This window comes from Streptomyces sp. SCL15-4 (genome assembly GCF_033366695.1).
GTDB lineage: Bacteria > Actinomycetota > Actinomycetes > Streptomycetales > Streptomycetaceae > Streptomyces.
Window position 1 is genome coordinate 7846346 of record NZ_JAOBTQ010000001.1, and the last position, 57671, is coordinate 7904016.

The 57671-nt window shown below is 72.6% G+C and carries 33 protein-coding genes and 4 pseudogenes (2 of these 37 running past the window's edge); 20 read left to right on the plus strand and 17 right to left on the minus strand.

The window, feature by feature from the left end; translation table 11 throughout:
• The 3 genes from SCK26_RS35470 to SCK26_RS35480 all read right to left on the minus strand — a co-directional run.
• Positions 1-265 carry the 5' portion of a hypothetical protein gene (locus tag SCK26_RS35470; RefSeq protein WP_318205480.1) on the minus strand. It extends 866 nt beyond the left edge of the window, so the window shows 265 of its 1131 coding nt (coding positions 1-265); its start codon is at positions 263-265; its stop codon lies beyond the left edge, outside the window.
• A 233-nt stretch (positions 266-498) separates the two neighbouring features.
• Positions 499-1224, minus strand: coding sequence for an isochorismatase family protein (locus SCK26_RS35475; protein WP_318205481.1), 726 nt, complete (start codon positions 1222-1224; stop codon positions 499-501).
• Positions 1224-1814: a cysteine hydrolase family protein gene (locus SCK26_RS35480; protein WP_318205482.1), complete on the minus strand. Its 591-nt coding sequence runs from the start codon at positions 1812-1814 to the stop codon at positions 1224-1226. Before SCK26_RS35480 ends, SCK26_RS35475 begins: the two co-directional genes overlap by 1 nt.
• A 144-nt stretch (positions 1815-1958) precedes the next feature.
• On the opposite strand from SCK26_RS35480, the gene SCK26_RS35485 reads away from it, so the two are divergent.
• Complete coding sequence (locus SCK26_RS35485; RefSeq protein WP_318205483.1) at positions 1959-2951, plus strand: GlxA family transcriptional regulator; 993 nt, start codon at positions 1959-1961, stop codon at positions 2949-2951.
• A gap of 39 nt (positions 2952-2990) precedes the next feature.
• Here SCK26_RS35485 and SCK26_RS35490 read toward each other — a convergent pair whose 3' ends face one another.
• The 3 genes from SCK26_RS35490 to SCK26_RS35500 all read right to left on the minus strand — a co-directional run bounded on the left by SCK26_RS35490 (position 2991) and on the right by SCK26_RS35500 (position 7536).
• Positions 2991-4607 (minus strand): MDR family MFS transporter, encoded by a 1617-nt coding sequence (locus SCK26_RS35490; RefSeq protein ID WP_318205484.1) that lies wholly within the window; start codon positions 4605-4607, stop codon positions 2991-2993.
• An 88-nt stretch (positions 4608-4695) separates the two neighbouring features.
• Positions 4696-5904 carry a glycosyltransferase gene (locus tag SCK26_RS35495; RefSeq protein ID WP_318205485.1) on the minus strand — a complete coding sequence of 403 codons (1209 nt, stop codon included), beginning with the start codon at positions 5902-5904 and terminating at the stop codon, positions 4696-4698.
• Between the two features lie 309 nt (positions 5905-6213).
• Entirely contained in the window at positions 6214-7536 is a 1323-nt protein-coding gene (locus SCK26_RS35500; protein ID WP_318205486.1) for a UDP-glucose/GDP-mannose dehydrogenase family protein, read from the minus strand.
• 286 nt (positions 7537-7822) lie between these two features.
• Between SCK26_RS35500 and SCK26_RS35505 the strand changes: the two genes are divergently transcribed.
• The gene (locus SCK26_RS35505; protein ID WP_318205487.1) at positions 7823-8506 is read left to right on the plus strand and encodes a TetR/AcrR family transcriptional regulator; all 684 of its coding nucleotides are present in this window, start codon (positions 7823-7825) and stop codon (positions 8504-8506) included.
• A 420-nt stretch (positions 8507-8926) separates the two neighbouring features.
• Here the strand turns inward: SCK26_RS35505 and SCK26_RS35510 are convergent, their stop codons facing one another.
• A complete protein-coding gene (locus tag SCK26_RS35510; protein ID WP_318205488.1) occupies positions 8927-9223 on the minus strand; it encodes an ArsR/SmtB family transcription factor in 297 nt (98 codons plus the stop codon).
• A gap of 84 nt (positions 9224-9307) precedes the next feature.
• On the opposite strand from SCK26_RS35510, the gene SCK26_RS35515 reads away from it, so the two are divergent.
• Positions 9308-9685, plus strand: coding sequence for a hypothetical protein (locus SCK26_RS35515; RefSeq protein WP_318205489.1), 378 nt, complete (start codon positions 9308-9310; stop codon positions 9683-9685).
• Positions 9686-9868: 183 nt separating this feature from the next.
• The gene (locus SCK26_RS35520) at positions 9869-10192 is read left to right on the plus strand and encodes a hypothetical protein (RefSeq protein WP_318205490.1); all 324 of its coding nucleotides are present in this window, start codon (positions 9869-9871) and stop codon (positions 10190-10192) included.
• 108 nt (positions 10193-10300) lie between these two features.
• On the opposite strand, the gene SCK26_RS35525 is transcribed toward SCK26_RS35520, so the two are convergent.
• The gene (locus SCK26_RS35525; protein ID WP_318205491.1) at positions 10301-10864 is read right to left on the minus strand and encodes a TetR/AcrR family transcriptional regulator; all 564 of its coding nucleotides are present in this window, start codon (positions 10862-10864) and stop codon (positions 10301-10303) included.
• Between the two features lie 246 nt (positions 10865-11110).
• Between SCK26_RS35525 and SCK26_RS35530 the strand changes: the two genes are divergently transcribed.
• The 3 genes from SCK26_RS35530 to SCK26_RS35540 all read left to right on the plus strand — a co-directional run bounded on the left by SCK26_RS35530 (position 11111) and on the right by SCK26_RS35540 (position 13233).
• On the plus strand, positions 11111-11278 hold the full coding sequence (locus SCK26_RS35530) for an SDR family oxidoreductase (protein ID WP_318205492.1): 168 nt from the start codon (positions 11111-11113) through the stop codon (positions 11276-11278).
• Positions 11279-11347: 69 nt separating this feature from the next.
• The gene (locus SCK26_RS35535; protein WP_318205493.1) at positions 11348-12418 is read left to right on the plus strand and encodes an aldo/keto reductase; all 1071 of its coding nucleotides are present in this window, start codon (positions 11348-11350) and stop codon (positions 12416-12418) included.
• Positions 12419-12486: 68 nt separating this feature from the next.
• Positions 12487-13233 (plus strand): SDR family oxidoreductase, encoded by a 747-nt coding sequence (locus SCK26_RS35540; protein ID WP_318205494.1) that lies wholly within the window; start codon positions 12487-12489, stop codon positions 13231-13233.
• A gap of 460 nt (positions 13234-13693) precedes the next feature.
• Here SCK26_RS35540 and SCK26_RS35545 read toward each other — a convergent pair whose 3' ends face one another.
• From SCK26_RS35545 to SCK26_RS35555, 3 genes are all read right to left on the minus strand, one after another.
• A complete protein-coding gene (locus tag SCK26_RS35545) occupies positions 13694-14587 on the minus strand; it encodes a DUF6528 family protein (RefSeq protein WP_318205495.1) in 894 nt (297 codons plus the stop codon).
• A gap of 166 nt (positions 14588-14753) precedes the next feature.
• The gene (locus tag SCK26_RS35550; protein ID WP_318205496.1) at positions 14754-15758 is read right to left on the minus strand and encodes a peptidoglycan-binding protein; all 1005 of its coding nucleotides are present in this window, start codon (positions 15756-15758) and stop codon (positions 14754-14756) included.
• Position 15759: 1 nt separating this feature from the next.
• Positions 15760-15906, minus strand: a complete 147-nt coding sequence (locus tag SCK26_RS35555) for a hypothetical protein (protein ID WP_318205497.1) — start codon at positions 15904-15906, stop codon at positions 15760-15762.
• A 261-nt stretch (positions 15907-16167) separates the two neighbouring features.
• Here SCK26_RS35555 and SCK26_RS35560 point away from each other — a divergent pair, with 261 nt between their 5' ends.
• A complete protein-coding gene (locus SCK26_RS35560) occupies positions 16168-19986 on the plus strand; it encodes a hypothetical protein (protein WP_318205498.1) in 3819 nt (1272 codons plus the stop codon).
• A 60-nt stretch (positions 19987-20046) separates the two neighbouring features.
• On the opposite strand, the gene SCK26_RS35565 is transcribed toward SCK26_RS35560, so the two are convergent.
• Positions 20047-20949, minus strand: coding sequence for an EamA family transporter (locus SCK26_RS35565; RefSeq protein WP_318206162.1), 903 nt, complete (start codon positions 20947-20949; stop codon positions 20047-20049).
• 120 nt (positions 20950-21069) lie between these two features.
• On the minus strand, positions 21070-21435 hold the full coding sequence (locus SCK26_RS35570; RefSeq protein WP_318205499.1) for a MazG-like family protein: 366 nt from the start codon (positions 21433-21435) through the stop codon (positions 21070-21072).
• Positions 21436-21697: 262 nt separating this feature from the next.
• Between SCK26_RS35570 and SCK26_RS35575 the strand changes: the two genes are divergently transcribed.
• Positions 21698-22750, plus strand: coding sequence for an alpha/beta hydrolase (locus SCK26_RS35575; RefSeq protein WP_318205500.1), 1053 nt, complete (start codon positions 21698-21700; stop codon positions 22748-22750).
• A 118-nt stretch (positions 22751-22868) separates the two neighbouring features.
• Complete coding sequence (locus SCK26_RS35580; protein WP_318205501.1) at positions 22869-23066, plus strand: hypothetical protein; 198 nt, start codon at positions 22869-22871, stop codon at positions 23064-23066.
• Between the two features lie 218 nt (positions 23067-23284).
• Here SCK26_RS35580 and SCK26_RS35585 read toward each other — a convergent pair.
• Positions 23285-23769: pseudogene (locus SCK26_RS35585) on the minus strand (ATP-binding cassette domain-containing protein); the annotation flags it as partial.
• Positions 23768-24928 (minus strand): alpha-hydroxy-acid oxidizing protein, encoded by a 1161-nt coding sequence (locus SCK26_RS35590; RefSeq protein ID WP_318205502.1) that lies wholly within the window; start codon positions 24926-24928, stop codon positions 23768-23770. The gene SCK26_RS35590 and the pseudogene SCK26_RS35585, both read right to left, overlap by 2 nt.
• 119 nt (positions 24929-25047) lie before the next feature.
• Here SCK26_RS35590 and SCK26_RS35595 point away from each other — a divergent pair, with 119 nt between their 5' ends.
• Positions 25048-26091 carry an Lrp/AsnC family transcriptional regulator gene (locus tag SCK26_RS35595; protein WP_318205503.1) on the plus strand — a complete coding sequence of 348 codons (1044 nt, stop codon included), beginning with the start codon at positions 25048-25050 and terminating at the stop codon, positions 26089-26091.
• Positions 26092-26375: 284 nt separating this feature from the next.
• On the opposite strand, the gene SCK26_RS35600 is transcribed toward SCK26_RS35595, so the two are convergent.
• The gene (locus SCK26_RS35600) at positions 26376-26849 is read right to left on the minus strand and encodes a helix-turn-helix domain-containing protein (protein ID WP_318205504.1); all 474 of its coding nucleotides are present in this window, start codon (positions 26847-26849) and stop codon (positions 26376-26378) included.
• A 116-nt stretch (positions 26850-26965) separates the two neighbouring features.
• Here SCK26_RS35600 and SCK26_RS35605 point away from each other — a divergent pair, with 116 nt between their 5' ends.
• A complete protein-coding gene (locus tag SCK26_RS35605) occupies positions 26966-27331 on the plus strand; it encodes an HGxxPAAW family protein (RefSeq protein WP_318205505.1) in 366 nt (121 codons plus the stop codon).
• A gap of 159 nt (positions 27332-27490) precedes the next feature.
• On the opposite strand, the gene SCK26_RS35610 is transcribed toward SCK26_RS35605, so the two are convergent.
• Positions 27491-28105 carry a TetR family transcriptional regulator gene (locus tag SCK26_RS35610; protein ID WP_318205506.1) on the minus strand — a complete coding sequence of 205 codons (615 nt, stop codon included), beginning with the start codon at positions 28103-28105 and terminating at the stop codon, positions 27491-27493.
• 82 nt (positions 28106-28187) lie between these two features.
• On the opposite strand from SCK26_RS35610, the gene SCK26_RS35615 reads away from it, so the two are divergent.
• From SCK26_RS35615 to SCK26_RS38100, 8 genes and pseudogenes are all read left to right on the plus strand, one after another.
• Positions 28188-29123, plus strand: coding sequence for an oxidoreductase (locus SCK26_RS35615; protein ID WP_318205507.1), 936 nt, complete (start codon positions 28188-28190; stop codon positions 29121-29123).
• A 476-nt stretch (positions 29124-29599) separates the two neighbouring features.
• Complete coding sequence (locus SCK26_RS35620) at positions 29600-30709, plus strand: cytochrome P450 (protein WP_318205508.1); 1110 nt, start codon at positions 29600-29602, stop codon at positions 30707-30709.
• Between the two features lie 5 nt (positions 30710-30714).
• A complete protein-coding gene (locus tag SCK26_RS35625) occupies positions 30715-30924 on the plus strand; it encodes a ferredoxin (protein WP_318205509.1) in 210 nt (69 codons plus the stop codon).
• A 351-nt stretch (positions 30925-31275) separates the two neighbouring features.
• A complete protein-coding gene (locus SCK26_RS35630) occupies positions 31276-31851 on the plus strand; it encodes a response regulator transcription factor (protein WP_318205510.1) in 576 nt (191 codons plus the stop codon).
• Positions 31852-32079: 228 nt separating this feature from the next.
• On the plus strand, positions 32080-51453 hold the full coding sequence (locus SCK26_RS35635; RefSeq protein ID WP_318205511.1) for an SDR family NAD(P)-dependent oxidoreductase: 19374 nt from the start codon (positions 32080-32082) through the stop codon (positions 51451-51453).
• A pseudogene (locus SCK26_RS38090) lies at positions 51443-54943 on the plus strand (type I polyketide synthase); the annotation flags it as partial. The gene SCK26_RS35635 and the pseudogene SCK26_RS38090, both read left to right, overlap by 11 nt.
• Before the next feature lie 168 nt (positions 54944-55111).
• Positions 55112-56116, plus strand: a pseudogene (locus SCK26_RS38095) (beta-ketoacyl reductase); the annotation flags it as partial.
• 348 nt (positions 56117-56464) lie between these two features.
• Positions 56465-57671: pseudogene (locus tag SCK26_RS38100) on the plus strand (HAD-IIIC family phosphatase) (its annotated part continues 2198 nt past the right edge of the window); the annotation flags it as partial.

Genomic DNA, 57671 nt, shown 5'->3' on the forward strand with positions numbered 1-57671 from the left:
CTCCGTTGTTGATCAGGGTGAAGCGTCCGCCGACGGCGTTGTTCTGGACGACGACGACCGGGCTGAGGTGCTTGATCAGCTCGGCCTTGAGGGACGCGTAGTTGGCGCGCATCCCGGCGTTGACATTGCGTATCGCGTCCCGTGCCGCCTTCTCGTCGGTCGCTGCCGGTGCGGCCGACGCGCTGGTGGCTGTCTGTGTCTGGGTGAGGAAGGTGGCTGCCCCTGCTGCCGAAACGGTACCCAGAAATCCTCTACGAGTTGCCATGCCCCGTCTTTCCGTGGTCAGTGTCGATGTTCCGTGGGGTGGGGGGGAAAGGCGTGGGGGGAGTTCAAGGTGGGGGGCGCGGGGGGAAGTGGAGCGTGGGGGTCAGGCGTGGGGGGAAGTCCAGGGGTGGGGGAGTGCTGGGGGTGGGGGATGAGCGTGGGCCGAGCGGTCCGGCGTGCGGTCCGGTCCGCCGGCGCCGGGTGCGCCGGTGGGCCGGACCGCGTCCGCCGGACTCAGGTCAGCGACTTCTGCGACGGCACCACGACGCCGTAGAGGTCCTGGACCGTGGCGAGCGCGGACTCGTGGAGCTGCCGCGCGGGAATGCCGTCCGGGTTGCCCTTCAGCGGCAGCGGCCGGGTGGCCGAGGCGTCGGCGACCACGGTCGGCTGGTACCCGTTGAGGAAGGCGCCCTGCGTGGTGAACAGGACACACATGTTGGTCATGAACCCGGCGACGATCACCTTCTTCTTGCCGGTCTTCTTGACCTTCTCGGCGAGATCGGTGTGGTGGAAGCCGTTGGGCACGCTCTTCACGACGACCGGCTCGCCCTTGGCGGGCTTGAGCGCCGGGATGATCTGACCGGCCTTCGACTTCAGGTCGTAGCCCTTGTCGACGATGTGGATGACCGGTGTGCCCGCCGCACGGGCCCGCTTCAGCAGGGCCTGCGCGCTGTTCACCGCGGGCTGCCACCCGTCGAGTTCCATCACGCCGTCGGTGTACGTGTTCTGGTAGTCGACGAGGATGAGCGCCGCGTCGGACAGCGTGGCCGGGGTCTCGTCGAAGCCGTTGAGCTGCCTCAGCGTCTTCGTGTCCTCGGCGACGTTCGTCCGGGCGGCGGACGCCGACGCCGACGGCTTGTCCTTGGTGGTGGCGGCCTCGGAATCCCCGCCGCAGGCCGTGACGGTGGCCGCGAGCAGGGCGATGGCGCCGAGCGCGACGGCGGTACGCGGAGACTTCATCAGCCGAGGTCCTCCTGGCTCTCTACGACGACCCCGTACAGGTCGGCGATGGTGGCGAGGGCGCTGAGGTGCACCTGGCGGGCGTCGACCTCCGTGCCGGCGACGGGCAGCGCGCGGGTGGCGGTGGCGTCGGCCACGACCGTGGGCCGGTTGCCGCGCAGGAAGGCACCCTGAGCGGTGAACGCCACGCACATGTGGGTCATGAATCCGGCGATCACGAGGTCGGTCCTGCCCGCCTCGTCCACGAGGTCACCCAGGTTCGTGCCGTGGAAGGCGTTGGGGGCCTGCTTGACGACCACGGCCTCGCCGTCGGCCGGCGCGACGCTCGGGTGGATCCCGCCGATCTCGGCGCGGATGTCGTACGGCGTGCCCTCGCCGCCGTCGTTGACGACGTGGATGACCTTGGCGCCCTCGCGGCGGGCGCGCTCCAGCAAGCGGGCGGCGGCGTCGAGGGCGGGCTGCCAGCCGTCCAGCTCCATGACGCCGGTCGTGTAGGTGTTCTGATAGTCGATCAGAACCACGGTCGAGTCGGCGAGCTTCGCGGGCGTCTCGTCGAAGCCGTTGAGCTGACGCAGCGTCGTTCTGGGCATGGAGTACCACCTGAGGAAAGGGAGTTGAGGAAGTGCGTTCGGTGCGATGACCTGCACCTAAGACGCTACGGCCCGCCCCATGCGTCGGCAATGTCATCTAGCATGCAGAAACCGACATCACCGTCGCCGGCCAGGGGGAGGCTCGTGCACACCGTGGAACGACTCATCGCCATCGTCCTTTTCGAAGGCGTCGACCTGCTCGACGTCACCGGACCACCGGAGGTCTTCTCCCTCGCCCGGCGCGAGACGGAGGAGGCGGCGGGCTACCACGTGGTCCTCGCCGCCGAGACCATGGCGCCCACCGTCACCGCCGCCGGGGTCCGTGTCCTGCCCGACATCACCTTCGACGAGCTGACCACACGGAGCATCGACACGCTCATGGTGCCGGGCGCGGTCGAGGTCGACGGCCATCGCCGGGTGCACGCGCTCGTCGACCCGGACGTGGTGCGGCGCGTCGCACAGCTCGCCCCGCGGACGCGGCGGGTGACCTCGGTGTGCGTGGGAGCGCACATCCTCGCCGCCTGCGGGCTTCTGGACGGCAAGCGCGCCACCACCCACTGGTCGACCGCCCAGCAACTGGCCGCCGACCACCCCGCGATCGAGGTCGACTCCGATCCGATCTTCATCCGCGAGGGCAATGTCTGGACCGGCGCCGGCATCAGCGCCTGCCTGGACCTGTCGCTCGCGCTCATCGCCGACGACCTCGGTGAAGCCGTCGCGCTCCGCGTCGCCCGGCAACTCGTCATGTACCTGAAACGGCCCAGCGGGCAGAGCCAGTTCAGCGTGCCGCTGGAACAGGTCGCCGCGACCCGGCGCATCGAGGAACTCCGCCACCACATCCTGCGCCACATCGCCGAACCGCTCACCGTCGCGCACCTCGCCGAACACGCCCACGTCAGCGACCGGCAGCTCACCCGGATCTTCAAGAACGAGCTGGGCACGACACCGCACGCCTACATCGAATCCGTTCGCGTCGAACGGGCCCGCCACGAGCTGGAGACCACCGACGCCACCCTCGAACGCATAGCGACCACCTGCGGGTTCGGCACCGTGGACACTCTGGTGAGGGCGTTCCGCCGACGGATCGACACGACCCCCACCGAATACCGGCGCCGCTTCCGGACCAGCCCCGACTGAGCACCGTGGGCCCGTGGCGCGGGCCGCCGGGCGGCGGGCTCACTCGTCGGCGAGCGTCAGGTCCGGGACCCGCCAGGCCGCGATCAGGAAGGCGACCAGGGACACCGCGGCACCGGTGAGGAAGACGAGCCGCATCGAGGCGACGTACCCGTCCAGGAACGGCAGCGCCGCACCGCGGTCGAGCGCCCGCAGGAACGCCGAGTCCTCCAGGTCGACACCGCCGCCCGGACGCAGGACACCCGTGAGGGCGTGGGCGTTGTCCGGTTCGGCCAGCAGCCGGCGGTAGGCCGGGTCGCGGCGGGCCTCGGCCAGCCGCTCGGCGATGCGGCCGCCCGCCGTGGAGAACAGGACGGAGAGGAAGGCGGCGGTGCCCACCGTGCCGCCGTTGGAGCGGAAGAAGTTGACCGAGGCCGTCGCCGCGCCCATGTCCGTCCTGGGTACCTCGGACTGCGCGAGCGTGGTGAGCGTCTGCATCGACGCGCCGAGCCCCGCGCCCATCAGGGCCATGCCGAGGGCCGCCTGCCACAGCGGGCTGTCCACGCGCAGGGTCGCGAAGACGAGCATCGCGGCGGTGAACGAGCCGATTCCGGCGACGAGATGGACCTTGAAGCGGCCGGTGCGCGCGATCAGCCGGCCCACCAGCAGCGTCACGGCGAGGTTCGCGGCGACCGTGGGCAAAGTGGCGAGCCCCGCCGTCATCGGGCTCATGCCGCGGACGATCTGGAGGTAGAGCGGCAGGGTCGTCATCGCGCCGAACATGCCGATGCCGACGACGAAGTGCAGCCCGACACCCAGCCGGAAGGCGCGGATGCGGAACAGCCGCGGCGGCAGCAGTGCCGCCGCGCCCGTCCGGCGCTCCACCAGGACGAAGACGACGAGTCCCAGCGCGCCGACGGCATACATCAGCAGCGCCGGCGGCGAGCCCCACCCCCAGGTGCGGCCCTGCTCGGCGACGGTCAGCAGCGGCACGATACCGACGGCCAGGGCCAGTGCGCCGGGATAGTCGAGCCGGTGCCGCACCCGCTGGTGCGGGAACCGCAGGACACGGCCGATCGCCACGGCCGCCACGGCGGCGAGCGGCACGTTGAGCAGGAAGATCCAGCGCCAGCCGGCGATGCCCAGCAGCGCCTCCCGCTCCGCGAGGGCCCCGCCCGCCAGCGGGCCGACGATGCTGGCGCCGCCGAAAACGGCCATGAAGTAGCCCTGGTAGCGGCCCCGTTCGCGCGGCGTGGTGATGTCGGCGACGATCGTCATCGCCAGCGACATCAGCCCGCCGCCGCCGAGCCCCTGCACGGCCCGGAACACCGCCAGTTCGTAGATCGACGTGGCCCCCGCGCACAGCAGCGAACCGGCCGTGAACAGGCCGATCGCGGCCAGGTACACGGGCCGCCGGCCGTGGATGTCGGAGAGCTTGCCGTACAGCGGGGTCGCGATGGTCGCGGTGATGAGGTAGGCCGTGGTCGCCCATGCCTGGGCCGTCAGCCCGTGCAGGTCGTCGGCGATGGTGCGCAGCGCGGAGGCGACCACCGTCTGGTCCAGCGCCCCCAGGAACATGCCCAGCACCAGTGCGGACATGACCGTGGTGATCTGCCGGTGGCCGAGCCGCACGGGCGCGTCGCCGCCGGCGTCCTGCTGTCGGGTTTCGGAGGAGGTCACATGCCGTCCTAGGAAGTGGGTGCCGGGAAAGATGCCCGGGGCCGCGCCCGCGCCGCGGGCACGGTCCCCGGGTGCCGGAGCCGGAGAGCTACCCGGCGATGTTCTCCAGGTCGGCGACCGCCTGCCCGATGTCCGGCAGCGTCAGCATCGCCAGCTGCGCGGACCGGGCCCGCGCCCGGGGCGCGGGGTCGGCGAGCAGCGTCCGGCACAGGTCGGCGATGCCGTGCGCGTCGCGGTCGGTGAGGTGACCGCCGAGGCCCAGCTCCGTCACGCGCCGCGCGTTGGTGTACTGGTCCCCGAAGTGCGGCAGCACCGCCAGCGGTGTGCCGGTGCGCAGGGCTTCGCGGACGCTGTTGAAGCCACCGTGGGTGACGAACAGGTCCACCGACTCCAGCAGCAGCGGCTGCGGCACCCGCTCGGTGACGTGGACGTGCCCGGGCAGCCCCGCGGTGTCCACCGGGATACCGGACGTCGACACGACCACCGTGCAGTCCTCCAGCTCGGCCGCCGCCCGCAGGATCTCCTCCAGGCTCTCGGCGGCTTCCGGCATCTTCACCGGCAGCAGCGGGGTCCCGGCCGACTTCTGCTCGCGCAGCACCGGCAGCGCGGTGCCGATCGCCGCGTACACCAGGGGCCGGTCCGCGGGCAGTTCGGCGATCCACCCGGGCAGCACCCCGTACCGCTCGACGTCCACCGTCTGCCGGTACGACAACGACGGCGGCAGATGCAGCGAGAAGGAGAAGGCGGGCGGTACGTAGTCGACACGGCCGTGCGGTACGACGGACAGCGGATCGTCCCGCTCGGGCAGCCCCAGCTCCCGGCGCCGTTCGTTGAGCCGGGGCAGCACCTCGGCGGGGTCCAGGATGTTGGTGAACCCGGAGGGTGTCGGCAGCTGCGGCACCCCGAGCAGCTCGGCGGTGAGCACCGCGCCCATGTCCATGCCGTCCCGCAGGATCAGATCGGGGCGGAAGTCGAGGGCGAGGGGACGCAGGATGTCCAGGTGCGGCTTGACGCCCGGCCCGGCCAGGGCCCGCATCAGCAATCGGGACAGCGCCGGGGAGGACAAGGTCAGTTCACCGATGCCCTGGAGTTCGCCGAGGTCCGGGCCGAGCATGCCGACCGGGTCGAACTCCGGTAAGACCGCCTTCACTTCCACGTCGTCGTCGCGGAAGACGGGAGCGAGGGCATCGGTGGTGACCACCAGCACCTGGTGCCCCGCTTCGGCGAGGGCGCGCAGCAGCGGCAGTTGGGCACGCCCGTGCGAGGGACTGCCGAGCGTGGTGCAGAGGACGCGCATGGGGGGTGGGCCTTTCTCTCGTGGACTTTCGGCGATGGCACGCGAAGCGGCGGCCCGCGCGAACCCGGCCGCAGGAGCGGAGGGACCGGCACGGCCCGGTCGTACGAGGGAGGTGGACAGGAAGGGCCTGGTCGTACGGGCGGAGGATCCGGCACGCCCTGGTCGTACGGTCTGACGGACGGCAACGGCCGCGGTCCGCCCGGGCCCGGGCACGCGGACGGACGGCGGAGGACGCCGGTGTGCGTGGGACACCGGACAGCGCGCGACCTCAGGCGCCGGCCGGCCGGACGCCGGTCGCCCGCTCTCGTGTCATGCCACCCGCGCCGGCGCGCTCGCGCGTCCGATGCCCTGCCAGCTCAGCCCGGCCCGGGCGAGCCGGTCCGGGTCCAGCAGATTGCGGAAGTCGTGGACCTCGCGGCCGGCCATGCGCGCGGCGATCGCCGCCCAGTCGAGGTCGCGCAGCTGCGGCCACTCGGTGAGGACCACACAGGCCGCGGCTCCCTCCGCCGCCCGCACCGGGTCGTCGGCGAGCTGGGCGAGATCACTCAGGTCGGGCTGCTCTTCGCACAACGCCGGGTCGTAGGCGGTGAGTTCGGCGCCCCGCTCGCGCAGCAGCCGGGCGACGGCGAGCGCGGGCGAGTCGCGCAGGTCGGAGGTGCCGGCCTTGAACGTCAGGCCGTACAGGGCGAGCCGTACACCGTGCAGCGAGCCGTCCGGGCCGCGCCCGCACGCGGCGGCGACCCGCTCGACCAGCCGGCGCTGATGGGTGACGTTGGTGTCGATCGTGGCGCGCAGCAACGGGAAGTCGACCCCGGCCTGTTCGCACACGGTGAGCAGGGCGTGGGTGTCCTTGGGCAGGCAGGAGCCGCCCCAGCCGGGCCCGGGCAGCAGGAAGGAGGAGCCGATGCGCGGGTCGCGCCCGATGCCCTCGGTGACATCACCGATGTCGGCGCCGAACCGCTCGCACACGGTGGCCAGGTTGTTGGCGAAGGACAGCTTCATCGCGAGGAAGAAGTTCGCCGCGTACTTGGTCAGTTCGGCGCTCGCCGGGTCGGTGAGCACCAACGGCGCGTCCAGCGCGGCGTACAGGTCGGCGACCCGCCGGGCGGCGTCCCGGTCGGCGGCGCCGATCACGATCCGGTCCGGGTGCAGGAAGTCGTGGACGGCACGGCCCTCGCGCAGGAACTCGGGGTTGCTCACGACGGCCACGTCCGGCCGGCCGAGCAGGGCGGCGACGCGCTCGGACGTTCCGACCGGCACCGTCGACTTGTTGACGACGACGCAGCCGGAGGGCAGTACGTCGCGTATCTGCTCCGCGACGGCCTCCACTGCGGCGAGGTCGGCCGCACCGCCCGCGCCCATGGGAGTGGGCAGGCACAGGAAGACCACCTCGGCGTCGGCGACGGCCGCCGCGGTGTCGCCGGTGAACTCCAGCCGGCCCGCCTCCAGGGCGTCCCGGACGGTCTCGGGCAGACCGGGTTCGAGGATGTCCACGCGGGCCTCGCGCAGCCGCTCCACCTTGCGGGGGTCGGCGTCCGCGCACACCACGGCATGGCCGAGAGAGGCGAGACAGGCACCCGTCGTCAGTCCTACGTAGCCGGTTCCGACCACGGTGACGCGTTGAGCAGGCACAGAAGATCACCATTTCCGGTCGAGGGGGCCCGCACGGCGGCGTCCGGGGCGCGCGGAGAGGGTGCGCGCCGCCGCGCCGTGCGGGCGACCTGGAACGGGCCGACTCCGTCGTACGGCCCTGGGACAGTGAGCAGTGAAGTCATCCATCGTTGACCGTTCAGGTATGGCACGCGGTGCGAACAGAAGTCAACGATTGATGACAACGATCGGTGACTTTGAGCCAGCCGCCCCAGGCTGGAACATGGGCGGTCGGCGGGCGGACCGCCGGCGATGGAGGTTTGGTGACGTGACGGGAGTACAGAACGGCGAAGCGGCGAAGGCGGTGGCCGACCGGCCCGCCCGCAGGCGCTCGGCCTCGGCCACGCGTACCGCGCTCAGGAGCGCCGCGGCCTTCCGGTTCGGCAAGTACGGATACGAGGGCACCAGCGTGCGCGACATCGCGGGCGACGTGGGGGTGGACGCGGCGCTGGTCTACCGTTACTTCGGTTCGAAGGAAGCGCTGTTCAACGATGTGACGGGCGCGGGCAAGATATTCGAGCCGCTGCTCCAGGAACCGGTGGAGGCGATACCCGACTGGTTCTGCGCGCTGCTCCTGGGGGCGCCGAAGGACGGGAACTTTCCGCATCCGGTGCTCTCGGTGCTGCGGTCCTCCGGCAGGGACGCGGCCTTCGCGCAGCTGAGGGCGGATTTCACGGATGTGTTCTCCACGCGCCTGGCCGCCCGCCTCGGCGGCCCCGACGCCGACCTGAGGGCGGAACTCCTGGCGGCCTGGGTGCTCGGCACCAGTCTCGTGCTCACGGAAATCCGGCCCCCGGCCCTGCAGGCGGCGCCGGACGCCAAGCTGGAGCGGTATCTCCGGGCGGTCATCGAGACGCTCCTCGGCCCGGCGGCGCAGCGTGACGGGGGCGCGGCGGGGGAGGTGGAGTGCGTCGTGGACGACCACGGCCGGGCCGGGTGCGGAGAAGGCTGATGCGCGGGACGGAAGCCGTCCCGGCATGACACCGGGGTTCGATCGCACGGCCTCGCTCGCCGGAGGCGCCGAAGGCCGCGCCCGTGCGTGCGCCTTCTTCCGGGACCGCGCCGCCGCCGAGGAGAGGCCGGACCGGCCGTCCAGACCGTTCTCACGGCGGTCCCGGGCGCACCGCGACAGGTCCTCACCGGCCACCGGTCGAGCCGCGCGGTCGTCCTGGTCACCGGTGGCCCGCTCGTGGATCGCTACGGGCGCGGGCGCGTGTTCGTCATCGGGACGGCGGTCCGCACGCTCCCGTCCCTCGGCGGTGCCGTGGCCGGTGATCCGGGCGTGCTGATCGGTGCCCGCCCTCGCCCGGGGCGTCGGCGTGTGTCGACGCCGAGGCGGCCCGGGACCGGACCCGGAGAGCCGCCACCCGGCTCATCGCCCGTCTTCGTCCAGCACGGCGGCGAGGAGACCCGGAAAGCGGGCGTCGAGATCGGTGCGGCGCAGCGTCATCAGGCGGGCCTTGCCCGCCCGGCGGGTCTCGGTGATCCCGGCTTCGCGCAAGATCCGCCAGTGGTTGGACAGCGTCGACCTGGGCACGTCCATGCCGTCCGGACTGCACGCGCTCTCGCCGTCCGCGGCCATCCGGCGCACCAGCGCCAGCCGGACCGGATCGCCCAGGGCGTGGAGGACGGCGGCCAAGTCCTCGTCCCCGTACTCGTGTTGCTCCATCGGCCCTCTCTCGTGTCCGCTCCTTCGAACCCGTAGTATGCCGATCGGTTCCACATTTCGGGAAAGTCGAAATGACTTGAGGGGATGACCGTGCCCGTGCTTGCCACCCTTGCCCGTGTCTATGTCGACGACCTGGACGCGGCCCTGCCCACCTTCGTCGAACTCACCGGAGAGCAGCCGGGACTCCGGTTCGCCTACCGCGACCTGGAACTCGCGAGTGTGGGCGGCTATCTGCTCCTGGCAGGCTCGGAGGAGGCCCTCGCCCCTTACCGCGGCACCCACGCCACCACGATCGTCGAGTCCATCGACCAGATCCTGCGCCTCGCCGAGCGACACGGCGGCGAGATCCTCGACGGGCCCAACGAGGTCCCGACCGGCCGCAACCTCACCGTCCGGCACCCCGGAGGCGCCACCATCGAGTACGTGCAGTTCCACGCGGCGGCGCGGTCGGCATTCGCCTGAGCCGGCCGCTGTCCGGCGTAGGCCGGCACATGCCGGCCGCGCGGCCGGTACGCGGTCCACACCGGGCCCCGCGCGGCCGTCGGCCTCGGCCTCGGCCCTGTTCTCGTATGGCTACGGTGGACGGACATGTGGCGCAGGGCGAGGCTCGGGGCTGGAGCGGGCGCGAGGGTCGACGGCACAGCGATGTCCGCCCCGTCCTCGACGCACACCGCAGCGGTCGAGCGGTACCTCACCGGCGCGGGCATCGCGCAGTCCTCCGCGCGGATCTACCGGATCTCGCCGACGACATGGGGACGGATGCCTGCCGGCAAACCGGCGCCGATCGGACCCGCCCGCCGAGGCGCGAAGCCGCCCGTCTTCCCCCTCACCGCGATCGACGACTCGGCCCTGCCCGAGGTGCCGGCCGAGCCGGCGGCGGCGCGGGCGGACGAGACGGACGCCGAACTACTGGCGGCCCTGACGAGCCGTTCGGGCGCTGTCGCGAGGCGGGGAACGAGCCGAACGTAGGCAATCGTCCCGACGGTCCTCACCAAGGTCCGGGGCGCCACGACCGCCGCGGCCGCAGCCATGCCGTCCGGCATGGGCCGACGCCTCGCCGAACCGCTGGCGTATCGCTTAGCGGGGCCTGAGTCCGTCGACGACGACGTCCAGCATGCGGCTCAGTCGGGGGCGCTGCTCGGGTGCGCCGGCCACGGAGAGCAAACCGGCAAGGATGCCGCCTACCTCGACCGGGTCGATGTCGCTGCGCAGTTCTCCTGCTGCGGCGCCGGCCTCGAGCACCATCGCCAGGACCTGCTGGACCTCGTCGCAGACCGGTCCGGTGCCGAAGCGGCCGGAAGCGCTCATGGCGACCAGGGCCTCGCAGATGCCGCGTCGTTCGCCGGCCCAGTCGGCGAATCGGAGCATCCACGCGTGGAGGGCCTGTGCGGGCGGCTTGGCGGCCAGCAGGGTGCGCGCGTCTTCGCGCAAGGGGCGGATCTGGTCCCGGTAGACCTCTTCGACCAGATCCTCTCGGGTGGGGAAGTGCCGGTACAGGGTGGCGTTCCCCACTCCCGCGCGTTTGGCGATCGCGTCCAGCGAGATCGGGCGTCCGGAGGCGAAGGCTTCGGCGGCCGTGGCGATCAGCTGCTCGCGGTTGCGCTGCGCGTCGGCGCGCAGGGTGCTGCGTGGAGGTGTCATGACCTTCGCGATCGTGGGTGTCGGATGAGGCTCGGGAACAATTCGGGGATGTCCCCGGTTCAGTGTACGGTGAGACAACCGGGGAGTTCCCCGGTTACGGGTGGTCTCACCCATCGCTTCAGCGACGAAAGGTTTGCCATGCCTACAGCGGTCATCGCCGGGGGGCGACCGGGATCGGCAGAGCGGTGGCCGAGCTGCTGCACGCCCGCGGCTACCAGGTCGCGGTCACCGGACAGAATCCCGAACGTGCTGACCGAGAGCGACCCGGACGCCATGCGCTCGAAGATCCCCTTCAAGCGCTCCGGAATCAGCCGGGAGGTCGCGGAAGCGGTCGCCTTCCTCGCCTCGGACGCCGCCGGCTGCATCACCGGCCAGGACATCACCGTGGCCGGCGGCTACGGGCTCGGCGCCTGAAACCCGGGCGAGTCGACCACCAGTCCGCACCTCTCGAACGCCATGAACCGTGCCTCACAGGAGAACACGATGGCACTCACTCTCGACACCTATCGGCTGCTGGGCCGTTCCGGACTCCGGGTCTCACCGCTGGCGCTGGGCACGGCGACCTTCGGCACCGAGTGGGGCTGGGGCGCCGAGCGCGACGAGGCGCGCAAGCTCTTCGACCGCTACACCGAGCTCGGCGGCAACTTCTTCGACACCGCCAGCACCTACACCAACGGCACCTCCGAGCGACTGCTCGGCGAATTCGCCCGCACCAACCGGGACAAGATGGTGCTGGCGACCAAGTACTCGACGCTGCGTCAGCCCGGGGACCCGAATTCCGGGGGTACCCACCGCAAGAGCATGCTGGCGTCGGTGGAAGCCAGTCTGCGGCAGCTGAACACCGACTACATCGATCTGCTCTACGTGAACGTATGGGACTTCAGGACGCCGGTGGAGGAGATCCTGCGGGGCCTGGACGACCTGGTGAGGCAGGGCAAGGTGCTGTACGTGGCGATTTCCAGCGCCCCGGCCTGGCAGGTGTCGCGCATGCAGGCGATCGCCGACCTGCGCGGCTGGTCACCGCTGGTCGCACTGGAGACCGAGTACAGCCTGATCGAGCGCACCGCGGAGCGTGACCTGATCCCGATGGCACGCGAGATGGGACTCGGCGTGGTTCCCTTCTCCCCATTGGGCGGCGGGGTGCTCACCGGCAAGTACAGCCGCGAGGACCGGAACCGGGCTGGCTCCGTTGTCGGCGAAACCGCCGGCAACCGCAAGAGCCTCAACGTCGCCCTGGGATGGGTCACCGACCGCAACCTTGCCATTGCCGATGTGGTGAAGGAGGTGGCCTCGGAGCTGGGCCGCACACCCGCCCAGGTCGCACTGGCCTGGACCCTGAACGCCCCGGGCGTGACGGCACCCATCATCGGCGCCCGCACCATCGCGCAGCTGGAGGACGACCTGGGTGCTCTGCAGGTCGACCTCACTCCTTCCCGGCTGGCCCGCCTCGACGAGGTCAGCTCCATCGACCTCGGCAATCCGCACGACCTGCTCGCCGGTGATCACATCCGCACGGTCACCACAGGCGACATGAAGATCGAAACCCTCGGCTGATTCGCTTCACGAACGACGACATACGGATATATCGACATATTTTTGATGTCGGAAGGAGCAACCTCGGTATGGGTAAGTACAGCGACAAGAATGTGGTGATCACGGGTGGCAGCAGCGGCATGGGGCTCGCGCTGGCGGAGCTGCTGGTGCAAGGCGGAGCCCGCGTGGTGATCACGGGCCGTTCTCAGGCCAAGCTCGACGCGGCACGCGAGCGGCTCGGCGAGAATGCCGTGGCTGTCCGGGCGGATGTGGCCTCACTGTCCGACCTGGATATGCTCGTCGGCCGTGTGAAGAGCGAACTCGGCTCGATCGAGGCATTGTTCGTCAACGCCGGCATCTCATCCCTCACGCCCCTCGAGTCGACGACCGAGGACGTGTACGACGAGCTGTTCGCGATCAACGTCAAGGGCGCCTTCTTCACTGTGCAGAAGCTCGCTCCGCTGCTGAGCGCGAACGCCGGCGTCGTCCTCACCACCTCGATCGCGAACGTCATCGGCATGATGGACACCAGCGTCTATGCGGCCGGCAAGGCGGCGCTGCGCTCGATGGCCCGCACCTTCTCCCGGGAGCTGCTTCCGCGGGGAATCCGTGTCAATGCGATCAGCCCGGGTCCCATCGACTCGGGGATTCTGGAAACGATGAACTTGTCCGAAGAGGCCGCTGACCAGTTCAGGGCGGAGCGGACCGCGAGCAACCCCATGAAGCGCTACGGCACCGTCGAAGAGTTCGCCAAGGCGGCCGCGTTCCTCGCCTTCGACGCCACGTACACCACCGGCATCGAGCTGGCCGTGGATGGCGGCGAAACCCAGCTCTGAACTCGTCTGCCGTCCCGCCACGGGCGTAAGGCCCACTGCCACGGCGGTTTCAGTGGGGAGCTGCAACACGTGGTCGTGTGGATCAGGCCGCGAGCAGTTCGTGCAGGCGCTCGGCTGGGGTGGGTCGGTGCCCGCCGGACACCCTGCCGCTGTCCGCCGTGGTGGTGAGGGAGCGCACGGCGGCGCCGGCGTCGGGCGGGCGGTGGCCTTGATGAGGCGTCCGGCCTGGGCGGCGCGAGTCGCGGACGCCTGTGCGGCAGGAGTGCCGCGAGGGCGGCAGACGCGCGGGGCGGCCGTGCCGGTGCCGTGGAGGCACGCGCGGGACGGCCCCGGTGGGAGCGACCGGCGCGGTCGCCCTGACGGTCACCGGCCGCGACGGCGCCGCCGTGGTCGCGGTCGGCGGGCGGCGGAGCACGGCGCCTTCTCGCACCAGGCCCGGGCCGCCGGCCTCGGCGGCGTCTCAGTGGAACTGGGTCGTGTACAGCCGCGCCTTGTAGATCCGGGCGCCGGCGCGGGTGCGGTCGCCGCCCGCGGAGAAGTGGACGGTGGGGCCGCCCCAGACGGAGTCCTCCGCGTTGGGGTCGGTGGTCCACATGGCCTGGCCGTTCGCGTGCCGCACATAGGACTTGGGATACGGCAGCGAGGCCGCGGTGGTGAGGGCGCGGGTCTTCTTGTCCAGGGAATAGACGTGGTGGCTGTCGGCGACGAGCAGCGTGCCGGGCCGGCTGTAGTCCGGCTGGAGATCGTGGCCGTTGCCGGCGATCGTGATGTCCGGCCCGTGCTTGACCAGCCGGGAGTCGCGCATCGACCCGGTGACGCGGTAGCTGCGCACGACGGTGCCGCCGGTCACCCACAGCAGCTTGTTCTGGTCGTCCCACAGCACGGCGTGGGCCTTGGCGAACTCCAGGGTCTGCACCTCCTTCAGGGTCGCCGGGTCGCTGCCGGACGGCCCGAAGACGTGCAGCCGGTCCCGTGAGCCCGCGACCACGACCGTTCCGGCGTCCGGCACGCGCTCGATGGAGTGCGGATAGCTGGTGACGCGCGCGGACCACAGCAGGTCGGCCCGGGTCAGGTGCGCCTTGGAGGTCACGTTGACGATCGCGGCCCGGCCCTCGCCGGGGCGGCCGAACGTCATCAGCGCGATCATGCCGTAGCGCCGGGTGTCCCGGAAGCGGATCTCGAAGGGGTGGTCCCAGCCGGGGGCGTTGCCCGTGCTGAAGCTCCACCGGACATTGGCGTCGGTCCACTGGGCGGTCCGGTCGAAGAGCAGGATCCGGCCGGTGCGCTGTTCGGTGATCGCCACCTTGTAGGTCGACGCCGCGGTCGTGCCGGAGGTGTCCTCGGAGGTGCTCATCTGTTGTTCTCCTGGTCGTGAGGGGAGCGGTGTGGGGCGGGACAGGCGGAAAGGGGACGGGCCGAGGCCCGTCCCCACGGCACGGCGACGGGCCTCGGCCCGCCCCCGCGGCACGGCACCGGAAGCCCGCCCCCCGTGACGGCCTTCCGGTCCGCGCGCCGGCGGATCAGAACGAGCCGGCGTTCAGGGCCTTCTGCAGGGCCCGGGTGGTCGCCTCGTCCCATTCGCCGTTGGTCGGCGCGGCCAGGTGGCCCTGGAGCGCGGTGACCGTCTTGGGGCCCACGATGCCGTCCGCGGTGACCTTCAGGTAGCGCTGGAGCGCGGTGACCGTCAGCGGACCGAACGCCCCGTCGACCTCCAGCCCCGCCTGGCCACGGCTGTTGAGGGTGCGCTGGAGCGCCGCGCAGGTCGCCGGCCCGAAGATCCCGTCGACCTCCAGCGCCGCCGGGGCCGCGACGAGGGCCTTCGGCCGGATCGGCGCCTTCTTCCCGGCGAGCGCGGCCTTCATCATCGCCGCCGACTGCGGGCCGTACTCGCCGTCCGCCTTCAGGTGGTGGTTGGTCTGGAAGGTCTTCACCGCCTTCTGCGTGGCCGGCCCGAACTCGCCGTCCACGGTCAGCCCGGCCTTCTGCACGGTGTTGAGGTTCTTCTGCAGGGTCTTGACGGCCTGCCCCTTCGAACCGAGCCGCAGGATGCCGTCCCCGGACGGCATCGGCGCGCTGCCCCCCTTGTAGGCGGGACGGCCGTAGCCCACTATGCAGGCCGAGCTGCGCCGCCGACGGCGGAAGGCGTTGGAGGTGTTGCCCTCCAGGGTGGTGATGGTGCGGTTGGAGTGCACCGCCTCGACGATGCCGACGTGGTCGATGGCACCGATGGAACGCGAGCCGGACCAGTCGAAGAACACGATGTCGCCCGGCCGGATCCCGCCGATGCCGTAGTGCCAGCGGCCCTTGTTCTGGAAGGCCCGGGCGTGGGCGGTGGTGAGGGCGAACTTGCCGCCGACCGCGGACAGGTTGTCGGAGTGGGCGGCGGCGTAGCTGACGGCCATGTCGCACCACGGGCCGGTGAAGCCGTACCACTTGGTGATCACGTTGCGGTTGGAACCGGGCGGGTGCTCGGTGGTGCCCAGCAGCTTGCGGGCCGCGGCGAGCATGCCTTGGACGTTGCCCATGTCAGAACTCCACGTCTTCGGGAAGGGCCTGGGTGTCTCCGGTGACCGCGTCATCGGGGTTCTGGCTGACGCCGGCCTGGTCGGGGTCGACGTCGAAGATCCCCGCGCCGCCCACCGGATAGGGCGGCATTTCCACGGGCTCGGTCATGAGCGCTCCTTCGTGTACGAGGTGTGCGGAGGGATGGCGGCGCGGACGGTCGTGAACACGGCCGGCCGGCGCTGTGCGGCGCTCCGTGGCGGTGCCGCCGACAACGAGTTCAGCCGCCGCCGAGTTGGTTAGCAGCCCCTGTTCGTGCAGGTAATCAATGTGCGGCGGTCCGCCGCGCCGCCTGGCCGCCGCACGGGCCGGGCCCTACCGTGGGAGCGCGGTGCAAGGGGATGGCGCCGGTGCGGTAGAGGGGGACAGGGGATGGGACGTCCGGAGAACCCGATCGATCCGGAGGCGGGGCCGGTCCAGCGGTTCGCGGTGGGGTTACGGGCCCTGCGGGCGGAGGCCGGCGGGCCGACGTACCGCTCGATGGCACAGCGCACCCCGTATTCGGCGGCGGCGCTGTCCCAGGCGGCGGCAGGGGAGCGGCTGCCGTCGGCGGACGTGACACGGGCGTACGTCACGGCGTGCGGCGGGGACCCGGACGCGTGGGAGAAACGCCGGCAGGCCGCCGCCGGCGAACTGGCCGCGCTGCCCCGCGAGGACCAGGACGCGCAGACCTCCCCGTACCGCGGGCTGACCCGGTTCGAGCCGGGCGACGCGGAGGTCTTCTTCGGCCGCGACCAGCTCGTGGCGGACCTGGCCGAGCTGGTGCGCGGGCACCGGTGCGCGGTGGTGCTCGGACCGTCGGGCAGCGGCAAGTCCTCCTTGCTGCGCGCCGGACTGATACCCCGGCTGCGCCGGACGGCCGACACCGGCGTACACCTCGCCGCCATCCGGATCCTCACTCCCGGCCCGCACCCGGCGCGCACCCACGCCGAGAAGCTGCGGCCCGCCGGTGACACCGGCGACACCCTGGTCCTGGTCGACCAGTTCGAAGAGGTCTTCACCCTGTGCCGGGACACGGAGGAACGCGCCCGGTTCGTCGACGCGCTGCTGGCGGCCCGGGAGCCGGGCAGCCGGCTGCGGGTGGTGCTCGGCGTACGCGCCGACTTCTACGGCCGCTGCCTCGAACACCCCGAACTGGCACGGGTGTTGCGGGACGCCGCGGTGCCGGTGCCGGCCATGGGCCGCGAGGAGCTGCGCGAGGCCGTCGTCAAGCCGGCCATGGCGCGCGGTCTCACCGTGGAACGGACGCTGACCGCGCAGCTGGTGGAGGAGGTGGCCGGCGAACCGGGCGGCCTGCCCCTGCTGTCGCACGCGCTGCTGGAGACCTGGCGGCGCCGCTCCGGCCGCACCCTGACCCTGCGCGCCTACGAGGCGGCCGGCGGAGTACGCGGCGCCATCGCCCAGACCGCGGAGGACCTGTACGCCGGACTCTCCGACAGCCAGGCGCAGTTGGTGCGACGGATACTGCTGCGCCTGATCGCACCCGGCGAGGGCACCGCCGACACCTGCCGGCCGGTGCGGCGCGCCGAACTGCGCACCACCGACCCGTACGCGGCCGACACCGTCGACAGGGTCCTCGAACGCCTGGCTCGCGCCCGGCTGATCACCCTGGACGGAGACACCGTCCACCTGGCCCACGAGGCACTCATCACCGCCTGGCCACGGCTGTGGGGCTGGATCGAGGACGACCGGCACCGGCTGCGGGTGCTGCGCCGCCTCACCGAGGCCGCCGAGTCGTGGCGGGAACTGGGCCGGGACGCGGGCGCGCTGTACCGGGGCGCGCGGCTGGCCGAGGCCGCCGAAGCCTTCGACCCGGCCGACCAGCACCGCGAACTGAGCGCGGTCGAACGGGACTTCCTCGCCGCGAGCACGGCCTCGCACTCCCGTGAACGCAGGCGGCTGCGCGGGCTGGTCGGGTCGGTGTCCGTGCTGCTGGTGCTGGCCTTGGTGGCCGGCGTCGTGGCCTGGCAGCAGCACCGTACGAGCGAGCGCCAGCACCTGGCCGCCACCGCCCGTCGCGCGGCCGTCACCGCAGCCGGTCTGCGCACCACCGAACCGGGGACGGCGCTGCGGCTGAGCGTTGCCGCCTGGCGGCTCAGCCGGACCCCGGAGTCCCGGTCCGCGCTGATCGGCGCACTCGCCCAGCGCGACCTGCCCACGTTCACGGTGCCCGGGTCCACGGAGATCCGGCAGCTCAGTCCGGACGGGCGGACCCTGTTCGGCCTCGGCGGCGGCAGATTCGTCCGCCGGGACGTGGTGACGCACCGGGTGACCGGCAGTGAGCGGGTGCCCGGTGACGACCTCTCCACGGGCACGATCAGCCCCGACGGAAGCCAGGTGGCCGTACCGACCGAGGAGGGCATGCGGGTCCGGCTGTGGGACACCCGGACCCGCCGCTACCACGGCGGGACCCTCGGCCCCGCCGACGACGAGTTCCTCGTGCCGCCGGACCAATTGCCGCAGGGCACGGGCCCGGGCGGCGAAGAGGAGGGAACCTGGATCGGCAGTGCGATCAGCGGCAGCCGGGGGTGGTCCGGGTTCAGCTCCAGCGGGCACGCCTACTTCGTCGGCACCGGCGACCGCCTGGAGGTGTGGGACGCCGACAGCGCGCACCGCCTGTTCGCCGACACCTCCCACGGGTGGGAGACGGCCGGCGGCGGAGACATCAGCCCGGACAACCGGCTGCTCGCGGCGTGTGTGCAAGGCGGTGTCGGCGTCTGGGACATGCGGACCCGGCACCGTGCCGACACGGCCTGGCGCAAGCGGATCGCCTGCGCACCGGACGCGGCGGTCCAGTTCTCGCCCGACGGCCGCGCCCTGGCGATGGCCGACACCACCGGGATACGACGTGTCACGGTCCGGACCGGGAACAGGCTGCCCCAGCTCGCCCAGGTCGCGCCGCTGAACTACGTGTTCAGCGCGGACGGCACGCTGCTGGCCGGCATCGGCGGCAACGACATCCTGCTGTGGCGGCTGGACCACCCCCAAGCCCCCGTGGTCCGCTACCCGCTCACCGACATCCAGCCGGACGACATCCGCATCGACACCGCCGCCCGCGTCCTGCGCTACACCACCGCGGGTCCGGACGGAACGACCGTCGTGCACGGCATCGACATCGGCAGCGCGCTGGCGCCGCGCTGGAGCGCGCGTGCCGCCGCCGCGGCGGCCCTCAGCGCCGACGGTTCGGTGCTGGCCGTGCTGGACACCGGGGGCAAGGACCCGGCCCGCCTGCGGGTCCACGACGGGCGGACCGGCCGGCCGAGGTACACGATCGCCGCCGCCGGGCTGCCCGAGGACTCCGACGCCCTGAGCGTCAGCGACCAGACGGTGGTGTCCCTCAGCGCCGACGGCCGGCGCCTCGCCTTCGGTTCGGGATCGGCCGACCAGCCGGATCCGACACGCATCACCGTCTGGGACACCGTCCACAACCGAAAGCTCACCGAACTCAGGCCCTACGGCGACGACACGTTCATGACCGGGTGGACGCTCAGCCCCGACGGCCGTGAAGTGCTGACGACCGGCATCGACGACGCGAAGGTGACGGTGTGGAAGGCCGACGGCGGACGAAAGGCCGGCAGCATCCGCCTTCCGGACGGCGCGGGGGACGGCGGCGAGGGCGACTCCATCGCCTCGCTGTCCGCCGACGGCGGCACCGTGCTGACGAGCAGCGGAGCCCTGCTGCCGGCGGACGGTCACGGCCGGCCCCGGAAGACGATGAACTGCTCGTGCATGAGCGCCCTGAGCCCCGACGGCAGACGCGTCGCCTTCGCGGACATCGAAGGCGGCATCACCTTGTGGGACGTCGAACGGGCCACCTCGCTCGGCGCGTTGCCCGGCGGCTACTTCCGGGGCACCACGGGCGAACAGGAGGAGGCGACCGCGCTGGTGTTCTCCCCGGACGGCGGCGTGCTGGCCGCGGCCGGATCGCAGGGCACCGTACGGCTGTGGGACGTCGACTCCCGTCGGCAACTGGGCACCGACCTGCCCACGGCAGGCGACAGGATCCTCGCCCTCGCCTTCACCGGCGACGGCGGCAGCCTGTACGCGGCGGGGGAACACGTGCCGCTCCAGCGTGTCGTCCTGGACCCGGCGCGGGTGTCGGAGGCGGTGTGCCGCCGGGCCGGCGGAGGGCTGTCCCGGGCGGAATGGCGGATGTACGTCGCGGACGTGCCTTACCGGCGGGTGTGCTGAGGAGTGCTGCGAGGGCTGTGCCGACGGGTGCGGCGAGGACTGTGCCGGCGGTGCCCGAGGTCAGGTGTCGGTGCGGGCGCCGCGGGTGGCGCCCGCCGACGCGGCCACCACGCACAGTACGGCGATCCACTGCGTCCAGTGCAGCGACTCCTCGAGGACGACCAGGCCGATGAGGGCCGCCATCGCCGGTTCGAGGCTCATCAGGATGCCGAACACGTGCGGAGGGACCTTGCGGAGCGCTTCCAGATCCAGCGAATAGGGGATCACCGACGACAACAGCGCCACGCCGAGCCCCGCGAGCAGGACCCACGGCTGGAGCAGCGCCGTACCGCTGTCGGCCACGCCGAACGGCACGGCGATCAGTGCGGCGACGGCCATGCCCAGGGCCAGGCCGTCGCCTTCCGACGTATGGCGGCCCAGCGCGGCACCGACCAGGATGTACAGACCCCAGCACGTGCCCGCGGCGAGGGCGAACAGCAGGCCGAGAAGGTCGAGGTCGCCGCCGCCCTCCATCAGCAGGACCACGCCGCCGGCCGCGAGCACCGCCCACACGGCGTCCGGCCAGCGCCTGGACCCGGCCAGGGCCACCGCCAGCGGCCCGAGGAACTCGGTGGTCACCGCGATCCCCAGCGGGATCCGGGACAGCGCCAGATAGAAGCACAGGTTCATCAGGCCGAGCGTCACGCCGTAACCGAGGACCACCGTCCATGTGCGGCGGGGCATGCGCGGCGAGGGCCGCCACAGCAGCACGAGCACCGCCGCCGCGAAGAACAGGCGCAGCGCGACGGTCCCGAAGCTGCCCACCGCGTCGAACAGGTGCTTGGCCAGCGCCGAGCCCACCTGGACGCTGACGATGCCGAGCAGGACCAGTGCCGTGGGCGGAATCGCGTCGAAGCCGCGTCCGGCCAGCGCGGTCAGGGAGGAGCGGGGGGACGGACCGCGTTCCGCTCTGTCGACGTTCATGGTGGCCACGCGTGGATTATCGACGACCGGGCGCCGCGCGGCACTTGATTTATTCGGGCGGCCGGCCGCGCGGGAGTGCGGAGCGCCGCGGCCACCGGCTTCTTTCCCGCCTGCCGGGGCTCAGGAAAGGAACTTGGCGGACTTCTCGGCGAGTACGGCGGCGAAGAACACGGGAGCCTCCTCGCCGAGCATCCGGTACAGCGCCACCAGGCTGGTGATCGCGGTGTCGGCGACCTCCTCCTGCACGTGCCGCCATGTGTGGCTGCGGCCCTTCCGGGGGTTGGTGCCCCAGACACCGATCACGGCCTGCGCGGTCTCGCCCGCCTCCTCGGAGATCTTGAGCGCCTGCAGCATCCACTGCTGCTCCGGAGTCATCCCGCGCGCGGTGTCCAGAGTGGTGAACAGCGCGGCGAGACGGCCGATGTCGTCCCACTGGTGTGCGTGCAAGGGCGTGCCTTCGGAGCCCGCCTGGCCGGGGATGCTCATCGGGGTCGTTCTCCTTCGGGTTCCGCCGGCCGCGAGACTTCCTCGCCCCGGTGGCCGGTCCGGCCGCGTTCATCATCGCGGGCGGCGCCACTCCTGAGGCTTCGATCGCCCCAACTGTCCCTCGTACGAGCGGCGGTTGACCCGGAGCCGCACCGCTCCGCGAGATCCCGCCGCTTCAGTCACCCGAAGTGCGTCACCGGTTTGACAGGTGACGCAAGGCGTGTGAAGCTCGGGGAGCGAACACGCGACGGAGGGGTTTCTCATGCTCGACAGGCGTACGTTCACCAAGGCCGCCGGCTGGGGCGCGGGCGCGGCGGCGGTCTCGCCGGCCGGCGCGCAGTCCACCGCCTCCGCCGCGACGGCCTCGCCCCCTCGCGCCGGCGCACCTGCCCTCAGCCCCGGCACCCCCACCGCATTCCGCACGCTCAAGCAGGTCAGGGCCGGCGTCCTCGACATCGGTTACGCCGAGGCGGGCCCCGCCCACGGCCCGGTCGTCGTGTGCCTGCACGGCTGGCCGTACGACATCCACAGCTATGTCGACGTCGCGCCGCTCCTGGCCGGCCTGGGGTACCGCGTCGTCGTTCCCTATCTGCGCGGCCACGGCAGCACACGTTTCCTGTCCCGCCGCACCCCCCGCACCGCCGAGCAGTCCGCCGTCGCGCTCGACATCGTCGCCCTGATGGACGCCCTCAAGATCGACAAAGCGGTGCTCGCCGGGTTCGACTGGGGCTCGCGCACCGCCGACATCATCGCGGCCCTGTGGCCCGAACGCGTCAAAGCCCTCGTCTCGACCGGCGGTTACCTCATCACCGACGTCAAGGCGCAGCAGAATCCCGCCGCCGCGTCCGTCGAGCACAACTGGTGGTACCAGTGGTACTTCGCCACCGAGCGCGGCAAGAAGGCGATGGAGAACGTCGACGAACGCATCGCCCTGTGCCGTTACGTGTGGACGCTCGTCTCGCCCAACTGGGACTTCGACGACGCCACCTTCCAGCGCACCGCCCGCGCCTTCGAGAACCCGGACTACGCCGCCGTCGTGCTGTACAACTACCGCTGGCGCATCGGCCTGATCGAGAGCGACCGCCGCTACAGCCGCTACGAGACGCGGCTCGCCGCCCGGCCGCCCGTCCACGTTCCCACGATCACCCTCGACCCGGCCCTCGACCCCTTCACACCGGCCGGCGACGGCTCCGCCTACCGCGAGCACTTCACGGGCCCCTACGAGCACCGCACCCTCGCGGACGTCGGCCACAACCTGCCGCAGGAGGCACCGGCCGCCTTCGCGCAGGCCGTCGTCGACGCCGACCGCCTGTGAGGGAGCGCCGCCCGGGCGCGGCCGGCGCAGGCGGACCGATCCCGCCCCGGCCGGGCCGTCACGGGCCCGGAGTCCGTCCCGCCTGGCAGAAGAAGACCGACGAAGCGGAGTACGTGTCATGAAAGAGGAACAACTCGCGGCGGACGCCGCCGCGGCAGCCGTGCGGCGCGCACGCTACGGCAGGCTACCCGAGCGCGTGCGCTTGGAGGACATGACCGAAGCGGCCGAGAGCACGCCGGCTCGGTCCGCTGCCCCGTACGACGCCGAGGGCTCGTGGAAGCACTACCCGTGCCTCGCCCTCGACCTGGGGCTGTAGGCGGCCTCCGACTCGCTCGGCGAACCCGGGGGAGCGGCCCGTCGCGCGAGGCCCGCAAGGGCGCCCGCGCCCGCCGGGCCGCCTCCCGGCCGCGACGGGCGCCGTCTTCCTCCGGGCGCGGTAGGCCGCCGCCTTGATCCTGTTCCCGCAGGACTCCAGTCCTCGCCGAGGCGGGGGTCGGTGACCAGTCGGTACACCTCGAAGCGGGCCGAGCGCCGGGCGCGGCCGTGGGCGACCAGCAGCAGGAGGCCGCCGAAGTCCACCGGTACGTCGTACAGCCTGTGCCGGGCTTCCCCCGGTCCAGGCTGTTGGCCGGCTCGTCGAGCAGCAGGACGTCCGGGCGCTTGAGCAGCCGGGCGGCCGGACCGAGGCAGACGACCCGGCCGCCGCTGAGCGTGCCCAGCCTGCGGTCGAGGGCGGGACCGGCCAGGCCGAGGCGGTCGAGCCGGGCGCGGGCGCGCTCCTCGAGGTCCCAGTCGTCACCGATGGCGGTGAAGTGCTCCTCGCTCACGTCCCCGGACTCGACGGCGTCCAGGGCGCGGATCACCTCGGCCGCGCCGAGCACCTCGGCGACGGTGAGGTCACCGGTCAGGGGGAGGGTCTGCGGCAGACGGCCGAGGGCGCCGCCGACGGACACCGACCCGGCGCCGGGCCGCAGTTCGCCGGCGATCGGCTTGAGCAGGGTGCTCTCTCCGGAGCCGTCAGCGGACGCGGCGCAGGGCGTCGGGGGTGAGGTCGGCGAGGGTGGGGTAACCGTCGACGGCCATGAGGAGGTCGGCTTCGGCGAGCAGGGCGCGCAGGACGTGGGTGATGCCGTCGGTGCCGGCGAGGGCCGCGCCGTAGGCATAGGGGCGGCCGATGCCGACGGCCGTGGCGCCCAGGGCGATGGCCTTGACGACATCGGCGCCGGTGCGTACGCCGGAGTCGAACAGGACGGGCAGGCCGTCGGCGGCCTCCACCACGCCGGGCAGCGCGTCGAGCGCGGGAAGGCCGCCGTTGGCCTGCCGGCCGCCGTGGTTGGAGCAGTAGACGCCGTCCACGCCGCCGTCCCTGGCGCGCCGGACGTCGTCGGGATGGCAGATGCCCTTGAGGATCAGCGGCAGATCGGTCATCGACCGCAGCCAGGGCAGGTCGTCCCAGGTGAGAGGGTTGCCGAAGATCTGCGCCCAGTGCATCACGGCGGCCGCCGGGTCGTCCTCCGGCGACTTGGCGAGCCGGGAGCGGAAGACGGGGTCGGAGAAGTAGTTGGCCAGGCAATGGCCGCGCAGCTGGGGAAAGTTGCTGTCCGTCAGGTCGCGCGGTCGCCAGCCGGGAATCCAGGTGTCGAGGGTGACCACGATGCCCTTGAACCCGGCGGCCTCCGCCCGGCGCACCAGGCTCTCGGCCACCTCCCGGTCGGCCGGGGTGTAGAGCTGGAAGAAGCCGGGTGTGTCACCGAACTCCGGGGCCACGTCCTCCATCGGGTCGACCGTGAGGGTGGAGGCGACCATGGGCACGCCGGTACGGGCGGCGGCGCGCGCGGCGGCGAGGTCGCCGTGGCCGTCCTGGGTGCACAGCCCGATCACACCGACCGGCGCCATGAACAGCGGCGTGGCCAGGCGCAGCCCGAACAGGTCCACGGACAGGTCGCGCCGGGTGGGGCTGACCATCATCCGCGGGACCAGTCCCCATCCCTCGAACGCGGTGACGTTCGCCCGCTGGGTGTGCTCGTCGCCGGCGCCTCCGGCCACGTACGAGCGGACCGACGGCGGCATCGCCGCCTGGGCCGGCGGTTCGAGGTCCGCGTAGGTCATCGGCAGGCTGGGCAGCACTCCGCGCAGCCCGTCGAGATAGATCTCGTACTGGTAGTCCGCGTAGGTCATCGATTCCGCTCCCCGCTGCTTCGCTGTTTGCCGGTACGGCCCGTCGGCGCGGGCTTCGAGCCCTACAGTGGGAGCAGCAGCCCCGCACGCCCACGAAACGCAGGATTCTCGCCACACAGATGCCCCGGACGCAGGAATCGGCGAAGCCGCTCAGCGAGGACGACCTGGCGCTGGTCCATGCCCTCCAGCTCCGGCCCAGAGCGTCCTGGACCGAACTCGGCCGGGCCCTCGGCGTGGACCCGGTCACCGTCGCCCGTCGCTTCCGGCGCCTCGCCGGGCACGGCACGGTCTGGGTGGGTCTCTCACCCGGCCCGCGGCTGCTCGACCGGCTGTGCCTCGCCTTCGTCCGGATCGACTGCGCTCCGGGGGCCACCGCCCAGGCGGTCGAGGCGCTCGGCAGGCACCCGCACATGGTGACCATCGAACGTGCCGCGGCGGACCACGACATCCTCGCGACCGTCGCCACCGACGGCCTGCCCGCGCTGGCGCGCTACACCCTCGACCTGCTCCCACGGGTCCCCGGTGTCACCGCGGTGCACGCCAGGATCGTCACCCATATGTTCACCGAGGGCGGCCGCTGGCGCATCGCCGCGCTCGACCCCGGCCAGCGCACCCGGCTGACCGCACCGCCGGCCGTCCGGCCGTCCCGCGGCGGACACCGCGAGATCACCCCGTTCGACCGGGCCATGCTCAGCCGGCTGGGGTACGACGGCCGCGCCTCCTACCAGAGCCTGGCCACCCACCTGGGCGTCAGCCTGTCCACCGTCAAACGCCGGGTGGAGCAGCTGGTCCGCCTCGACCTCCTGCGCTTCCGCTGCGACTTCGCCCGTCCCCTCGGCGGCTGGCCGGTCGCCGTCACCTTCTGGGCCAAGGTCCCGCCGACCGACCTTCCCGAGGTCGGCCACGCGCTCGTCCGCCGGCCCGAGACCCGCAACTGCGCCGCGATCAGCGGTCCGCACAACCTCGTCCTCCAGGCCGTCCTGCACTCCGTGGACGACGTCCCGCGCCTGGAGACCCGACTCGCGGACGCCCACCCGGGCCTGGACATCGTCGACCGCGTCATCACCCTGCGCCACGACAAACTCCTCGGCCACCTCCTCGACCCCGACGGCCGCTCCGCCGGGATCGTCCCGCCCGACGTCTGGGCCGAGCCGCGACTCTGAACGCCGTCGGCCTCGGCGGTAGTCGGAAGTCCGGGCACCTCGGCCGGGTTTTCGACCGGTCGTTTCACCCGCGAGGACATCGTCGACCGGCCTGCGTACCGTGGCGGCCACGCCCCCATGGGAAGCTCGGCGGCGAGCCGTTCCGGCGCGGTCCGGTACGGCGTCGGACCGTCGGGCGGCCCGCGCGGGAAGCGCACCGCTCGCAAGCCGGGCGAGCGCCAGGACAGCCGTCGCCGCTCGCGGTGTACGGCGCGGCGAGTCCGCGTCGGGGCAGCGTCCTTGAGCTATGTCTCGCAGGCCTCCTCCAGATACGTGCGGGTCACCGCCGCCGCGCGGGTGAACCAGTCGGTGACGATCGAGATCTCGGCCGGGGTGTACTGGGCGAACAGTTCGGTGAGCCGCGCGTAGTAGGGGCCGTAGACGGTGCGGACCCGGTCCGCGGCGGCCGGGACGGCGGCGACGAGGACGCGGCGGCGGTCGGCGGGATCGGGCTCGCGGGTGACGAAACCGCCGCGCTCCAGGCGGTTGAGGATGCCGGTCACCGCGCCCGTGGTCACGTGGGCGCGGGCGGCCAGGTCGCCGGCGGTGACGGGGGAGTCCCCGGCCGCGAGCACATGGGCGAGGCAGATCAGGTCCATCATGCTCAGCCCCAGGCTCCGGGCGAACTCCTGCTGCCCGACGATGCTGGTCGCGACGAGGTCGCCGAGTGCGCGGATCGTGTCTGAGGGAACGTCAGATCTCCACTGCGGGGCCTCCATTGCGACTCCCTTGGTCCCTGGGATAGATTCCTTACTCGCTAAGTTATTTTAGGTCGAGTGCCGCGGTCCGGCCATGACGTGATCGGGCCGATTCCGGCGGCGCGAGGAGGGGGCACGTGAGCGCACACGACGAAGGCCACACGGTGGCAGGATGGACCGGTTGCGCCGTGGCGACCATAGGCACCGCGGTGATCGGTGTCGGCGTCTGCGGCTGGCGCCCGGGAATCTGGCTGGGCCTGGCCCTCACGGTGGCGGCAGTGCTCGTCACATGGGTCCTCCACCTCGCCGGCTGGGGCAAGCCGCCGGGGGTACGGCCCGCCGGGCAGCACCCGCTGGGTGTGCGCGACCAGTCCGCGCGGCAGGGCCACCCCGGCTGTGTCGCCTGCAGGCTGGCCGGGCGACGCGCGGCCTGGGCGCGCGAGGCCACGGCGACCGTGCCCACCCCCGAGACGGCGGCCGCTGGCGCGGACGTGTCGTCCTGAGCGCCTGGTGAGTATCCACGCCGGGTCCCGGCCGGCCGCCGGACGAGGCGGCCGGCCGGGACCCGGCGCCTCGTGCGCGCCTCCCGCCTGAGGGCCCGCACCCTCCTTGCCCGTACGCCGCACGGCACGCGGAGGGCCGGCCGGGACGTTCTCGACGGCCTACTCGCCCGGCAGCGCGTCCAGCGCCGGCGCGATGACCGTGAAGCAGCGGTCGGTCAGTGCGGCGGGATCCTCCGTGCCGTCGCTCTCGCTCCACCGTTGCAGCACGGTGTGGAAGGCGGTCAGCGCCATGCCGGCGGCCAGGCGCGGGTACAGCTCCGTCGCCGCGTCGAGGCCGAGGCGTCCGGCCACCTCCGCCGCCAGCTCCTCGCGCCACTGGGCCTGCCGTTCGAGGAAACGGGCGAGCAGGGCCGGCGTCCCGAGGATCAACTGCACGACTTTCAGGGTCCGTTCGGTCTCGCCCGCGCAGGCGTCGATGGACCGCCACACCGTGTGCCGCAGGGCGGTGGACGGCGGTTCCGGCGCCGGACGGCCCGCCAGTTCCTCCCGCATGGCCGCGCCCAGCCCGGTCAGGAACTGGACGACCACGTCCTCCTTGGACGCGAAGTACCGGAAGAACGTCCGCTTCGACACTCCCGCGGCGGCGGCGATCTCGTCCACCGTGACCGCGTCGAATCCGCCGCGCGCCAGCAGGCCCAGCGCCGCCTGGGTCAACTCGTCCGCGACCAGCTGCCGCTTGCGCTGGGCCAGGGTTCCTACAGGGCGGGAAGTCATCCACCCATCGTATCCGCCGTGCCGCAGCTGGCCCAGAGTGTCACACTTGACACTTGGTGACAGGTAAGGCACGGTGGGCCGTATGACGAGTCAGAAGCGCTGGACCGCCGATCAGATCCCGGACCAGAAGGGACGGGTGTTCGTCGTCACCGGAGCGAACAGCGGCCTCGGTCTGGCGACCACCCGGGCGCTCGTGCGCAAGGGTGCCCATGTGGTCCTCGCCGTCCGTGACGAGGCCAAGGGGCGGCGGGCGGTCGCGGAGGTGTCGGCCGGCGTGGCCGGGGCCCGGCTGGAGGTGCGGCGGCTGGACCTGTCCGACCCGGACTCGGTCCGCGCGTTCGCCGACCGGCTGCGCTCCGACGGTGTGCGCCCCGATGTGCTCGTCAACAACGCCGGTGTGATGGCGCCGCCGAGGACGCTCACCGAGCAGGGCCAGGAAGTGCAGTTCGCCGCCAACCACCTCGGCCACTTCGCCCTCACCGGGCTGCTGCTCGACCAGCTGGCGCAGGGAGAGGACCCCCGCGTGGTCACGGTGACCTCCACCAACCACCGCCAGGGCAAGATGTTCTTCGACGACCTGACCGGTGAGCGCGCGTACTCGCCCATGGGCTACTACAACCAGTCCAAGCTGGCCAACGCCGTCTTCGGCTGGGAACTGCACCGGCGGCTGAGCGCGGCGGGCAGCCCGGTCCGCAGCGTGCTGGCCCACCCCGGTTACACGGCCACCAACCTGCAGACGGCCGCTCCCGTCGGCATGGTGAAATTCCTCTTCGGCCGCCTGCTGCTGCCGCTCGCCCAAGCCCCCGACCAGGGCGCCCTGCCCCAGTTGTACGCGGCCACCGCCGACGGTGTGCGCGGCGGCGAGCTGTTCGGACCGGACGGCATGGCCGAACTGCGGGGCGCGCCCAAGCAGGTGCGGCTGGCCCCGCGCGCCGCCGACCCGGCGACCGGCAAGCGACTGTGGGAGCTGTCGGAGGGGCTGACCGGCGTCCGCTTCGCACTCCCGGCCGCCGCCTGACCGGATCCGGAGGCCGGTGACCACACCTTCGCCACCGGCCTCCGGATCCGGTGCTTCCGCCGCCCCCGCCCCCGCACCCCGGGCGGCCGGCGCCCGCCTCGCCGCGGCACCGGCCGGGACGGCTTTGAGCTGCGGATTTTTTCCCGGCGGCCGTTTTTATCCCGCGGACCGGATGGACCAGGCCCCCACCGAAGTTTTCCGGATGATGACGCCTGTTTTACCGAAAGGGGACGCATCCCTCGGACGGCGCATGCATCCGGAGCGTACTCGGCGGTCTGTGACCCAGGTCACAGCCGATATTTGGCCGGTTTCTTGCTAGGGTTAATCCGTCATTTCAACGCAGTTCTACGGGGGTCGAATTGACGGAATTGTCAAGCGTTGATGTCGCAGAACTTCCAGCTTTCCCGTTCATCGGTCCGGACAGCAATCCCTTCATTCCCGTCACACCGGACGACGAGGCCCGGCTGGGCGGGCCGATGGGCAGGGTCAGGCTCCCGTTCGGAGGCTGGGCCTGGCTGGTCACCCGGCACGAGGACGTCCGCCAGCTGCTGCGCCATCCCGGCTTCAGCTCGGACCAGTACCGTCCGGGTTTTCCGGTGCTGAACCCGATTCCGCCGAAGCAGGAGGACGCCTCCGGTCTGTTCATCTTCATGGACGGCGAGGCGCACAGCCGCTTCCGGCGCATGCTCACCGCCGAGTTCATGATCAAGAACATTCGGCGGATCGAGCCGCTGATCGAGGAGACGGTGGTCGAGGCGCTGGAGCGCATGCGGGCCGCCGGCCCGCCCGCGGACCTGATGAACGACTTCGCGTTGCCGGTCCCGTCCATGACCATCTGCCACCTGCTCGGGGTTCCCTACTCCGACCACGACTTCTTCCAGCTCCACAGCCGCGCGATCATGGACCGCAACTCCGGCCCCGAGGAGGTCGAGGCCGCCCTCGGCGCGCTCAGCGGCTTCCTGGGCGAACTGATCAAGTTCAAGCGGACAACACCCGGCGACGACCTGCTCAGCAGGCTGGTGGCCGAGCGCGTCGTCCCCGGCGAACTGCGCGAGGACGAACTCCTCAGCATGGCGATGCTGCTGCTCGTCGCCGGCCACGAGACCACCGCGAACATGATCGGGCTGTCCGCCCTCGCCCTCCTGGAGCACCCCGAAAGCCTCCAGGCCGTACGCGAGGACCCCGCGGTGGCGCCCGGCATGGTCGAGGAACTGCTGCGCTACATCACCGTCGTCCGCACCGGCCTGCCCCGGCTGGCCCTGGAGGACGCCGAGATCGGCGGCCGGACCGTCCGGGCCGGCGAAGGAGTCGTCGCCATGCTGTCCATGGCCAACCGCGACCCCTCCGTCTTCCACGACCCCGAGCTGTTCGACCCGGCGCGGTCCGAGGCCCACCGCCACATGGCGTTCGGTTTCGGCCTGCACCAGTGCATCGGCCAGCCGCTGGCCCGCGCCGAGCTGCGCATCGCCCTGGTCGAACTCGCCCGGCGGTTCCCCACGCTGCGCTCCGAGACCACCCTCGCGGACGTGCCCAAGCGCCCCATGGCCGTCACCTTCGGCCTGGCCGAGCTGCCGGTGAGCTGGTGAGGCCCATGCGGATCACCGTCGACAGAGAACTGTGCTGCGGCTCCGGCAACTGCGTGGTGACCGCGCCCGAGGTGTTCGACCAGGACGACGCGGACGGACTGGTGACGCTGCGGAACGCACAGCCGCCGGAGCACCTGCGCGCCTCGGTCGAGACGGCCGCCCAGCTGTGTCCGGTCGGCGCGATCGGCGTCACGGACCAGGTCGCCTCGCACTGACGAGGCCGTAGACGGGGGTCGAGTACGCCGTGCACCGCGGGCCGCGCCTCCCGCCGGCCCGATGAATTTCCGTCGTACGCCGGCAGGAACCGGCGTACGACGGCCCGGACACGGTTTTCGCCGCACACACGGAGCGGGTCACCGCGCCTTTCCGCGGGAACATTCCGGCATTTCATTTCCCATGCCACCGTCCGGCAAAGCCGTGCCCAAAAACTCCCCGGAACCAGTATTCCGGGACGCGTTCTCACCCCTGCGTGAATTCCACTTCAAGCAGGAAAGCGGAAAAACTTGGAAAGTCGGCCCCAGACAAGGATCGTTGTATGTGATCGACATCCCTACGCGCGCCTGGGTATGCGCGCGGCCCTGGAGCAGGACCCGGGGCTGATCGTGGTCGGCGAGGCGGGAGACCTCTGCGAACTCGTCTCGGTCGCCGCCCTGTGTGCACCCGATGTCGTCGTACTCGTCGACAGCCCCGCGCGGTCGCACGGCGACACCCGCGACCTGGCCCGCCTCGACGCCTGCGTGGTCGTCGTCGTGACCGACGCGGACACCGCCGCCGACTGGATCCGCAGCGCCCACGCCGACGTGACCGCGCTCGTCCACTCCGACGACCCGGAGGAGGAACTCGTCACGGCGGTCCGCCGGGCCCGGGACGGCAGCGGCTACGTGTCGCCCGGCCTCAGCGGCTCGCTGCTCAGATGCGTACGCGCCACCCCGCCCCGCCGCCTGTCCCTCGTCCCCACCCACACGCCCCTGACCTCACGCGAGTCCGAGGTGCTCGCACTGATACGGCGCGGCCTGGCCAACAAGGAGATCGCCCGCCAGCTCGGGCTCAGCGAGAAGACCGTCAAGTTCCACGTGTCCAACGTGCTCGCCAAGGCACACATGGCGTCCCGGGCGCAGCTCATCGCGTCCGCCGCCGGCTGAAGCACACCCCACCGTCGGTACCCGGGGGGCCTGTCCGCGGACAGGCCCCCCGTCGGCATGCGCGCACCCCAACAGACAAGCCCCGCAATGAGGTTGGCCGAAAAACGACCTGGCCGAAAGTCCTGGACCGGCCGGTGCGACCTGTACCGAAGCCCTGGCAGCGGGCCCGTTCCTCTGGCAGAAGCCGCACCCCGGCCACCCGCGGATACTTTCGCCATGAAGCCATCCATGTCTGGTGACCAGGTGATCGACGGCTCCCGTGACACGGCCATCGCGGTGATCGGCATCTCCTGCCGCGTCCCCGCGGCAGCGAACCCGGCCGCATTCTGGCGCCTGCTGACCACGGGCACCGACGCCGTCACCTCCTGGCCGGCGGACCGGGGCCAGGGCCGCGCGTCCTGGCGGGGTGGCTTCCTCGACGACGTGGGCTCCTTCGACGCCGCCTTCTTCGGCGTACACCCCGACGAGGCCGCCGCCATGGACCCGCAGCAGCGGCTCGCCCTCGAACTCGTCTGGGAGGCGATGGAGGACGCCGGACTGCCCGACGACCGCCTCCGGGGCTCCCGCACCGGCGTGTTCGTCGGCGTCTCCTCCGACGACTACGCCACCCTCGCCTCCCGCGAACGGTCCGGCCGCGGCGAAGCGCACGACTTCACCGGCCGGCACCGCGCCATCATCGCCAACCGCGTCTCCTGGACCCTCGGCCTGCGAGGCCCCAGCCTCGCCGTCGACGCGGCACAGGCATCCTCGCTGGTCGCCGTCCACCTGGCCTGCGAGAGCATCCGCCGCGGCGAGTCCGACCTCGCCTTCGCCGGCGGCGTCAACCTGATCCTCGCACCGGACAGCATGGACGCCACCGCCGGACTGGGGGCCCTGTCCGTCCGGGGCAGGTGCGCGCTGTTCGACGCGAGCGCCGACGGTTTCGTACGCGGCGAAGGCGGAGGCGTCGTCCTGCTCAAGCCGCTGGAGCGCGCGGTCGCGGACGGCGACCCCGTCTACTGCGTCATCCAGGGCAGCGCCGTCAACAACGACGGCGGCGGCGACCGGCTCACCGACCCCGACGTCCGGGGCCAGCAGGACGTCCTGCGCCGCGCCTACGCGGACGCGCGAGTCGACCCGGGGGCCGTGCAGTACGTCGAACTCCACGGCACCGGCACCCCGGTCGGCGACCCGGTCGAGGCCGCCGCCGTCTCCGCCGTCCTCGGCCGCGGCACGGACCGCCGCCCGCTGCGCGTCGGCTCGGTCAAGACCAACATCGGCCACCTGGAAGCCGCCGCCGGCATCGTGGGCCTGCTCAAGGCCGCCCTCGCCGTACGCCACCGGCAACTCCCGCCGACCCTCCACTTCCACACCCCCCACCCGGCGATCCCGCTGGACGCGCTCAACCTGAGGGTGCAGACCGAACTCGGCGCCTGGCCCGACTCCGACGCCCCGCTCGTCGCGGGCGTCAGCTCCTTCGGCGTCGGCGGCACCAACTGCCACGTCGTCCTCGCCGAGGGCCCCTACACCGGCCGGCCCCACACCCCCACGACACGCCCCGCCACCGACCGCCCCCTGCCCTGGGTGCTGTCCGCCCGCACCGGCCGTGCCCTGGACGCCCAGGCCGTACGACTCCTCGGCCACCTCCAGGACGACCACGAAGCCGACGCCGCCGACATCGCCGGATCGCTGGCCGTCACCCGCTCCGCCCTCGAACACCGGGCCGTCGTCATCGGCACCGACCGGGCCGACCTCACCGCACGCCTCACCCGGTTCCACGACGAGGCCGTCACCGGCGTCGCCACGACCTCCGGCAAGACCGCCTTCCTCTTCGCCGGCGGCGGCGCCCACCACATCGGCATGGGGCGCGAACTGTACGACGCCCACCCCGTCTTCGCCCGGGCACTGGACGAGGTACTCGGCCACTTCGACCCCGCACTCGGACTGCGCGAGGTCCTCTTCGGCGAACGCGAGGACGCCGCGGCGGCCCTCGACGGCATGCGGTACATGCAGCCCGCCCTCTTCGCCTTCCAGGTCGCCCTCTACCGCCTGGTCACGTCCTGGGGCGTCCGGCCGGACCTGCTCGTCGGCCACTCCTTCGGCGAGATCGTCGCCGCGCACGTCTCCGGCTCCCTGTCCCTGGCCGACGCCGCCGCCCTCGCCGCCGCCCGAGGCGCGCTGATGGAGGCGCTGCCGCCCGGCGGCGCCATGATCGCCGTGGAGGCCACCGAGGAGGAGGCCACCGCCGCGCTCCAGGGCATCGACGACGTCTCCATCGGCGTCATCAACGGGCCCCGGGCCATCGTCCTGTCCGGTGCCGAGGACACCGTCACCCGGATCGCCGACCGGTTCCGGGCCGACGGCCGGCGCACCACCCGGCTCCGGGTGCGGAACGCGGCCCACTCGCCGCTCACCGCGCCCATGCTGGAGGAGTTCGCCCGCCGCATCCACGGTCTGACCGTCGCCGAACCGGACATCCCGATCGTCTCCACCGTCACCGGCCGCACCGGCACCGCCATGACCGAGGAGTACTGGACCGGACACGTCGGCGCCACCGTCCGCTTCCACGACGCGATCACCGCCTGCCGCGAGCAGGGCGTGACCCGGTTCGTGGAACTCGCCCCCGACTCCGTCCTCACCCCGCTCGTCCATCCCACCGACACCGAGATCGCGGTGGCCCTCCAGCACCGCGACACCCCGGAACCGCACACGCTGCTGACCGGACTCGCCGAAGCCTGGACCGCCGGCGTCCACGTCGACTGGGCCGAGACCATCGGCGCCGCCCGCATCATCGACCTGCCCACCTACGCCTTCCAGCGCGAACGCCACTGGCTCGACGAACGCCCCGCCACCACCGTCGCCGAACAGCATCTCAGCTCCGCCACGCTCGCCCTGCGCGACAGGATCCGCACCGAACCGGACGGCTTCCTCCTCCGCTGGCTCACCGGCCACCTCGCCGAAAGCCTCGGCGACACCCCCGCCGACCCCGACGCCACCTTCCGCGACCTCGGCTTCGACTCGGCCCGCTCCGTGCACCTGCGCAACCGGCTCGTCTCCGCCACCGGGCTGCGCCTGCCCACCAGCGTGCTCTTCGACCACCCCACCCCGCAGGCCCTCGCCGCCCACCTGCACGAGCGGATCACCGGCGTTCTCGACACCTCGCGGACCGGCAACGACACCCACCCCACCGCCGTCACCTCCGACGACGACCCGATCGTCATCGTCGGCATGGCCTGCCGGCTGCCGGGCGGCATCGACTCGCCGCGGCACCTGTGGCAGGCAGTGACCGGCGAGACGGACGCCATCTCCGAGTTCCCCACCGACCGCGGCTGGGACCTCGCCGGCCTCTACGACCCCGACCCCGACCACCCCGGCACCACCTACGCCCGCCACGGCGGATTCCTCACCGGCGCCGGTGACTTCGACGCCGAGTTCTTCGGGATCAGTCCGCGCGAGGCGGCGGCGATGGACCCGCAGCAGCGGCTGCTGCTGGAGACCTCCTGGGAGGCGCTGGAGCGGGCCGCCATCGACCCGTCCTCGCTGCGCGGCAGCCGCACCGGTGTCTTCGTCGGCGCCATGAACATGGAGTACGGCCCCCGCCTGCACGCCCCGCTCGACGGCACCGAGGGCTTCCGCCTCACCGGCAACACCACCAGCGTGGCATCGGGCCGGATCTCCTACCTGCTGGGTCTCGAGGGCCCGGCGATGACGGTGGACACGGCCTGCTCGTCGTCCCTGGTGGCACTGCACCTCGCGGTCCAGGCCCTGCGCAACGGCGAATGCTCCCTCGCCCTGGCCGGCGGCGTGACCGTCCTGTCCACGCCGGGAATGTTCGTCGAGTTCTCCCGCCAGCGCGGCCTCGCCGCCGACGGCCGCTGCAAGGCCTTCTCCGACGACGCGGACGGCACCGGCTGGGCCGAGGGCGTCGGGCTCCTCGTCGTCGAGCGGCTCTCGGACGCCGAGCGCCATGGGCATCAGGTGTTGGCGGTGGTGCGTGGTTCGGCGGTGAATCAGGATGGTGGCAGTAATGGGCTGACGGCGCCGAACGGTCCGTCGCAGCAGCGGGTGATCCGTGCTGCGTTGGCGGGTGCGCGGTTGTCGGCCGCGGATGTGGATGTGGTGGAGGCGCACGGTACGGGTACGGCGCTGGGTGATCCCATCGAGGCGCAGGCGTTGCTGGCCACCTACGGCCAGGACCGCGAACGGCCCTTGTGGCTCGGCTCGCTGAAGTCGAACATCGGGCACACGCAGGCCGCCGCCGGTGTCGCGGGTGTGATCAAGATGGTGGAGGCGATGCGCCACGGTCTCATGCCGCGCACTTTGCACGTCGGGGAGCCCAGCCGGCATGTCGACTGGGAGTCCGGTGCGGTCCGGCTGCTGACCGCGCCGCAGGAGTGGCCGGAACTGGACCGGCCGCGCCGCTCGGCCGTGTCCTCCTTCGGCATCAGCGGCACCAACGCCCACGTGATCCTGGAGCAGGCTCCGGTGCGGACTCTTCCGGAACCGGAGGCCGTGCCGGGGTTGGTGCCGTGGGTGTTGTCGGCGCGTAGTGGTGGGGCGTTGGCGGAGCAGGCGGCGCGGTTGCTGGAGCGGGTGGCCGAGGGTGCCGAGGTGGACGTGCGGGATGTGGCGTTCACGTTGGCGTCGGGGCGGGCGGCGCTGGAGCACCGGGCGGTCGTACTCGGCTCTGATGTGAACGAACTCGTCAACGGGTTGGGCGAATTGGTGGCCGGTCGTGAGGCGGCCGGTGTGGTGTCGGGGCGTACGAGTGCGTCGTCCGGTGTGGTGTTCGTGTTTCCGGGTCAGGGTTCGCAGTGGATCGGTATGGCGCGGGAGTTGCTGGAGACCTCGCCGGTGTTCGCGGGGCGGATGGGTGAGTGTGCGGCGGCGTTGGAGCCGTTTGCGGATGGCTGGTCGTTGCTGGATGTGGTGTGTGGTGGGGATGAGGTGTTGCTGGGGCGGGTGGATGTGGTGCAGCCGGTGTTGTTCGCGGTGATGGTGTCGTTGGCGGAAGTGTGGCGGTCGTTGGGGGTGCGGCCGGCGGCTGTGGTGGGGCATTCGCAGGGGGAGATCGCGGCTGCGTGTGTGGCGGGTGGGTTGTCGTTGGAGGATGCGGCGCGGGTGGTGGCGTTGCGGTCGCGGGCGATCACGGCTTTGTCGGGTCGGGGTGGGATGGTGTCGGTGCTGGCGCCGGTGGAGCGGATATCCGGCTGGTTGTCGGACGGGTTGCAGGTTGCGGTGGTCAACGGGCCGGAGCAGGTCGTCGTCTCCGGGGCGCCTGCGGAGCTGGATGTGTTCGTGGGGCGGTGTGAGGCCCGGGGTGTGCAGGTGCGGCGGATCGCGGTGGATTATGCGTCGCATTCGCCGCAGGTGGAGGAGTTGCGGGCGGAGCTGCTGGATGTTCTGGGGGAGATCGGGCCGCGGTCGGGTGTGGTGCCGTTGGTGTCGACGGTGACCGGTGAGGTGATCGATACGGCGGAGATGGACGCCGGGTATTGGTTCACGAATCTGCGGCAGACGGTGCGTTTCGATCGTGCGCTGGAGACGCTGCTGGAGGCCGGGCACCGCGTCTTCATCGAGGCCAGCCCGCATCCGGTGTTGGTGGGTGCGGTGGCCCAGGCGGCGGAGGTGGCCGGTGTCGGTGGGGTGACGGCGGTGGGCTCTCTGCGTCGTGACGAGGGTGAGGTGTCCCGGCTGTTGCAGCATGCGGCGGAGGTGTTCGTCGCGGGGGTGGATGTGGACTGGCCGGCGTGGGTGGGTGGTGGCCGGGTGGTGGATCTGCCGACGTATGCCTTCCAGCGCCGGCGGTTCTGGTTGCCGGCGGGTCGGTCGGTGGTGGACGCGGCCGGGCTCGGCCTGACCCCGGCACACCATCCCCTGCTCGGAGCCGCCGTACGCCTGGCGTCCCAGGACGGGTGGGTGCTGACCGGGCAGCTGTCGCTGCACTCTCACCCGTGGCTGGCGGACCACGCCGTCTTCGGTACGGTCATCCTTCCCGGCACCGCCTTCGTCGAACTCGCACTGCACGCCGGTGGCCAGGCCGGTTGCGAGACGCTGGAGGAACTGACGCTGGAACGGCCGCTGGTGCTGTCGCCGGACACGCCGGCGGCGGTCCAGGTGTCGGTGGGTGCCGCCGACGAGTCCGGACGGCGGACGATCGCCGTGTACTCCAGGCCCCAGGACAGCGAGGACGAGTGGGACCGCCACGCCGTCGGCGTGTTGGCATCCGGCACGGGCATCTCGACGGAACGGCTGGAGACGGCGTGGCCGCCGGCCGGCGCGCAGCGCGTGGACGTGACCGAGGGCTACGACCGCCTGGCCGGGGTCGGCTATGGGTACGGGCCGGTGTTCCAGGGCCTGCGCGCCGTATGGCGGGCCGGTGAGGAACTGTTCGCCGAGGTGCAACTCCCAGGTGAGACCGACGAATTCGGTGTTCACCCGGCACTGCTCGACGCCGCCTTGCACGCGTTGCTCACCGACGACCTGAAAGTGCCGTTCTCGTGGGGCGTGGTGCGGCTGCACTCGGTGGGCGCGTCGGCGCTGCGGGTGCGGCTGACGCCGCAGGGCGACGGTGCCGTGCGGGTGGCCGCTTTCGATGGCGCCGGGCTGCCCGTGGTGACCGTGGACGAACTCCGTCTGCACCCCATGACCCGCGAGCAACTGGAGCAGGTCGGCTCGGCGGCGGCCGATCCGCTGTTCGAGGTGCGCTGGGTGCACGTACCGACGCCGGACGGTGCCGGGGAGCTTCCCTCGGATGTCCGGGTGGAGTACGTCGAGCCGGGTGGTGATGTGCGGGTCCGGGTCGGGGAAGCGCTCGCGTTGGTGCAGGATTTCGTGGCCGATTCCGCCGATGGGCGGCTGGTCGTGGTCACGCGGGGCGGGATCAGCGGGGTCACGGGTGTGGTCGATCCGGCGACGGCCGGGGTGTGGGGCCTGTTGCGGTCGGCGCAGGCCGAGCATCCGGGCCGGATCGTCCTGGTGGACGTACCGGCCGGTGAGGATGCCGATGTGGCATCGGTGCTTGCTCTTGGCGAGCCTCAAGTGGCCCTGCGGCAAGGCAGGTTGTCTGTTCCCCGGCTTTCTCCGGTGACTGTGGACGCCCCGCGTCGTCCGGGGCTGGATGCTGCCGGGACGGTGTTGATCACTGGTGCCGGGGGTGCGTTGGGTGGGCTGGTGGCCCGGCATCTTGTGGAGGAGTACGGGGTGCGGCATTTGCTGCTCCTGGGTCGTCGTGGTGGTGAGGGTGCGCGGGAGCTGGTGGCTGGGCTGGAGGCCGCTGGTGCGTCGGTGCGGTTCGTGGCTTGTGATGTGGCCGATCGTGCTGCGCTGGCGGAGGTGCTGTCGCGGATTCCTGCCGAGCATCCGCTGACCGCTGTGGTGCATGCGGCGGGTGTGCTGGACGACGGTGTGGTGACGGCGCTGTCGCCGGAGCGGGTGGATGTGGTGATGCGTCCGAAGGTGGACGGGGCGCGTTGGCTGCATGAGTTGACCCGGGACGCGGATCTGGCGGCGTTCGTTCTGTTCTCGTCGGCCGCGGGTGTGGTGGGTACGGCGGGTCAGGGTAATTACGCGGCGGCGAACGCGTTCCTGGACGCGTTGGCGTTGGAGCGTCGTGCCGGTGGGCTGGCGGCGACGTCGATGGCGTGGGGGTTGTGGGCCGGGGACAGTGCGATGACCGCGCATCTGGAGGAGGCGGATCTGGCGCGTTTGTCGCGTGCGGGGTTGGCGCCGATGTCGGCGCGGCAGGGTCTGGCCCTGTTCGACGCGGCGCTGGCTGCCGACCGGGCCGCCGTGGTGCCGGTCCGGCTCGACCTGCCCGGACTGCGCAACCGCGCCGGCCAGGACAAGGACGCCCTGCCCGCCGTCTTCAGGTCGCTGGTGCGGATCCCGGCGCGCCGGGCTGTCGCGCCCGGCCCCGAGGAGTCCTCCTCCTGGGCCGACCGCATGGCGGCGCTGGACCGGACCGAACGTACGGCGGCGCTGGCGGAGTTGGTGGGGACGCAGGTGTCGCTCGTCCTCGGGCACGGTGCGGCCGGTTCGGTGGATCCGGAGCGGGCGTTCCGGGAGATGGGCTTCGACTCGCTGACGGGCCTGGAGCTGCGGCAACGGTTGCAGGCGGCGACAGGGCTGAGGCTGCCGTCGACGCTGGTCTTCGACTACCCGACGCTCAACGCGCTCGCCGGTTACCTGGGCGAGCAGATCACCGGCACGTCCAGTGGACCCGCCGTGCCGGTGCCGGTCGCGGCCGTCGCGGACGACGACCCGATCGTCATCGTCGGCATGGCCTGCCGGCTGCCGGGCGGCATCGACTCGCCGCAGGAACTGTGGCGGACGGTCGTGGAGGGCGTGGACGCGACCTCGGAGTTCCCCGACGACCGTGGCTGGGACCTCGCCGGCCTCTACGACCCGGACCCGGACCACTTCGGCACCAGTTACTCCCGCCGGGGCGGGTTCCTGACCGGCGCCGGTGACTTCGACGCCGAGTTCTTCGGGATCAGTCCGCGCGAGGCGGCGGCGATGGACCCGCAGCAGCGGCTGCTGCTGGAGACCGCTTGGGAGGCGCTGGAGCGGGCCGCCATCGACCCGTCCTCGCTGCGCGGCAGCCGCACCGGCGTGTTCACCGGCCTCATGTACCACGACTACGGTTCCTGGCTTCCGGAGGCCACGGAGGACGTCGAAGGACTTCTGATCACCGGCAACAGCGGCGGTGTGGCGTCGGGCCGGATCTCGTACCTGCTGGGTCTCGAGGGTCCGGCGATGACGGTGGACACGGCCTGCTCGTCGTCGTTGGTGGCGTTGCACCTGGCGGCGCAGGCGTTGCGCAACGGTGAGTGCTCGCTGGCGTTGGCGGGCGGCGTCACGGTGATGTCGACGCCGACGACGTTCGTGGAGTTCTCCCGGCAGCGGGCGATGTCGCCGGACGGGCGGTGCAAGGCGTTCTCCGACGCGGCCGACGGTGCGGGCTGGTCCGAGGGCGTGGGTCTGCTGGTGGTCGAGCGGCTCTCGGATGCCGAGCGCCATGGGCATCAGGTGTTGGCGGTGGTGCGTGGTTCGGCGGTGAATCAGGATGGTGGCAGTAATGGGCTGACGGCGCCGAATGGTCCGTCGCAGCAGCGGGTGATCCGTGCTGCGTTGGCGGGTGCGCGGTTGTCGGCCGCGGATGTGGATGTGGTGGAGGCGCACGGTACGGGTACGGCGCTGGGTGATCCCATCGAGGCGCAGGCGTTGCTGGCGACCTACGGTCAGGACCGCGAACAGCCCTTGTGGCTCGGCTCGGTCAAGTCGAACATCGGGCACACGCAGGCCGCCGCCGGTGTCGCGGGTGTGATCAAGATGGTGGAGGCGATGCGCCACGGTCTCATGCCGCGCACTCTGCACGCCGACGAGCCGTCGCACCACGTCGACTGGACCGCCGGTGACGTCGAGATCCTCACGGACAACACGCCGTGGCCCGAGACGGGGCACCCGCGCCGGGCCGGAGTGTCGTCGTTCGGTATCGGCGGTACCAACGCGCACGTGATTCTGGAGCAGGCTCCGGTGCGGGCTCTTCCGGAACCGGAGGCTGTGCCGGGGTTGGTGCCGTGGGTGTTGTCGGCGCGTAGTGGTGGGGCGTTGGCGGAGCAGGCGGCGCGGTTGCTGGAGCGGGTGGCCGAGGGTGCCGAGGTGGACGTGCGGGATGTGGCGTTCACGTTGGCGTCGGGGCGGGCGGTACTGGAGCACCGGGCGGTGGTTCTCGGCGCGGACATGGGTGAGTTGACGGCGCGTCTGGGTGAGTTCGCGGCGGGTCGTGAGGCGGCCGGTGTGGTTGCCGGTCGGGCTTCCGGTTCGTCCGGTGTGGTGTTCGTGTTCCCGGGTCAGGGTTCGCAGTGGATCGGTATGGCGCGGGAGTTGCTGGAGACCTCGCCGGTGTTCGCGGCGCGGATGGGTGAGTGTGCGGCGGCGTTGGAGCCGTTTGCGGATGGCTGGTCGTTGCTGGATGTGGTGTGTGGTGGGGATGAGGTGTTGCTGGGGCGGGTGGATGTGGTGCAGCCGGTGTTGTTCGCGGTGATGGTGTCGTTGGCGGAAGTGTGGCGGTCGTTGGGGGTGCGGCCGGCGGCTGTGGTGGGGCATTCGCAGGGGGAGATCGCGGCTGCGTGTGTGGCGGGTGGGTTGTCGTTGGAGGATGCGGCGCGGGTGGTGGCGTTGCGGTCGCGGGCGATCACGGCTTTGTCGGGTCGGGGTGGGATGGTGTCGGTGCTGGCGCCGGTGGAGCGGATATCCGGCTGGTTGTCGGACGGGTTGCAGGTTGCGGTGGTCAACGGGCCGGAGCAGGTCGTCGTCTCCGGGGCGCCTGCGGAGCTGGATGTGTTCGTGGGGCGGTGTGAGGCCCGGGGTGTGCAGGTGCGGCGGATCGCGGTGGATTATGCGTCGCATTCGCCGCAGGTGGAGGAGTTGCGGGCGGAGCTGCTGGATGTTCTGGGGGAGATCGGGCCGCGGTCGGGTGTGGTGCCGTTGGTGTCGACGGTGACCGGTGAGGTGATCGATACGGCGGAGATGGATGCCGGGTATTGGTTCACGAATCTGCGGCAGACGGTGCGTTTCGATCGTGCGCTGGAGACGCTGCTGGAGGCCGGGCACCGGGTGTTCGTGGAGGTGAGTCCGCATCCGGTGTTGGTGGGTGCGGTGGCCCAGGCGGCGGAGGTGGCCGGTGTCGGTGGGGTGACGGCGGTGGGCACTCTGCGTCGTGACGAGGGTGAGGTGTCCCGGCTGTTGCAGCATGCGGCGGAGGTGTTCGTCGCGGGGGTGGATGTGGACTGGCCGGCGTGGGTGGGTGGTGGCCGGGTGGTGGATCTGCCGACGTATGCCTTCCAGCGCCGGCGGTTCTGGTTGCCGGCGGGTCGGTCGGTGGTGGACGCGGCCGGGCTCGGCCTGACCCCGGCACACCATCCCCTGCTCGGAGCCGCCGTACGCCTGGCCGGCAGCGACGAAGCCGTGCTCACGGGACGTGTCTCCCTCGGCACCCACCCGTGGCTGGCGGACCACGCCGTCTTCGGCACCGTGATCCTCCCCGGCACCGCCTTCGTGGAGATGGCTCTGCGCGCGGCCGACGAGGTCGGTTGCGAGATGCTGGAGGAACTGACGCTGGAACGGCCGCTGGTGCTGTCGCCGGACACGCCGGCGGCGGTCCAGGTGTCGGTGGGTGCCGCCGACGAGTCCGGACGGCGGACGATCGCCGTGCACTCGCGGCCCCAGGACTCGGAGACCGAGTGGGTGCGGCATGCCGTCGGTGTGGTGTCGCGCGGCGCGGCCGTGTCCTCGGAACGGCTGGACACGGCGTGGCCGCCGCCCGGAGCCGAGCGGGTGGAAGGCGCGGAGGTCTACGACCGCCTGGCCGGCCTCGGTTACGGGTACGGGCCGGTGTTCCAGGGCCTGGACGCGATGTGGCGGGCGGGCGGGGAACTGTACGCCGAGGTGCGGCTGCCGGCGGAGTCCGACGCGTTCGGTGTCCATCCGGCGCTGCTCGACGCCGCTCTGCATCCACTGCCGTCGGAGGACTTGTGGGTGCCGTTCTCGTGGGGCGGGGTGCGGCTGCACTCGGTGGGCGCGTCGGCGCTGCGGGTGCGGCTGACGCCGCAGGGCGACGGTGCCGTGCGGGTGGCCGCTTTCGATGGCGCCGGGCTGCCCGTGGTGACCGTGGACGAACTCCGTCTGCAACCCATGACCCGCGAACAGGTGGCCCAGCTGGGCTCGGCCGCCGCCGACCCCCTCTACGAGGTGCGCTGGATCGACGTAGCGACCCCCGACACCCCGGCCGAACCGGCGCTCGACGTCCGGGTGGAGTACGTCGAGCCGGGTGGTGATGTGCGGGTCCGGGTCGGGGAAGCGCTCGCGTTGGTGCAGGATTTCGTGGCCGATTCCGCCGATGGGCGGCTGGTCGTGGTCACGCGGGGCGGGGTCACGGGTGTGGTCGATCCGGCGACGGCCGGGGTGTGGGGCCTGTTGCGGTCGGCGCAGGCCGAGCACCCGGGCCGGATCGTCCTGGTGGACGCACCGGCCGGTGAGCATGCCGATGTGGCATCGGTGCTTGCTCTCGGCGAGCCTCAAGTCGCGCTTCGCGATGGGCGCTTGTGCGTGCCACGGCTTGGCCCTGTCGCTGTACGGACTCCGCGTCGTCCGGGGCTGGATGCTGCCGGGACGGTGTTGATCACTGGTGCCGGGGGTGCGTTGGGTGGGCTGGTGGCCCGGCATCTTGTGGAGGAGTACGGGGTGCGGCATTTGCTGCTCCTGGGTCGTCGTGGTGGTGAGGGTGCGCGGGAGCTGGTGGCGGGGCTGGAGGCCGCTGGTGCGTCGGTGCGGTTCGTGGCTTGTGATGTGGCCGATCGTGCTGCGCTGGCGGAGGTGCTGTCGCGGATTCCTGCCGAGCATCCGCTGACCGCTGTGGTGCATGCGGCGGGTGTGCTGGACGACGGTGTGGTGACGGCGCTGTCGCCGGAGCGGGTGGATGTGGTGATGCGTCCGAAGGTGGACGGGGCGCGTTGGCTGCATGAGTTGACCCGGGACGCGGATCTGGCGGCGTTCGTTCTGTTCTCGTCGGCCGCGGGTGTGGTGGGTACGGCGGGTCAGGGTAATTACGCGGCGGCGAACGCGTTCCTGGACGCGTTGGCGTTGGAGCGTCGTGCCGGTGGGCTGGCGGCGACGTCGATGGCGTGGGGGTTGTGGGCCGGGGACAGTGCGATGACCGCGCATCTGGAGGAGGCGGATCTGGCGCGTTTGTCGCGTGCGGGGTTGGCGCCGATGTCGGCGCGGCAGGGTCTGGCCCTGTTCGACGCGGCGCTGGCTGCCGACCGGGCCGCCGTGGTGCCGGTCCGGCTCGACCTGCCCGGACTGCGCAACCGCGCCGGCCAGGACACACTGCCGTCCCTCTTCGCATCCCTCGTCCGGACCCCGGCCCGGCGTGCCACGGCGGTCGACGCCGCAGCGCAGGCGTCGTCGTGGCCGGCGCGGATGGCCGCGCTGGACGAGGCCGAACGCGCCGAGGCGCTGGCGGAGTTGGTGGGGACGCAGGTGTCGCTCGTCCTCGGGCACGGTGCGGCCGGTTCGGTGGATCCGGAGCGGGCGTTCCGGGAGATGGGCTTCGACTCGCTGACGGGTCTGGAGCTGCGGCAGCGGTTGCAGGCGGCGACAGGGCTGAGGCTGCCGTCGACGCTGGTCTTCGACTATCCGACGCTCAACGCCCTGGCCGGTTTCCTCGGCGAGCAGGTCGAGGGCACGTCCAGTGGACCCGCCGTGCCGGTGCCGGTCGCGGCCGTCGCGGACGACGACCCGATCGTCATCGTCGGCATGGCCTGCCGCTTCCCGGGCGGCATCGACTCGCCCCAGCGGCTCTGGCAGGCCACCCTGGACGGCCTCGACGCGACCTCGGAGTTCCCCGCCGACCGCGGCTGGGACATCGAGGCGCTGTACGACCCCGACCCCGGCCGGCTGGGGAAGACGTACACACGGCGCGGCGGCTTCCTGCACGACGCGGCCGTGTTCGAACCCGAGTTCTTCGGGATCAGTCCGCGCGAGGCGGCGGCGATGGACCCGCAGCAGCGGCTGCTGCTGGAGACCTCCTGGGAGGCGCTGGAGCGGGCCGCCATCGACCCGTCCTCGCTGCGCGGCAGCCGCACCGGCGTGTTCACCGGCCTCATGGCGATGGAGTACGGCCCGCCGCTGCACGAACCCGTCGAAGGCATGGAGGGCTTCCGCATGCTCGGCAGCTCGTCGAGCGTCGCGTCCGGCCGGATCTCGTACCTGCTGGGTCTCGAGGGCCCGGCGATGACGGTGGACACGGCCTGCTCGTCGTCGTTGGTGGCGTTGCACCTGGCGGCGCAGGCGTTGCGCAACGGTGAGTGCTCGCTGGCGTTGGCCGGTGGTGTGACGGTGATGTCGACGCCGACGACGTTCGTGGAGTTCTCCCGGCAGCGGGCGATGTCGCCGGACGGGCGGTGCAAGGCGTTCTCCGACGACGCGGACGGCGCGGGCTGGTCGGAGGGCGTCGGGCTCCTCGTCGTCGAGCGGCTCTCGGACGCCGAGCGCCATGGGCATCAGGTGTTGGCGGTGGTGCGTGGTTCGGCGGTGAATCAGGACGGTGGCAGTAATGGTCTGACGGCGCCGAACGGTCCGTCGCAGCAGCGGGTGATCCGTGCTGCGTTGGCGGGTGCGCGGTTGTCGGCCGCGGATGTGGATGTGGTGGAGGCGCACGGTACCGGTACGGCGCTGGGTGATCCCATCGAGGCGCAGGCGTTGCTGGCGACCTACGGTCAGGACCGCGAACGGCCTTTGTGGCTTGGCTCGCTGAAGTCGAACATCGGGCACACGCAGGCCGCCGCCGGTGTCGCGGGTGTGATCAAGATGGTGGAGGCGATGCGCCACGGTCTCATGCCGCGCACTTTGCACGTCGGGGAGCCCAGCCGGCATGTCGACTGGGAGTCCGGTGCGGTCCGGCTGCTGACCGCGCCGCAGGAGTGGCCGGAACTGGACCGGCCGCGCCGCTCGGCCGTGTCCTCCTTCGGCATCAGCGGCACCAACGCCCACGTCATCCTCGAAGCCCCGCCCGAGAACACCTCGGCGCCCGAACCGGCCGCCGAGGCCCCGGTGGTCCCATGGGTGCTGTCCGCGCGGACCGCCGACGGCGTGCGGCGCCAGGCGGAACGGCTGCTCGCCCGGGTCGAGGACGACCCCGCCCTCGACCCCCGTGACATCGGCTTCACCCTGGCTGCCGGCCGCGCCCTCATGGACCACCGGGCCGTCCTGCTCGGCACCGACCGCGCGACGCTCACCAGCGCACTGGCCGCCGTTGCCCAGGGCGAGGAGACCCCGGACGCCGTGGTCGGCGCGACCGGTGCCGCGGGGACCGGGGGACTGGCCCTGGTGTTCTCCGGACAGGGATCGCAGCGCGCCGGAATGGGCCGCGAACTGTACGAGCGCTACCCGGTCTACGCCGAGACCTTCGACGCCGTGTGCGCCGCGCTGGACGCACACCTCGACGGATACGCCGAACACCCGCTCAAGGACGTCGTGTTCGCGTCGGCGGACGCCCCGCCGGCCCAGCTGCTGCACCAGAGCATGTACACCCAGACCGCGCTCTTCGCCGTGGAGTACGCGCTGCTGGAACTGCTGCGTTCCTGGGGAGTACGGCCCGACTACGTCATGGGTCACTCCCTCGGCGAGATCACCGCGGCCTGCGCGGCGGGCGTGCTGTCCCTGGGCGACGCGTGCGCTCTGGTCGCGGCGCGCGGCCGGCTGATGCAGGCGCTGCCACGAGGCGGCGCCATGGTGGCGGTCGCCGTCGGCGAACAGGAGGTGCGGGCGTACCTGGAGCGGGCCGCGCTGACCGACACGGTCGGCATCGCCGCGGTCAACGGCCCGGAAGCGGTGGTCGTCTCCGGCGACGAGACCGGGGCCCTCGCCGTCGCCGAGCACTTCCGGGCCGCCGGCCGCCGGGTGCGCCGGCTCTCCGTGTCGCACGCGTTCCACTCGCACCGCATGGACGCGATGCTCGGCGACTTCGCCGATGCACTGGCCGGCCTGGAATTCCAGGCACCACGCATCCCGGTCGTCTCCAACGTCACCGGAACCCTCGCCGACGCCGAGCGCCTGCGCACCCCCGAATACTGGGTGGAGCACGTCCGTACCGCCGTACGCTTCGCCGACGGGGTACGGTGCCTGGCCGAGCGGGGAGTCACCGCCTACCTGGAGATCGGGCCCGACGCCGTCGTCACCCCGATGGTGCACACGACGCTCGACACGGTCCTCGACGACGGCGGTTACGTCGCCACGGCGGCGCTCACCGCCGGCCGGCCCGAACCGCTCGCCCTGGCCCGCGCCCTCGCCCTTCCCTTCACGGCGGGCCTGCCTCTGGCCTGGGACCGGCTGCTGCCCGGCGGGCGCCGGGTGGAGCTGCCCGGCTACCCGTTCGCCGGACAGCGCTACTGGCAGTCGGCCGACGACACCACGGCGGGCCTGCGGGCCGCCGGACTCGACGTCACCCGGCACCCGCTGCTCGGCGCCGCCGTGCACCTCCCCGACGGCCAGACCGTCTTCACCGGACGGCTGCTGCCCACCGCTCACCCCTGGCTCGCCGACCACGCGGTGGACGGCACGGTCCTGCTGCCCGGCACCGCGTTCCTCGAACTCGCGCTGCACGCGGGCGCCGAGACCGGCTGCCCGGTCGTGGAGGAACTGACCCTGCACACCCCCCTCGCCCTGCCCACCGGCAGCGCCGTCCACCTCCAGGTGGTCGTCGGCGCTCCCGACGAGTCGGGCCGCCGCACGGTCACCGTCCACTCCACGGCGGCACCGTCCACCTCCGCCGCCTCCGCCGAACCGCCGGCCCGGCACGCGGCCGGCGTCCTCACCCCCACGGCCCCACGGCCCGCCCCGGCACCGGACTGGCCGCCGGCCGGCGCCCGTCCCGTACCGCTGGACGGGTTCTACGACGGCATGGCCGAGCGCGGCTACGGCTACGGCCCGGCGTTCCGAGGCCTGCGCGCCGCCTGGCGCACCGCCGACGAGTGGTACGCCGAGATCGAACTGCCCACTGAGCCCGGCGGTTTCGGCATCCATCCGGCACTGCTGGACGCCGCCCTGCACACCGTCGCCCTCGGGCTGCCCGTCCTGGACGGCACCGACGGCACGCGGCCGCTGCTGCCGTTCTCCTGGACCGGCGTCACCCTGGACGCGACCGGCGCGGCGGTGCTGCGGGTGCGGCTCGCCGCGACCGGTGACGGCTCCGTCACCCTGTCCGCCGCGGACCCGGCCGGGCGTCCCGTCATCACCGTGGACGCGCTGGCACTGCGGCCGATGAGCGCCGCCGCGGCACCGGACCGGGACGGCGGACTCCACCTGCGCTGGCGCCCCCTGCCGGTCGCGGGCCCCGGCGAGCCGCCGGCGGACCTCACCGTCGCCCATGTCGCACCGGACGGTGACCTCCGTGTCCGCCTGGCCGAAGTGCTGGCGCTCACGCAGCAGTTCCTCGCCGACCCGGCCACCGCCGCCGCACGGCTCGCCGTCGTCACCCAGGGATCGCTCATGGAGCGGCCCGACCCCGTCACCGCCGCCATCTGGGGCATGCTGCGCTCCGCGCAGGCCGAACACCCCGGCCGGCTCCTGCTCGTGGACGTGGACACCCCGTCGGACCGGGCGGCGGCCGTGGCGGACGCCACCGGTGAACCGCAGGTCGCCGTACGGGACGGCCGGCCGTACGCGCCCCGCCTGTCCCGTACCGGGACCGCCCTGCTGCCGCTGCCGGACGCGCCCACCTGGCGGCTGCGGACCGCCGGCCCGGGCGACGCGGACGGTCTCGTGCTCGTCGCGGGACCGGACCGCACCGGGCCGCTGGAGGCCGGCGAGGTCCGGGTGGCGATGCGCGCGGCCGGCCTCGGCGCCGACGGCCTGTCCGCCACGGAAGGCGCGGGCGTCGTCATCCAGACCGGCCCCGAAGTCACCGGACTCACGCCCGGCGACCGGGTGTTCGGCCTCTTCCCGCGCGGCGACGCCCTGTCCCGCGAGGCCGTCACCGACCAGCACCGCCTGGTCCCGCTCCCGAGCGGCTGGAGCTTCGCGCAGGCCGCGGCGGCCCCGAAGGCGTTCCTCACCGCCTGGCACGCCCTGGTGGACACGGCCGCGCTGCGGCCCGGGCAGCGCGTGCTGATCCACACCGGCGCCACGGACAGCGGCCTGGCGGCCGTCCGGCTCGCCCGCCACCTGGGCGCCGAGGTGTACGCCACCGCGCCGGCCGGAGACTGGACGGAACTGCGCGCCCTCGGCCTGGACGAGGCCCACTTGGCGAAGCCCGGACCCGACGAGTTCCCCAAGCAGATCCCGGCGGGACTCGACATCGTCCTCGGCCCGCGGGACGGCGACACGGCCGACGCGTCCGCCCCGCTGCTCACGGAGAACGGCGTGTACGTGAGCCTGGCCGACCGGGGCGCGGGCCCGGACGACGCTGGCCTTCCGGCCCCGGGTGACGCGGGACGTCCGGCCGCGGACGACGACGGCCGTCCGGCCTCGCACGAGGACGGCCCCGCGGCACAGGACAACGGCGAGTGTCCGGACCCCGCCCGCGACGGCGATCCCGCCCGTCAGCGGCGGAACCTCGCGGCCCTCGCCGGCCTGTTCGGCGACGGCGCCCTCCGGCCGCTGCCGGTCCGGGCCCACGACGTACGCACCGCCGCCGAGACCAGGCGGCGGGCCGTGCCCGGCCGGACGGTCCTGACGATCCCCAGGGCCCTCGACCCCGACGGCACGGTGATCGTGACCGGCGCCGGCGGCACCCTGGCCCGGCTGGTCGTACGGCGGCTCGTCGCCGACCACGGTGTCCGGCACCTGCTGCTGCTCAGCCGCAGCGGCGCGACACTGCCCGAGGACCTGCTCGACCGGGGAGTGACCGCGCTGTCGGTCGCCTGCGACGTCGCCGACCGCGACCAGCTCGCCCGGGCGCTGGCCCGTATCCCGGACGGCCATCCGCCGACCGCCGTGGTGCACACCGCCGGCGTCCTCGACGACGGCGTCCTGGAATCCCTCACCCCGCAGCGGCTCGACACCGTGCTGCGGCCGAAGGCGGACGCGGTGCGAAACCTGCACGAGCTGACGGCGGACGCCGATCTGGCGGCCTTCGTGGTGTTCTCCTCGGCGGCCGGTGTGCTGGGCTCGCCCGGCCAGGCCAACTACGCCGCCGCCAACGCCTACTTGGACGCGTTCGCCGCCCGCCGGCACGCGGCCGGCCGGCCCGCGGTCTCCCTCGTCTGGGGCATGTGGACCGAGACCAGCGCCATGACGGCCGGACTCGGCACCGCCGACCGCGACCGGATCGCCCGCACCGGGCTGCTGCCCACCACCGCCGAAGAGGGCCTGGCCGCCTTCGACCGGGCGCTCACCGCGGCCGTACCGGTCGTCGTCCCGGTCCGGGTCGATACCGGCGCCCTGCGCGCCGACACTGCGCCCGCGCTCCTGCGCGACCTGGTGCCGGCGGCGCACCGGCGGACCGCCGGGCCCGCCGCTCCCACGGCGCCGGAGGAATCCCTGCGGGACCGGCTGGGCCGGCTGCCCGCCGAACGGCGCCGGGAGACGCTCCTCGGCCTGCTGCTCGCCGACGTGGCCCAGGTGCTCGGGCACGGCGACCCGCGCCGGATCGGCGCCGACGAGGCGTTCCGCGACCTCGGCTTCGACTCGCTCACCGGTGTCGAACTGCGCAACAGGATCAACGCCCGGACCGGCCTCAAGCTCAGCGCCACCGCCGTGTTCGACCATCCCAGCCCGAACGCCCTGACCGACCACCTGCTCCGCCGTCTCGCCCCGGCGCCCGCCCCGGCCGCGGAGCCCGACCGGCCGACGTACGAGCAGGTGATGGCCGACCTCGACCGGATCAGGAACCACCTGACCGCCCTGGACCTGACCGGCGCGCAGCGCAGCGCGCTGTCCGAGACGTTCCGCGGCATGTCGCAGCCGTGGACGTCACCGGGGTCCGCGGCGGAGGCCGAAGAACACGTGCCGGCCGGCCTCGAATCCGCGACCGCGGCGGAAGTCCTCGACTTCGTCACCCACAGCCTCGGCATCTCCGTCTCCGGCGACGAATCGCCCACCGACCCCAGTGGAGAGTGAGCTCATGCCCACCGAAGAAGAGCTGCTGAAGTACCTCAAGGCGGTCTCCGAGGAACTGCACGGCACGCGCGGCCGGCTCCAGGCGCTGGAAGGCCGCCGCACCGAACCCGTCGCGATCGTCGGCATGGCCTGCCGGCTGCCCGGCGGAGTCGGCTCCCCGGACCACCTGTGGGACCTCGTCGTCAAGGGAGAGGACGCGATCGGCGAGTTCCCCGCCGACCGCGGCTGGGACGTCGAAGCGCTGTACGAGCCCGAACCGGGCGGCAGCGGGAAGACCTACACCCGCTCCGGGGGCTTCCTGGCCGGCGCGGCCGACTTCGACCCGGCGTTCTTCGGGATCGCCCCGCGCGAGGCCCTGGTCATGGACCCCCAGCAGCGGCTGATGCTGGAGACCTCCTGGCAGGCCCTGGAGAACGCCGGGGTCAATCCGCAGACCCTCAAGGGCACCCGCACCGGCGTCTTCGCCGGCTCCTTCCACCACGACTACGACCCGGGCGGCGGCAGCGTCGGCAGCCTCGTCTCCGGGCGCGTCGCCTACCACCTGGGGCTCCAGGGCCCCGCCGTCACCGTGGACACGGCGTGCTCGTCGTCGCTGGTGGCACTGCACCAGGCGGTGCGGTCGCTGCGCGAGGGCGAATGCACCCTGGCCCTGGCCGGCGGCGTGACCGTCCTGTCCACCCCCGCCGTCTTCGTCGAGTTCTCCCGCCAGCGCGGCCTCGCCCCCGACGGCCGCTGCAAGTCGTACGCCACCGCCGCGGACGGCACCGGCTGGGGCGAAGGCGTCGGCGTGCTCGTCCTGGAACGGCTCTCCGACGCCGAGCGGAACGGCCACCGGATCCTGGCGGTGGTGCGCGGCACCGCCGTCAACCAGGACGGGGCGTCCAACGGCCAGACCGCGCCCAACGGGCCCGCCCAGCAGCGGGTCATCCAGGACGCCCTGGCCGCCGCCCGGCTGACCCCCGCCGACATCGACGCCGTCGAGGGCCACGGCACCGGAACCACCCTCGGCGACCCCATCGAGGCCCAGGCGCTGCTGGCGACCTACGGTCAGGACCGCGAACGGCCGTTGTGGCTCGGCTCGTTGAAGTCGAACATCGGGCACACGCAGGCCGCGGCGGGTGTCGCGGGCGTGATCAAGATGGTGCAGGCCATGCGGCACGGCGTACTCCCGCGCACCCTGCACGTCGACGAGCCGTCGCAGCACGTCGACTGGAGCGAGGGCCACGTCCGGCTGCTCACCGAGAACCGGCCGTGGCCCGAGACCGGGCGTCCCCGCCGAGCGGGCGTCTCCTCCTTCGGCTACAGCGGCACCAACGCGCACGTCATCCTGGAGCAGGCTCCGGTACGGGAGGAGAAGCCGGCGGACCCGCGACCCGGTCTGCTGCCGTGGGTGTTGTCGGCGCGTAGTGGTGGGGCGTTGGCGGAGCAGGCGGCGCGGTTGCTGGAGCGGGTGGCCGAGGGTGCCGAGGTGGACGTGCGGGATGTGGCGTTCACGTTGGCGTCGGGGCGTGCGGTGCTGGAGCACCGGGCGGTGGTTCTCGGCGCGGATATGGGTGAGTTGACGGCGCGTCTGGGTGAGTTCGCGGCCGGTCGTGAGGCGGCCGGTGTGGTGTCGGGGCGTACGAGTGCGTCGTCCGGTGTGGTGTTCGTGTTTCCGGGTCAGGGTTCGCAGTGGATCGGTATGGCGCGGGAGTTGCTGGAGACCTCGCCGGTGTTCGCGGGGCGGATGGGTGAGTGTGCGGCGGCGTTGGAGCCGTTTGCGGATGGCTGGTCGTTGCTGGATGTGGTGTGTGGTGGGGATGAGGTGTTGCTGGGGCGGGTGGATGTGGTGCAGCCGGTGTTGTTCGCGGTGATGGTGTCGTTGGCGGAAGTGTGGCGGTCGTTGGGGGTGCGGCCGGCGGCTGTGGTGGGGCATTCGCAGGGGGAGATCGCGGCTGCGTGTGTGGCGGGTGGGTTGTCGTTGGAGGATGCGGCGCGGGTGGTGGCGTTGCGGTCGCGGGCGATCACGGCTTTGTCGGGTCGGGGTGGGATGGTGTCGGTGCTGGCGCCGGTGGAGCGGATATCCGGCTGGTTGTCGGACGGGTTGCAGGTTGCGGTGGTCAACGGGCCGGAGCAGGTCGTCGTCTCCGGGGCGCCTGCGGAGCTGGATGTGTTCGTGGGGCGGTGTGAGGCCCGGGGTGTGCAGGTGCGGCGGATCGCGGTGGATTATGCGTCGCATTCGCCGCAGGTGGAGGAGTTGCGGGCGGAGCTGCTGGATGTTCTGGGGGAGATCGGGCCGCGGTCGGGTGTGGTGCCGTTGGTGTCGACGGTGACCGGTGAGGTGATCGATACGGCGGAGATGGACGCCGGGTATTGGTTCACGAATCTGCGGCAGACGGTGCGTTTCGATCGTGCGCTGGAGACGCTGCTGGAGGCCGGGCACCGCGTCTTCATCGAGGCCAGCCCGCATCCCGTCCTCCTCGGAGCCGTGGCCCAGAACGCCGACCACAAGGGCGTGACCGGAGTGACGGCGGTGGGCACGCTGCGCCGTGACGAACCCGAGCGGGCTCAGCTTCTCCGCCACGCGGCGGAGGTCTTCGTCACCGGAGTGGACGTCGACTGGCCGGTGTGGACGGGCGACGGCCGGCTGGTGGACCTGCCCGTCTACCCGTTCCGGCACCGGCGTTACTGGCAGCCCGCCGTCACCGGCGCCGACGTCGGCGCCGTAGGACTCGACGCCGTACGGCACCCCTTCCTGGGCGCCGCCCTCACGCTGGCGGGCGGCGACGACATCGTCCTGACCGGACGGCTCTCCCGTACGGCCCAGCCCTGGCTGGCGGACCACGCCGTCTTCGGCACCGTGATCCTCCCCGGCACCGCCTTCGTCGAACTGGCGCTGCGCGCGGCGGAGGAAGCCGGGTGCGCCGGCGTACGGGACCTGACCCTGCACGCGCCGCTGTCCCTGCCCGAGCACGGCGAGACCGACCTCCAGGTGCAGGTGGGCGCGGCCGGCGCCACGGGCCGCACGGTGGAGGTCCACTCCCGCCCGCACGGCACCCAGGAGTGGACCCACCACGCGAGCGGACTGCTGGTCGAGGAGCCCGCCGCGGCACCGGAGCCCGGCCGGCCGCCGTACGGCACGGCATGGCCGCCCGAGCGGGCACACCGGCTGGACCCGGCCGCCCACTACGCGGCCCTGGCCGGGACCGGACTGGAGTACGGCCCGGCGTTCCAGGGGCTGTCGGACGTATGGCGGTCCGGTGACGAGGTGTTCGCGCAGGTCACGCTGCCCGGCCGGCAGGCCGAGGACGCGGCGCGGTTCACCGTGCACCCGGCGCTGCTGGACGCGGCGCTGCAAGCGGCGGCGGCATGCGGGACGGAGGACGGCACCGGGCGGACGCCCCTGCCGTTCTCCTTCGGCCGGATCACCGTGTACGGGCGGGGCGCGAGCGAGCTGCGCATCCGCATCGCGCCGAGCGGCCCGGACACGTTCACGGTCGACGCGGCCGACCCGGCCGGCGCCCCGGTCGCCCGCATCGACTCCCTGCTGGTGCGCACCGTGACCGCCGACGACCTCACCCTTCCGGACAGCAGCACCCGAGCGCTGCTGTCCGTCGAGTGGACCGAGCACGACCGGGCCCCGGCCGCCGACGGCGACCCCGGCGCGCCGGAACCGACGCTGCTGAAGGTCGCCGGCGCGGGAGCGGACACCGGGAACACACCGGCCCGGGTCCGCGGGGTACTGCACGAGACGCTGCGCCGCCTCCAGGAGTGGCTGTCGCGGGACCGGCCCGCCGGGGAACGGCTGGTCGTCGTGACCCGCGGGGCCGTGACGACCGGCGCCGAGACCGACGGCACGCGGGCCGACCTCGCCCACGCCGCGGTGTGGGGCCTCGTCCGGGCGGCCCGCGCGGAGAACCCCGGCCGGATCGTCCTGGTCGACACCGACCCCGGAGAGGCCGACACCGGCCTCGACGAGAACGACACCGGTCGCGGACAGAGCGACACCGGCCGCCTCGCCCGCCTCGACGAGGAGATCCTCGGCGCCGCGCGCTCCGGACGGCCCGAGCTGGCGCTCCGGTCCGGCCGCCGGTACGTGCCCGCGCTGCGCCGGCAGGCGACGGACCCGGCCGGCGACGCCCGCGACACCCTCGGCACGGGCACCGTCCTGATCACCGGCGGCACGACCGGGATCGGCGCGCAGGTCGCCCGGCACGCCGCCCGCCTCGGCGCCCGGCACCTGCTGCTGCTGTCCCGGCGCGGCCCGCAGGCGGAAGGCGTCCAGGCACTGCGGGACGAACTCGCCGCCGCCGGCGCCGAGGTCACCGTACTGGCCTGCGACGTCGCCGACCGCGCCCAGCTGGAGCAGGCGCTGCGCGAGGTCCCGGAACGGTACCCGCTGACCGCCGTCGTCCACTCGGCGGGCGTCCTGCACGACGGCACGATCGAATCGGTCGACGCCGACGGCCTGGACCGGGTGCTGCGGCCCAAGACCGACGCGGCCTGGCACCTGCACGAGCTGACGGCGGCCGCGGACCTGTCCGCCTTCGTGGTGTTCTCGTCCGTCGCGGGCGTCCTCGGCGGAGCCGGACAGGGCGGCTACGCCGCCGCGAACGCCTTCCTCGACGCGCTGATGGAGCACCGCCGCCGCACCGGCCTGCCCGGCCTGTCGCTGGCCTGGGGCCTGTGGGCCGAGGCCACCGGAATGACCGGGCACCTCGCCGAGACGGACCTGCGACGCATCAGCCGCGGCGGAATCAGCCCGCTCGCCACCGAACAGGGGCTCACCCTCCTCGACGCCGCGCTGACCCGGCACGCCTCCACCGACGGCACCGGCCACGCCGTACTGGTGGCCGCGGCCCTCAACCTGCCCGTCCTGCGCACCACCGAACCCGCCCTGCTGCCCCCGCTGCTGGCCGCGTTCGCGCCCGCGCGCCGCCGGACCGCCGTACCCGCGTCCGGACCGCGCGCCGGTACCGCCGGATTCGTGGTGCCGACCTCCCGGGAGGCGGTGGTGGAGCGGCTGCGGTACCGGTTCGCGCGCACCATGGGCTTCGACGCCGAGGACCTCGACCCGGCCGCCTCCCTGGTCGGACAGGGCCTGGACTCCGTGATGGCCATGCAGATCCGCAGCCTCGTCGAGGCCGACTTCGGCCAGAGCCTGCCGATCGCGACGATGTTCAACGGAGCCACCATCGACAGCATCGCCGACCACATCGTCGCCGAGGCCGAACGGGCCGGCCCCGACGGCGCGGAGCCCGCCTCCCCGGCGAGCGCGGCGGACCCCTCGGACACCGGCGTCCCCGACATCGCGCACCACCCGGCCACCCGGGACGTCGTACGGCTGCTGCGCGCCGAGCAGCACGGCACCCCGAGCGTCACCCACCACATCGGACTGGCCGTACGACTCGACACACCGACCACCGCCGACCGCCTCACCGAGGCGATCTCCCGGCTCGCCGGCCGGCACGCGGCGCTGCGCACCGCGATCGTCGCGGACACCGACGGCGGACAGCGGCTGGAGGTCCGCCGCACCCCGGCGGGCGAACTGGTGCGCTGGACCGAGGTCGAGGACGGCACCGACCCGGACCGCAGGCTGTGCGCGCTGATGGAACCGCCGTTCGACCTGACCCGCTCCCCGCTGTGGCGGTTCGAGCTGCTCGCCTACCCATCGGGCGACCAGACGCTGGTCTTCGGCGCGCACCACGCCGTGTCCGACCTCGCGTCGCTCATGCTCGTCGCCCATGAACTCGGCGCCGAACTGACCGGCCAGGCGCCGCCCGCCACCGTCACCAACCGCGACATCGACCTCCTGCTGCGCGCCCAGGCGGCCCCGCCCGACCGTCCCGGCGCGCCGGCCGGCCGGCGGGTGGCCGCCGGGGACTGGCGCGAGGACTTCGCCGGGGTCCGGCGGCTCGACCTGGAACTGGCCCGCCCCCGCCCCGCGCGGCGCTCCCACCGCTCGGCCATGCACCTGGCCGACCTGCCGTCCGGGCTGGCGCGGCGGGTGGCCGACCGGGCGACCCGGCTCGGCATCACGCCCGCCGCGTTCTGGCTCGGCGCGCTGACGCTGCACCTGGCACGGCTGCGCGACCGCGACCGGTTCGTGCTGGCGGTGCCGGTGGACACCCGCATGCACGTCGGCGCACTCGACGCCGTCGGATACTTCGGCCTGCCCATCCCGTTCGCCGCCCAGGTCGAGCCGGGCGACACCGGCACCGACGTGCTACGGCGCACCG

Coding starts and splice junctions, on each gene's coding strand:
- SCK26_RS35475 (WP_318205481.1), bottom strand. CDS start 1,224: ATGAAGTCTCCGCGTACCGCCGTCGCGCTCGGCGCCATCGCCCTGCTC.
- SCK26_RS35480 (WP_318205482.1), bottom strand. CDS start 1,814: ATGCCCAGAACGACGCTGCGTCAGCTCAACGGCTTCGACGAGACGCCC.
- SCK26_RS35495 (WP_318205485.1), bottom strand. CDS start 5,904: ATGCGCGTCCTCTGCACCACGCTCGGCAGTCCCTCGCACGGGCGTGCC.
- SCK26_RS35510 (WP_318205488.1), bottom strand. CDS start 9,223: ATGGAGCAACACGAGTACGGGGACGAGGACTTGGCCGCCGTCCTCCAC.
- SCK26_RS35515 (WP_318205489.1), top strand. CDS start 9,308: ATGACCGTGCCCGTGCTTGCCACCCTTGCCCGTGTCTATGTCGACGAC.
- SCK26_RS35520 (WP_318205490.1), top strand. CDS start 9,869: ATGTCCGCCCCGTCCTCGACGCACACCGCAGCGGTCGAGCGGTACCTC.
- SCK26_RS35525 (WP_318205491.1), bottom strand. CDS start 10,864: ATGACACCTCCACGCAGCACCCTGCGCGCCGACGCGCAGCGCAACCGC.
- SCK26_RS35535 (WP_318205493.1), top strand. CDS start 11,348: ATGGCACTCACTCTCGACACCTATCGGCTGCTGGGCCGTTCCGGACTC.
- SCK26_RS35540 (WP_318205494.1), top strand. CDS start 12,487: ATGGGTAAGTACAGCGACAAGAATGTGGTGATCACGGGTGGCAGCAGC.
- SCK26_RS35545 (WP_318205495.1), bottom strand. CDS start 14,587: ATGAGCACCTCCGAGGACACCTCCGGCACGACCGCGGCGTCGACCTAC.
- SCK26_RS35550 (WP_318205496.1), bottom strand. CDS start 15,758: ATGGGCAACGTCCAAGGCATGCTCGCCGCGGCCCGCAAGCTGCTGGGC.
- SCK26_RS35555 (WP_318205497.1), bottom strand. CDS start 15,906: ATGACCGAGCCCGTGGAAATGCCGCCCTATCCGGTGGGCGGCGCGGGG.
- SCK26_RS35560 (WP_318205498.1), top strand. CDS start 16,168: ATGGGACGTCCGGAGAACCCGATCGATCCGGAGGCGGGGCCGGTCCAG.
- SCK26_RS35565 (WP_318206162.1), bottom strand. CDS start 20,949: ATGAACGTCGACAGAGCGGAACGCGGTCCGTCCCCCCGCTCCTCCCTG.
- SCK26_RS35570 (WP_318205499.1), bottom strand. CDS start 21,435: ATGAGCATCCCCGGCCAGGCGGGCTCCGAAGGCACGCCCTTGCACGCA.
- SCK26_RS35575 (WP_318205500.1), top strand. CDS start 21,698: ATGCTCGACAGGCGTACGTTCACCAAGGCCGCCGGCTGGGGCGCGGGC.
- SCK26_RS35580 (WP_318205501.1), top strand. CDS start 22,869: ATGAAAGAGGAACAACTCGCGGCGGACGCCGCCGCGGCAGCCGTGCGG.
- SCK26_RS35590 (WP_318205502.1), bottom strand. CDS start 24,928: ATGACCTACGCGGACTACCAGTACGAGATCTATCTCGACGGGCTGCGC.
- SCK26_RS35595 (WP_318205503.1), top strand. CDS start 25,048: ATGCCCCGGACGCAGGAATCGGCGAAGCCGCTCAGCGAGGACGACCTG.
- SCK26_RS35600 (WP_318205504.1), bottom strand. CDS start 26,849: ATGGAGGCCCCGCAGTGGAGATCTGACGTTCCCTCAGACACGATCCGC.
- SCK26_RS35610 (WP_318205506.1), bottom strand. CDS start 28,105: ATGACTTCCCGCCCTGTAGGAACCCTGGCCCAGCGCAAGCGGCAGCTG.
- SCK26_RS35615 (WP_318205507.1), top strand. CDS start 28,188: ATGACGAGTCAGAAGCGCTGGACCGCCGATCAGATCCCGGACCAGAAG.
- SCK26_RS35620 (WP_318205508.1), top strand. CDS start 29,600: ATGGGCAGGGTCAGGCTCCCGTTCGGAGGCTGGGCCTGGCTGGTCACC.
- SCK26_RS35625 (WP_318205509.1), top strand. CDS start 30,715: ATGCGGATCACCGTCGACAGAGAACTGTGCTGCGGCTCCGGCAACTGC.
- SCK26_RS35630 (WP_318205510.1), top strand. CDS start 31,276: ATGCGCGCGGCCCTGGAGCAGGACCCGGGGCTGATCGTGGTCGGCGAG.
- SCK26_RS35635 (WP_318205511.1), top strand. CDS start 32,080: ATGTCTGGTGACCAGGTGATCGACGGCTCCCGTGACACGGCCATCGCG.